This window comes from Sphingobacterium sp. CZ-UAM, from assembly GCF_002000245.1.
Lineage (GTDB): Bacteria > Bacteroidota > Bacteroidia > Sphingobacteriales > Sphingobacteriaceae > Sphingobacterium.
The window spans coordinates 57,672-115,342 of sequence record NZ_MTCM01000008.1; the positions used below are offsets into that span (position 1 = coordinate 57,672).

General features: G+C 38.9%; 57 protein-coding genes and 2 pseudogenes (1 of these 59 only partly in view). 23 read left to right on the forward strand and 36 right to left on the reverse strand.

Features of this window, described 5'->3' with window-relative positions; translation table 11 throughout:
- Positions 1 to 324: 324 nt before the first annotated feature.
- From BWD42_RS21980 to BWD42_RS21990, 3 genes are all read left to right on the forward strand, one after another.
- Complete coding sequence (locus BWD42_RS21980; protein ID WP_077438562.1) at positions 325 to 3,495, forward strand: SusC/RagA family TonB-linked outer membrane protein; 3,171 nt, start codon at positions 325 to 327, stop codon at positions 3,493 to 3,495.
- A gap of 9 nt (positions 3,496 to 3,504) precedes the next feature.
- Positions 3,505 to 4,902: a RagB/SusD family nutrient uptake outer membrane protein gene (locus BWD42_RS21985; RefSeq protein ID WP_077438563.1), complete on the forward strand. Its 1,398-nt coding sequence runs from the start codon at positions 3,505 to 3,507 to the stop codon at positions 4,900 to 4,902.
- Positions 4,903 to 5,259: 357 nt separating this feature from the next.
- A complete protein-coding gene (locus BWD42_RS21990) occupies positions 5,260 to 6,495 on the forward strand; it encodes a porin (protein ID WP_077438665.1) in 1,236 nt (411 codons plus the stop codon).
- 142 nt (positions 6,496 to 6,637) lie between these two features.
- Here the strand turns inward: BWD42_RS21990 and BWD42_RS24825 are convergent.
- The 4 genes and pseudogenes from BWD42_RS24825 to BWD42_RS22015 form a co-directional block, all read right to left on the reverse strand.
- Positions 6,638 to 7,137: pseudogene (locus tag BWD42_RS24825) on the reverse strand (adenylosuccinate synthetase).
- Positions 7,091 to 7,360, reverse strand: a complete 270-nt coding sequence (locus BWD42_RS25285) for an adenylosuccinate synthetase (protein ID WP_410528297.1) — start codon at positions 7,358 to 7,360, stop codon at positions 7,091 to 7,093. Before BWD42_RS25285 ends, BWD42_RS24825 begins: the two are co-directional and overlap by 47 nt.
- Before the next feature lie 121 nt (positions 7,361 to 7,481).
- A complete protein-coding gene (locus BWD42_RS22010) occupies positions 7,482 to 8,063 on the reverse strand; it encodes an NAD(P)H-dependent oxidoreductase (RefSeq protein WP_077438567.1) in 582 nt (193 codons plus the stop codon).
- A 59-nt stretch (positions 8,064 to 8,122) separates the two neighbouring features.
- Positions 8,123 to 8,689, reverse strand: coding sequence for a Crp/Fnr family transcriptional regulator (locus tag BWD42_RS22015; protein WP_077438568.1), 567 nt, complete (start codon positions 8,687 to 8,689; stop codon positions 8,123 to 8,125).
- A gap of 392 nt (positions 8,690 to 9,081) precedes the next feature.
- Between BWD42_RS22015 and BWD42_RS22020 the strand changes: the two genes are divergently transcribed.
- The 5 genes from BWD42_RS22020 to BWD42_RS22040 all read left to right on the forward strand — a co-directional run bounded on the left by BWD42_RS22020 (position 9,082) and on the right by BWD42_RS22040 (position 11,510).
- Positions 9,082 to 9,507 carry an organic hydroperoxide resistance protein gene (locus tag BWD42_RS22020; RefSeq protein ID WP_077438666.1) on the forward strand — a complete coding sequence of 142 codons (426 nt, stop codon included), beginning with the start codon at positions 9,082 to 9,084 and terminating at the stop codon, positions 9,505 to 9,507.
- A 3-nt stretch (positions 9,508 to 9,510) separates the two neighbouring features.
- Positions 9,511 to 9,879, forward strand: coding sequence for a DUF1304 domain-containing protein (locus tag BWD42_RS22025; RefSeq protein WP_077438569.1), 369 nt, complete (start codon positions 9,511 to 9,513; stop codon positions 9,877 to 9,879).
- Between the two features lie 12 nt (positions 9,880 to 9,891).
- Positions 9,892 to 10,527 (forward strand): nitroreductase family protein, encoded by a 636-nt coding sequence (locus tag BWD42_RS22030; protein ID WP_077438570.1) that lies wholly within the window; start codon positions 9,892 to 9,894, stop codon positions 10,525 to 10,527.
- Positions 10,528 to 10,572: 45 nt separating this feature from the next.
- Entirely contained in the window at positions 10,573 to 11,004 is a 432-nt protein-coding gene (locus BWD42_RS22035) for a MarR family winged helix-turn-helix transcriptional regulator (RefSeq protein ID WP_077438571.1), read from the forward strand.
- A 77-nt stretch (positions 11,005 to 11,081) separates the two neighbouring features.
- Positions 11,082 to 11,510 carry a hypothetical protein gene (locus tag BWD42_RS22040; RefSeq protein WP_077438572.1) on the forward strand — a complete coding sequence of 143 codons (429 nt, stop codon included), beginning with the start codon at positions 11,082 to 11,084 and terminating at the stop codon, positions 11,508 to 11,510.
- Positions 11,511 to 11,533: 23 nt separating this feature from the next.
- Here BWD42_RS22040 and nudK read toward each other — a convergent pair whose 3' ends face one another.
- From nudK to BWD42_RS22075, 6 genes are all read right to left on the reverse strand, one after another.
- Positions 11,534 to 12,115: a GDP-mannose pyrophosphatase NudK gene (gene nudK, locus BWD42_RS22045; protein ID WP_077438573.1), complete on the reverse strand. Its 582-nt coding sequence runs from the start codon at positions 12,113 to 12,115 to the stop codon at positions 11,534 to 11,536.
- Between the two features lie 52 nt (positions 12,116 to 12,167).
- The gene (locus BWD42_RS22050; protein ID WP_077438574.1) at positions 12,168 to 13,394 is read right to left on the reverse strand and encodes a hypothetical protein; all 1,227 of its coding nucleotides are present in this window, start codon (positions 13,392 to 13,394) and stop codon (positions 12,168 to 12,170) included.
- A 782-nt stretch (positions 13,395 to 14,176) separates the two neighbouring features.
- Positions 14,177 to 15,040, reverse strand: coding sequence for a DUF2071 domain-containing protein (locus BWD42_RS22060; RefSeq protein WP_077438576.1), 864 nt, complete (start codon positions 15,038 to 15,040; stop codon positions 14,177 to 14,179).
- An 11-nt stretch (positions 15,041 to 15,051) separates the two neighbouring features.
- Entirely contained in the window at positions 15,052 to 15,942 is an 891-nt protein-coding gene (locus BWD42_RS22065; protein ID WP_077438577.1) for an SIR2 family protein, read from the reverse strand.
- A 210-nt stretch (positions 15,943 to 16,152) separates the two neighbouring features.
- A complete protein-coding gene (locus BWD42_RS22070; protein ID WP_175992127.1) occupies positions 16,153 to 18,348 on the reverse strand; it encodes an ATP-binding protein in 2,196 nt (731 codons plus the stop codon).
- A 484-nt stretch (positions 18,349 to 18,832) separates the two neighbouring features.
- Entirely contained in the window at positions 18,833 to 19,561 is a 729-nt protein-coding gene (locus BWD42_RS22075; RefSeq protein WP_077438579.1) for a phytanoyl-CoA dioxygenase family protein, read from the reverse strand.
- A gap of 470 nt (positions 19,562 to 20,031) precedes the next feature.
- Here BWD42_RS22075 and BWD42_RS22080 point away from each other — a divergent pair, with 470 nt between their 5' ends.
- From BWD42_RS22080 to BWD42_RS22090, 3 genes are read left to right on the forward strand one after another with little or no spacing between them, the layout of a single operon-like run.
- Entirely contained in the window at positions 20,032 to 20,511 is a 480-nt protein-coding gene (locus tag BWD42_RS22080) for an N-acetylmuramoyl-L-alanine amidase (RefSeq protein ID WP_077438580.1), read from the forward strand.
- 2 nt (positions 20,512 to 20,513) lie between these two features.
- Positions 20,514 to 20,891, forward strand: a complete 378-nt coding sequence (locus tag BWD42_RS22085; protein WP_077438581.1) for a hypothetical protein — start codon at positions 20,514 to 20,516, stop codon at positions 20,889 to 20,891.
- Entirely contained in the window at positions 20,848 to 21,345 is a 498-nt protein-coding gene (locus BWD42_RS22090) for a hypothetical protein (RefSeq protein WP_139351250.1), read from the forward strand. Before BWD42_RS22085 ends, BWD42_RS22090 begins: the two co-directional genes overlap by 44 nt.
- A gap of 86 nt (positions 21,346 to 21,431) precedes the next feature.
- Here BWD42_RS22090 and BWD42_RS22095 read toward each other — a convergent pair whose 3' ends face one another.
- On the reverse strand, positions 21,432 to 22,055 hold the full coding sequence (locus BWD42_RS22095) for a hypothetical protein (protein ID WP_139351251.1): 624 nt from the start codon (positions 22,053 to 22,055) through the stop codon (positions 21,432 to 21,434).
- 365 nt (positions 22,056 to 22,420) lie between these two features.
- On the opposite strand from BWD42_RS22095, the gene BWD42_RS22100 reads away from it, so the two are divergent.
- Positions 22,421 to 23,227, forward strand: coding sequence for a LexA family transcriptional regulator (locus tag BWD42_RS22100; protein ID WP_077438584.1), 807 nt, complete (start codon positions 22,421 to 22,423; stop codon positions 23,225 to 23,227).
- Positions 23,228 to 23,926: 699 nt separating this feature from the next.
- Here BWD42_RS22100 and msrB read toward each other — a convergent pair.
- From msrB to BWD42_RS22160, 13 genes and pseudogenes are all read right to left on the reverse strand, one after another.
- Positions 23,927 to 24,364, reverse strand: coding sequence for a peptide-methionine (R)-S-oxide reductase MsrB (gene msrB / locus BWD42_RS25290; protein WP_262507853.1), 438 nt, complete (start codon positions 24,362 to 24,364; stop codon positions 23,927 to 23,929).
- A gap of 87 nt (positions 24,365 to 24,451) precedes the next feature.
- Positions 24,452 to 25,021, reverse strand: a pseudogene (gene msrA, locus BWD42_RS25295) (peptide-methionine (S)-S-oxide reductase MsrA); the annotation flags it as partial.
- 6 nt (positions 25,022 to 25,027) lie between these two features.
- The gene (locus BWD42_RS22110; protein WP_077438586.1) at positions 25,028 to 25,480 is read right to left on the reverse strand and encodes a DUF417 family protein; all 453 of its coding nucleotides are present in this window, start codon (positions 25,478 to 25,480) and stop codon (positions 25,028 to 25,030) included.
- Positions 25,481 to 25,557: 77 nt separating this feature from the next.
- On the reverse strand, positions 25,558 to 25,827 hold the full coding sequence (locus BWD42_RS22115) for a hypothetical protein (RefSeq protein WP_077438587.1): 270 nt from the start codon (positions 25,825 to 25,827) through the stop codon (positions 25,558 to 25,560).
- Between the two features lie 11 nt (positions 25,828 to 25,838).
- Positions 25,839 to 26,390 carry a sigma-70 family RNA polymerase sigma factor gene (locus BWD42_RS22120; protein ID WP_077438588.1) on the reverse strand — a complete coding sequence of 184 codons (552 nt, stop codon included), beginning with the start codon at positions 26,388 to 26,390 and terminating at the stop codon, positions 25,839 to 25,841.
- Between the two features lie 82 nt (positions 26,391 to 26,472).
- On the reverse strand, positions 26,473 to 26,874 hold the full coding sequence (locus tag BWD42_RS25300) for a DUF3784 domain-containing protein (protein WP_077438589.1): 402 nt from the start codon (positions 26,872 to 26,874) through the stop codon (positions 26,473 to 26,475).
- A gap of 67 nt (positions 26,875 to 26,941) precedes the next feature.
- Positions 26,942 to 28,024 carry a hypothetical protein gene (locus tag BWD42_RS22130; protein ID WP_175992128.1) on the reverse strand — a complete coding sequence of 361 codons (1,083 nt, stop codon included), beginning with the start codon at positions 28,022 to 28,024 and terminating at the stop codon, positions 26,942 to 26,944.
- Between the two features lie 164 nt (positions 28,025 to 28,188).
- Positions 28,189 to 28,368, reverse strand: coding sequence for an LPXTG cell wall anchor domain-containing protein (locus tag BWD42_RS22135; protein WP_077438591.1), 180 nt, complete (start codon positions 28,366 to 28,368; stop codon positions 28,189 to 28,191).
- A gap of 48 nt (positions 28,369 to 28,416) precedes the next feature.
- Positions 28,417 to 28,920, reverse strand: a complete 504-nt coding sequence (locus BWD42_RS22140; protein ID WP_077438592.1) for a hypothetical protein — start codon at positions 28,918 to 28,920, stop codon at positions 28,417 to 28,419.
- Between the two features lie 350 nt (positions 28,921 to 29,270).
- Positions 29,271 to 29,768 carry a DUF1772 domain-containing protein gene (locus BWD42_RS22145; RefSeq protein ID WP_077438593.1) on the reverse strand — a complete coding sequence of 166 codons (498 nt, stop codon included), beginning with the start codon at positions 29,766 to 29,768 and terminating at the stop codon, positions 29,271 to 29,273.
- A gap of 91 nt (positions 29,769 to 29,859) precedes the next feature.
- A complete protein-coding gene (locus tag BWD42_RS22150) occupies positions 29,860 to 30,627 on the reverse strand; it encodes a helix-turn-helix domain-containing protein (protein WP_077438594.1) in 768 nt (255 codons plus the stop codon).
- 175 nt (positions 30,628 to 30,802) lie between these two features.
- The gene (locus BWD42_RS22155; RefSeq protein ID WP_077438595.1) at positions 30,803 to 31,888 is read right to left on the reverse strand and encodes an NAD(P)-binding domain-containing protein; all 1,086 of its coding nucleotides are present in this window, start codon (positions 31,886 to 31,888) and stop codon (positions 30,803 to 30,805) included.
- A 13-nt stretch (positions 31,889 to 31,901) separates the two neighbouring features.
- Positions 31,902 to 32,924 carry an LLM class flavin-dependent oxidoreductase gene (locus BWD42_RS22160; RefSeq protein ID WP_077438596.1) on the reverse strand — a complete coding sequence of 341 codons (1,023 nt, stop codon included), beginning with the start codon at positions 32,922 to 32,924 and terminating at the stop codon, positions 31,902 to 31,904.
- Between the two features lie 184 nt (positions 32,925 to 33,108).
- Between BWD42_RS22160 and BWD42_RS22165 the strand changes: the two genes are divergently transcribed.
- Positions 33,109 to 33,702 carry an HD domain-containing protein gene (locus BWD42_RS22165; protein WP_077438597.1) on the forward strand — a complete coding sequence of 198 codons (594 nt, stop codon included), beginning with the start codon at positions 33,109 to 33,111 and terminating at the stop codon, positions 33,700 to 33,702.
- A 264-nt stretch (positions 33,703 to 33,966) separates the two neighbouring features.
- Here the strand turns inward: BWD42_RS22165 and BWD42_RS22170 are convergent, their stop codons facing one another.
- Complete coding sequence (locus BWD42_RS22170; protein ID WP_077438598.1) at positions 33,967 to 34,638, reverse strand: hypothetical protein; 672 nt, start codon at positions 34,636 to 34,638, stop codon at positions 33,967 to 33,969.
- 253 nt (positions 34,639 to 34,891) lie between these two features.
- Between BWD42_RS22170 and BWD42_RS22175 the strand changes: the two genes are divergently transcribed.
- Both BWD42_RS22175 and BWD42_RS22180 read left to right on the forward strand, forming a co-directional pair.
- Positions 34,892 to 35,110 (forward strand): hypothetical protein, encoded by a 219-nt coding sequence (locus BWD42_RS22175; protein WP_077438599.1) that lies wholly within the window; start codon positions 34,892 to 34,894, stop codon positions 35,108 to 35,110.
- 63 nt (positions 35,111 to 35,173) lie between these two features.
- On the forward strand, positions 35,174 to 35,395 hold the full coding sequence (locus BWD42_RS22180) for a methyltransferase type 11 (protein WP_077438600.1): 222 nt from the start codon (positions 35,174 to 35,176) through the stop codon (positions 35,393 to 35,395).
- A 44-nt stretch (positions 35,396 to 35,439) separates the two neighbouring features.
- On the opposite strand, the gene BWD42_RS22185 is transcribed toward BWD42_RS22180, so the two are convergent.
- From BWD42_RS22185 to BWD42_RS22195, 3 genes are all read right to left on the reverse strand, one after another.
- Positions 35,440 to 36,648 (reverse strand): MFS transporter, encoded by a 1,209-nt coding sequence (locus BWD42_RS22185; protein ID WP_077438601.1) that lies wholly within the window; start codon positions 36,646 to 36,648, stop codon positions 35,440 to 35,442.
- Between the two features lie 87 nt (positions 36,649 to 36,735).
- Positions 36,736 to 37,653, reverse strand: coding sequence for a helix-turn-helix domain-containing protein (locus tag BWD42_RS22190; RefSeq protein ID WP_077438602.1), 918 nt, complete (start codon positions 37,651 to 37,653; stop codon positions 36,736 to 36,738).
- A gap of 134 nt (positions 37,654 to 37,787) precedes the next feature.
- On the reverse strand, positions 37,788 to 38,954 hold the full coding sequence (locus BWD42_RS22195; protein ID WP_077438603.1) for an FN3 domain-containing metallophosphoesterase family protein: 1,167 nt from the start codon (positions 38,952 to 38,954) through the stop codon (positions 37,788 to 37,790).
- A gap of 612 nt (positions 38,955 to 39,566) precedes the next feature.
- Here BWD42_RS22195 and BWD42_RS22200 point away from each other — a divergent pair.
- Positions 39,567 to 40,133: a hypothetical protein gene (locus tag BWD42_RS22200; RefSeq protein ID WP_077438604.1), complete on the forward strand. Its 567-nt coding sequence runs from the start codon at positions 39,567 to 39,569 to the stop codon at positions 40,131 to 40,133.
- 4 nt (positions 40,134 to 40,137) lie between these two features.
- On the opposite strand, the gene BWD42_RS22205 is transcribed toward BWD42_RS22200, so the two are convergent.
- The 3 genes from BWD42_RS22205 to BWD42_RS22215 all read right to left on the reverse strand — a co-directional run bounded on the left by BWD42_RS22205 (position 40,138) and on the right by BWD42_RS22215 (position 43,715).
- Positions 40,138 to 40,905: a hypothetical protein gene (locus BWD42_RS22205; RefSeq protein WP_139351252.1), complete on the reverse strand. Its 768-nt coding sequence runs from the start codon at positions 40,903 to 40,905 to the stop codon at positions 40,138 to 40,140.
- Positions 40,906 to 41,381: 476 nt separating this feature from the next.
- Positions 41,382 to 42,614, reverse strand: coding sequence for a hypothetical protein (locus tag BWD42_RS22210; RefSeq protein WP_077438606.1), 1,233 nt, complete (start codon positions 42,612 to 42,614; stop codon positions 41,382 to 41,384).
- Positions 42,615 to 42,812: 198 nt separating this feature from the next.
- Positions 42,813 to 43,715 carry a DUF6528 family protein gene (locus BWD42_RS22215; RefSeq protein ID WP_217700116.1) on the reverse strand — a complete coding sequence of 301 codons (903 nt, stop codon included), beginning with the start codon at positions 43,713 to 43,715 and terminating at the stop codon, positions 42,813 to 42,815.
- Positions 43,716 to 43,824: 109 nt separating this feature from the next.
- Between BWD42_RS22215 and BWD42_RS22220 the strand changes: the two genes are divergently transcribed.
- The gene (locus BWD42_RS22220) at positions 43,825 to 44,433 is read left to right on the forward strand and encodes a hypothetical protein (protein ID WP_077438607.1); all 609 of its coding nucleotides are present in this window, start codon (positions 43,825 to 43,827) and stop codon (positions 44,431 to 44,433) included.
- Between the two features lie 149 nt (positions 44,434 to 44,582).
- A complete protein-coding gene (locus BWD42_RS22225) occupies positions 44,583 to 45,029 on the forward strand; it encodes a nuclear transport factor 2 family protein (RefSeq protein ID WP_077438608.1) in 447 nt (148 codons plus the stop codon).
- A gap of 226 nt (positions 45,030 to 45,255) precedes the next feature.
- On the opposite strand, the gene BWD42_RS22230 is transcribed toward BWD42_RS22225, so the two are convergent.
- The 5 genes from BWD42_RS22230 to BWD42_RS22250 all read right to left on the reverse strand — a co-directional run bounded on the left by BWD42_RS22230 (position 45,256) and on the right by BWD42_RS22250 (position 48,942).
- Positions 45,256 to 46,017, reverse strand: coding sequence for a hypothetical protein (locus BWD42_RS22230; protein ID WP_077438609.1), 762 nt, complete (start codon positions 46,015 to 46,017; stop codon positions 45,256 to 45,258).
- Positions 46,018 to 46,070: 53 nt separating this feature from the next.
- Positions 46,071 to 46,586, reverse strand: coding sequence for a GNAT family N-acetyltransferase (locus BWD42_RS22235; RefSeq protein WP_077438610.1), 516 nt, complete (start codon positions 46,584 to 46,586; stop codon positions 46,071 to 46,073).
- 279 nt (positions 46,587 to 46,865) lie between these two features.
- On the reverse strand, positions 46,866 to 47,669 hold the full coding sequence (locus BWD42_RS22240; RefSeq protein ID WP_077438611.1) for a helix-turn-helix domain-containing protein: 804 nt from the start codon (positions 47,667 to 47,669) through the stop codon (positions 46,866 to 46,868).
- An 18-nt stretch (positions 47,670 to 47,687) separates the two neighbouring features.
- Positions 47,688 to 48,089, reverse strand: a complete 402-nt coding sequence (locus BWD42_RS22245; RefSeq protein WP_077438612.1) for a GlcG/HbpS family heme-binding protein — start codon at positions 48,087 to 48,089, stop codon at positions 47,688 to 47,690.
- Between the two features lie 61 nt (positions 48,090 to 48,150).
- A complete protein-coding gene (locus BWD42_RS22250; protein WP_077438613.1) occupies positions 48,151 to 48,942 on the reverse strand; it encodes an SDR family oxidoreductase in 792 nt (263 codons plus the stop codon).
- Positions 48,943 to 49,761: 819 nt separating this feature from the next.
- Here BWD42_RS22250 and BWD42_RS22255 point away from each other — a divergent pair.
- From BWD42_RS22255 to BWD42_RS22275, 5 genes are all read left to right on the forward strand, one after another.
- Positions 49,762 to 50,367 (forward strand): RNA polymerase sigma factor, encoded by a 606-nt coding sequence (locus BWD42_RS22255; protein ID WP_077438614.1) that lies wholly within the window; start codon positions 49,762 to 49,764, stop codon positions 50,365 to 50,367.
- A 104-nt stretch (positions 50,368 to 50,471) separates the two neighbouring features.
- The gene (locus tag BWD42_RS22260) at positions 50,472 to 51,647 is read left to right on the forward strand and encodes a FecR family protein (protein ID WP_077438615.1); all 1,176 of its coding nucleotides are present in this window, start codon (positions 50,472 to 50,474) and stop codon (positions 51,645 to 51,647) included.
- A gap of 214 nt (positions 51,648 to 51,861) precedes the next feature.
- Positions 51,862 to 55,299, forward strand: coding sequence for a TonB-dependent receptor (locus tag BWD42_RS22265; protein WP_254846303.1), 3,438 nt, complete (start codon positions 51,862 to 51,864; stop codon positions 55,297 to 55,299).
- Positions 55,300 to 55,310: 11 nt separating this feature from the next.
- Positions 55,311 to 56,936 (forward strand): RagB/SusD family nutrient uptake outer membrane protein, encoded by a 1,626-nt coding sequence (locus BWD42_RS22270; protein ID WP_077438616.1) that lies wholly within the window; start codon positions 55,311 to 55,313, stop codon positions 56,934 to 56,936.
- Positions 56,937 to 57,013: 77 nt separating this feature from the next.
- Positions 57,014 to 57,671: the 5' portion of a SusE domain-containing protein gene (locus BWD42_RS22275; RefSeq protein WP_175992129.1), read on the forward strand. It continues 485 nt past the right edge of the window; the window shows 658 of its 1,143 coding nt (coding positions 1–658); the start codon lies at positions 57,014 to 57,016; the stop codon falls past the right edge of the window.

Consider the following 57,671-nt stretch of genomic DNA (forward strand, 5'->3'; position numbering starts at 1 on the left):
AGGTACTTCTTGTATCTTCTATTTTACATACGATGCATTTACTTTCTTTAAAGTGTCTATCTGTTTACAAAATACAGTTAATTTAATATACTTAATATCAGGAACTTGCGGTTGTATTGATATTTAAATTTTATGTTAAAATTATGCATACATTGCAAATGTTAAAAAAAGTTATAAATTTGTATTTAACATTTTTTACTAATTGGCTTGGCTAATTTTTGTAAAATGTACTACTAACTAGCATATATTAATTATGGAAAGGCTACATCGTGCTGACCAAATTTTTTAGAAAGTAAACTTACTAATTTTAAATAAAACACATATATGAAACACAAATTACTCAGTTTTTTCGTGGGTAGTATGATCCTGACTTCAGTCGCGTTCGCGCAGGAGAAGAAAGTAAGTGGTCGTGTAACTGGAGCTGATGGTAAACCATTGGTCGGTGTAACCATTACAGTGCAAGGATCAACCGTAGCTACCCAAACAGATGAGAATGGTAACTATTCGCTATCTGTGCCAATAGGGAAAGTTATTGTCTTCCGTTCGGTTGGATTTTCAGATAAGACTTTGATTGTTAAAGAAAGACAATCTGCTTTCAATATTTCACTCGATAGTAATGACAATGAGTTAGAAGAAGTTGTTGTTACAGGTTATGGGGTTCGTCAAATCAAAGACGTTATCGGTTCTCAATCTACAGTTAAGGGTACGGCATTAGCTGCCGAATCCAACGTCAGTTTCGATCAAGCATTATCAGGTAAGGTTGCCGGTGTTCAGATTGGTTCGACGGGAGGTACATTAGGAGACGGAATTTCTGTTCGTATTCGCGGTGTAAACTCTATTTCGTCAAGCTCATTGCCACTTTATGTCATTGACGGTGTTCCTATGAATACGGTTGAAAATGTAAGTGAATTAAATAGTGGTGATGGAACTCGCTTTAATCCACTCTCAATGATTAATAGTAATGATATTGAGTCTATTGAGGTATTAAAAGATGCAGGTGCATCAGTTTTATATGGTTCCCGTGCAGCAAATGGTGTTGTTATGATTACTACTAAACGTGGTAAGAAAGGGTTTAACTCTGTCACTTTTGATTCTAAATTCATTTCAAGTAGAGCTTCTAATTTAGTTTCCCTTTTAAATGGAGATCAATTTATTCAAATCAACAATGAAAAGGCTGCGAACGGCGCTCCTAGATTTGGCGGGGTAACAAATGTAATCGCAAAAGAAAGTGATTTAAATGGTGACGGAGTAAACGATCGTACAAATTGGTTGGATGAGATTTATAGACAGGGAACCGGATTTGATAACTCGATGTCAGTTTCAGGAGGATCCGAGAGTGTTAATTATTTTGCTTCAGCTCGATATAACGATCAAAGAGGTATTTTGATAGGAAACGATATCAAAACTGGTCAAGCTAGAATGAATCTTGATTTAAAGGCTAATAGCTGGTTTAAGACTGGTGTTTCGTTATCTTACGCAAAAACTAAAAATAATGGAATATTAACCGATCGTTATATAAGTGGGGCAACTGTAGCGGGATTGAATGCTTTTCCTATCGTTTCACCTTATAATCCTAAAAACGATTTTGGTTATAATTTAAATGGTACTGGCTATTTAGGTCTAGGAAATAACATGACAGTTATTAATGGTGCTGGTATCACTGGAAACATTGCCAATCCATTAGCAACTACAAATCTTCAATTAAATCAAAATACGCCGGAGCAATTTTTAGCGAATATTTATGGTGAAATTACTTTATTGGAAGGCCTTAAATTTACCTCCAAGTTTGGCATAGATTATTTGCGCAACTATGAACATCAATATAGCCATCCAGCTGTAGGTGGATTAGGATATGCCTATAACGGATTAATTCAGGATTATTATAGAGATAACAATCTTTGGGTTTGGCAAAACTATGTGAATTATGATAAGACGATAAATGGATCTCATCGTATTTCTGCCACAGCTGGTGCTGAATATAATTATGCCAAACAAAAATTAACTTACGCAGGAGCGTCGAATGTGAGTGATCCGTATTTTACAGATATATTGGATAATACTTATACTGGTACTGTGCCTGGAACAGAGGATGTAATGTTGTTGTCAGGCGGAGGTTTATTTTCTACCGGATTAGAATCATATTTCGGGAGATTAGGTTATTCTTATAATGGAAAATATTTACTTGAAGCAGCATTTCGTGCAGATGCATATTCTGCGTTTGGAGTAAATTCAAAATGGGGATATTTTCCTTCAATATCAGCAGGTTGGGTAGCATCCGAAGAAGATTTTATGAAATCAATAGATTGGCTATCTTACTTCAAAGTAAAAGGAAGTTTTGGTAAAGTTGGTAATTCTAGAGGTATTGACCCATATGCAGCTAGAACTTTATATGCTGGTGGTGCTTACGCAAGTGAAAATGGATTTTCTGCTTATCAATTAGGAAATGCTAATTTGCAGTGGGAAACGACCAAAAAGTTTGATATCGGGGTAGACTTTAAAGTTGATAATGGTAAATATGGCTTCGTAATTGACTATTTTAATAACGATATTTCGGGGTTAGTTTTAGACGCTTCGCCGCTGTATACTGTGGGAGTTCCTAGAGGATCTATCTACACTAATATCGGATCAATGTACAATAGAGGTCTTGAATTTACATTTAACATGGAGACTGTGAAAACTGAAAATTTCACATGGAATACCTCATTAAATTTTACAGCAATAAAGAATCGAGTCAACGAGCTTATAACTGCTAATGCTGATATTCCTTCAGGAAATTCTGTAGCCAGTGTTGGACGTAGACTAGGAGAGTTTAAATTACTTCAATGGGCAGGTGTCGATGAACAAACAGGTAATCCAATGTGGTATTCAAAAGACGGCGTACGTAAGACATATAATCCTTCAGTAGCAACTGCCCAAAGATGGACCTTGGATGATGGAACAGTAACGACAGGAATCACTGCGAATGATGCTGTCTATACTGGTAAGAGTGGTATTCCTAAATTTTATGGAGGTTTAGATAATAATTTCCGATATAAGAATTTTGATATGGGAATTTCTTTGGTATATACTGGTGGGTACTATATATATAACTCAACCAGGGCTAATTTATTGACGAATAATTTCTTAAATAACAGTACCGAAATTTTAGATCGTTGGACAACACCTGGTCAAAAAACAGATGTTCCTCGTCTATTTCTAACCGATAATACAGCGAATCAAGCGTCAGATAGATTTCTTGAAAAGGGAGATTTCCTTCGTGCAAGAACAATTAGTTTAGGATATACGTTTGGCGGTAATAAGCTTAATAATGCAGGAATTAGATCTTTAAGGCTGTATGGTCAAGTATACAATGCGTTTGTAATTACCAGTTACAGTGGGCAAGATCCTGAGGTAAACTCAAATAGAAATAATTCAAATATTGCAGTTGGCGTAGATAGCCGTGCAGTTCCACAACCAAGAACTTATACATTCGGTTTAAGTCTTACACTTCAATAATCTAAATCAATGAAAAAAAATAACATAATATATAAAGCATTGTTGTTGGGAATAACTCTTTCCGCAACATCTTGTGGGAAACAGCTTTTTGAAGACCCGTATGCATATCTATCACCTGAGCAGGCTTTTTCAACACCGGATAGAATAGCTAAAAGTGCTACAGGACTGTATGATGCATTGCAAAATCGTGAATTTTTAGGCGGTAGGACGTTAATCTATGCTGATATTCGTGGAGCGGATTGCGGTGTAAATACTTTTTTTGGAAATATGCCTCAATTTAGTACTTTATTGTCTACTGATATAACCGTAAAAGACGCTTACCAAGGTGGCTATCGGACAATAAATGAAACTAATTTGTTTATCGAAAACCTAACTGCAAAACCAGGAGTTGTAAATGCGGCTCAGGAAGCTCAATATTTTGGAGAAGCGAAATTTATTAGAGCTTTAACATATTTTTATTTGGTGAATTTATGGGCTCAGCCCTATAATTTTACTTCTGGTGCTACACATGCTGGTGTACCTCTTGTGCTAAAAACTACATCAACACCATTTAGTGAAGATAATAATATACCAAGAGCTACGGTAAAAGAGGTTTATGACCAAATTATAAGTGACTTGTTGGCAGCAGAATCATCGCTACCAGCGTCTAGTGCACCTGAATTTTCAACTGTTGCTAGAGCTACAAAATCAGCTGCTCAAGCACTTTTAGCACGTGTGTACTTATATGAGGGTAATTATGCTAAGGCATTGGAATTTGCAAATAAGGTTATAAATACAAATAGCTATTCTCTGAACGCTAGCCCATTAGAAGCTTTCAGGAACACAACTACAGCCGAAAGTATTTTCTCTGTAGCTCATAATGGAGGCGATAATCCAAACACTAATAATGCTTTAGGTCAGCATTACTCTCCAAGTTTAAGAGCCGATATTCAGGTTTTACCAACTTATGTATCGTTAATGAGTGCTATCGACAAGCGTAAGACCGAGCTGATCACACAGAAGAATGGTGCATTCTATACACTAAAATATACTTCTGTGTCCGATTGGGCACCAATATTGAAATACAATGAAATTTTGTTGACTAAAGCAGAAGCTCTTGCAAACCAATCGACAGGGGTTAGTGCCGAAGCATTAGCATTGGTGAATGTTGTACGGCACCGTTCAGCCCCATCAGAAACCATTGTTGCAACATCTAAAGCTTCTCTTATCGAGGCAATTTTAAAAGAAAGACGGATAGAATTGGGGTTCGAAGGTCACGGTATCTTAGAATATTTAAGAACGAAACGGAATATTCCGGCACATAGTACTGTTTCAGAACAAATATATGGATCAGATTTTGTAGCATTGCCAATACCATTTGACGATATGCAAAAAAATCCAAATTTAGTTCAGAATCCTGGTTATTAATTTGTCAGGTAAAATTAATAAGGGGCGCTACGTTTAGAAGTGCCCCTTTTTTGTAAAATGGTTTTAAATAATGAATAAATCAGCGCATATTAAATACTGTGGTATTACCAAATCATTAATTTTATGTATATAAATTAATAGACTAACAATTTGTTAATACTAACTTAACATTGAGACTCTATTTTTACGGCGTTGAAATAAGGAGGCTTATAATTTTTAATAAGAAGCATAATCCTCTTAAAATTCATTCATTATATTAGAGATTATTATAATACTGATGAACCATTTGGACAGACGATTTGTTTATTCACATGTTTACAAGTCCTGATGATATCCATTGCTTCAAAAATTTATTCAATGAAAAAAGCACTTTTACTCGCCAGTCTGATAGGCCCAGCAATAGCCATGGCGCAAAATAACAATGCACCTTCAAGTTATGATCCGCATGATATCAAAATCACAGGGTACCTTCAGACGCAGTTTCAAAAGGCGCAATCACCGGGGATAACCTCCTTCTCTGGTGGTGATTTTTCTAAGAATTCTGACAATCGTTTTATGATCCGACGTGGCCGCCTTAAGATTGACCGTGTGGACACTTATTCAAGTATTGTATTCCAGCTCGATGCAACACAGGACGGTGTACAATTAATGGATGCTTTCATCCAATTGCGACACCCTGATCAAAAGGGCTTGAGCCTGACTGCGGGTCTCTTCAACCGGCCGTTCGGGTATTCAATTGTTTATTCTTCTGGTTACCGCGATTTTCCTGAGCGGGCACGTGTTTTCCAAACTTTAATGCCACGTGAACGCGATCTTGGAGGAATGGTAAGTTATCATCCCGGCGGGAAAATAAAATTCTTAAATCTAGATTTAGCTTTGGTTAATGGAAGTGGGCACTCGGCCAAAGATTATGACTCAAAAAAGGATCTTATTGGTAACTTAGCCTTTAAATTCGATAGCCTCGCAGATAAAAAATTGCATGTCGGTTTTGGTGGATCTTTCTATAAAGGTTCTGTCCGTAATGATACCAAAACATATTATACAGCTCTCACAAACGGTTATACAGCGCATACCAGTGATGATAACGTAGGAAAAGCCATTGGTCGAAACTACTATGGGGCGAACTTACAAGTTGAACTGGATAACAGTTTCGGGAAATCCAGTTTCAAGACTGAATATGTGGCCGGTGATCAACCTGGTGTCGCTGGAGGAGCTGATATCAAAGGCCCTTACGCAAGTCGAAGTTTTACGACGCAGCCCGCGACAGACTTATATCAACGGAGATTTAACGGCTACTACCTTTGGTTTACGCAAGAAATTGCAAAAACAGGTGTGACAGCGCTATTAGCTTACGATGTGTATGACCCCAATACAAAAGCAAGTGGCATGACGATAGGAATGCCCGATAATTTTACAGCGGACGGTGATGTGAAATTTAGTACATTGGGTTATGGTCTTGCTTATCAGATCAGTAATAGATTAAAGCTTACAGTCTACAATGAACATGTGACCAATGAGAAGACGAGCTTGAAGAATTTTTCTGATGATCTCAAAGATAATGTTTTTACGACCAGATTGTTATACCGCTGGTAAAATTTACCAGTGATTTTATTTGAATGTTTAAAAATTGAAGCAAACTCTACGACTTAGGAGGATGTTTGATTGTCTGGTGGAGTAAATGATTTGGTTTTTTTTTATTGCCAAACCTCAATTTGACCAGTGGTTCCGTGACAACTCACAAGTTCGCGCGGAACGATGAAGTACCATGATCGATGTCAAATAATGTGGCCTGAGCACCTTCTGCCAATGCCTTTTTATTATTCTTAAGTGCTTCATTTATGCTGATTTCTGTGTCCGTAATTTGTAACTTTTTTAAAAAGCCACATGCCTCTAGAAAATTGTCATATAATTCTTTTACTGGTGGCACATCCTGCCCCAAAGCCTGTAATTCGGTATACTGTTTATCTAAAATTTGCAAAACATAGGTTTCAAAATCTTTGGAAAAGATATCTCCCACCCGTACATTCTGCCGGAGTGTTTTATTGGAATAGGTGGGGCCAATACCATTTTTAGTCGCTCCGATAGCGCGATATCGTGGGGATTCCTCGAAGTAGATATCCAGTACTTGTAAGTGGGTAATACGAGATGGGCCTTTTCCGAGATTAGGAGTCGATTGATTATCTCTGCTTCAGGAATAATGGGTTGAAGTAATTCCGCCTCCGCATCGAGTGCCATAGGGTCGATCACCACACCGGTACCGATAATATTTTTGACATGGGGATAAAAGATTCCCGAAGGCAGTAATTTGAGAGGTAAACCATTTGCCATTATGAAAAATACTATGCCCGGCGTTTGCACCACCATTAAAGCGAGCAATAATGTCATAATCGCGACTGATCAGATCAATAATTTTTCCTTTACCTTCGTCTCCCCACTGGAGTCCAATTAAAATATCCATATTACGATTGAATTTATGGAACAAAGCTAGGAGATAACGAGGAGGAGGCAATTGCCATTTGACAAAAAAGGCGATCGTATTTATTCCCTGAAAATTGATCAAAAAGAAATCAGGCCAGTTTTTATCCTTGTTTTTTTCCGAGTAGTTTGATTTTAAATAACCATTTATTTCGCTTTGTCGTATTCGAAGTCTTTATAATTTCGATGTAAGTAACTTTTACGGATGATATGCCACAAAATTGTAGGGTAGATCTTTTGAGTTGATTTACACTCGGTCTGCCATAGACAAGGGCATAATACCAACTGGGTTGGTCTAGGGTAGTTATAATTCTGGCGGATTTCCCTTTAAGTAATTTGTCCCAAAAAGGAGAATTCTCGCGGTACTGGAAAGCGTAACCAGGTAGAAAGAGTCTATCGATAAAACCTTTCATAATAGCCGGAAGACCACCCCACCAAACAGGATGTACCCAAACTAAATGTTCGGCCCATAGGATATCTTCCCAGGCCTGCAGGAGATCGGGTTCGACTTCTGTTCGCTTCTGGTATCCAAACTGGAGGTTGGGGTTAAAATTTAGGTCAGCAATGTTAATTGAACGGACTTCTGCTCCAGATTCCTCTGCCCCATCTTTATAGGCTGCAGCAATGCCAAAATTAAAGGATTCCCTATTGGGGTGTCCGTTGATGATAAGTATTCTCTTCTTCATGTTATTCTTTTGATAACACAAAAGTAGTGGTGCTGGTACTTGAACTATAGGACAAATGTCTAAAATTTAATTTCACTGCGAATACGGCTTAAATGCCGCTGTGTGATGCCTAGATAGGATGCTAAATATTGCAATGGTATTTGTTGCACAAATTCGGGCTGATCCCGGAGCAAGACCGTATAGCGTTGTAATGCAGTTTCTTTCTGCAATTGAAAGATACGTTTTTCGAGTTCCAAGTATTGCTGTTCAGCAATCATTTTAAGGTATTTAGTCCATACTAGACTTTCCGAGGCAAGTTTGTCAATGGCGCTTTTTTTAATGACCCATAGTTCAGCAGGAGAGATAGCCTGCATGGTTTCCATACTTGGCCCGCCGGTAATAAAAGATGAGTAGGCGGCGATCATACTATTGGGAAATCTGAAACAATAAGTAACATCTACAGCACTTGAAGTTGTATAATACGAACGGAAGATTCCGGATGCGATGAGGGCGACCTCGTTGCAAGGTTGGCTCTCCTTGACAAAAAAGTCATTTTTGTTCAGCTTCCTGAATTCAAAAAGCTGAGCAACCTCGGTAATTTCTTCCGGATTGAAGAAACCTAAAGACTGAAAATAAGCTGCTATCATGGAGATCAAACTTAAATAAATTGCTTTAGCAATACAAAATAAATCTGCTCGGATTCATATTATGGGTGAGTAGTGCTTTTATGCCTTGTATAAACGTTATTACCATTATCTTTCATTGGGCACCGAAAAAGAAAATGCCCATGTAGCGTATTCAAGATAGTTTCAAAGATGTGATTACACATCTTTGGGTATAATATAATCCATGACCAATATATCAATAGCTCTTATGTGCAATTGAGCTGGCAAGTCTGGTTTGGGTATTGCTGTTTCGATTGTATCACGAAATGGTAATAGCTACTATTTTCATATTAATGTCAATAGTCCAATTATATTTTGCAAAATATAATTTTTCAATCTATATTTGTGTTATTGAAACCAAAACATATTTAGATATGAAAACATTATATACAATTGGCGCTACAGCCACAGGAGGACGAAATGGTCAAGTGAAAAGTGAAAACGGAGTATTAGATTTGGCTGTTCGTATGCCGAAGGGTCTTGGTGGTGCGAACGACGAGTACGCAAATCCAGAAATGCTTTTCGCGGCAGGTTATGCAGCTTGCTTTGATAGTGCTTTGAATTTGGTAATTCGACAGGAGCGTGTAAAAACAGGTGAAACCACCGTTAAGGCTCAGGTAAGTATCGGACAACTGGAGAATGGTGGTTTTGGTTTGGCTGCAGCATTATATGCTAATATTCCCGGAGTCGATATGGATGTGGCACAGCAGCTGATTGAAAAAGCACATCAGGTATGTCCATACTCAAATGCGACCAGAGGTAATATGGAGGTGAAATTAACAGTATCAAACAACGAATAATAGATGAATCATATTGCCACAGTACTCACCATACTGGTACTTATAGAACATGTCTATATCGTATGGATGGAAATGTTTGCATGGGAAACCGCCGGAAGACGTAGCTTTGGTAAAGCCCTACCTGCAGAACTATTTAAACCTACAAAAGGTCTTGCTGCAAATCAGGGCTTATATAATGGTTTTTTGGTAGCAGGTTTGGCTTGGTCATTTTTCATTCATGATCCGATCTGGAGTGAAAATATACGGCTGTTCTTTTTGGGCTGTGTTCTTATTGCAGGTCTTTTCGGAGGCCTTACCGCAAGTAAAAAGATATTCTTCGTGCAGGGAGTTCCTGCTCTACTGGCAATACTATTCGTTCTTTTTTCAAAATAAATAAGTAAATAAATGTCATTAATTACAGACTTACAATGGAGACACGCTGTGAAAGCCTATGATCCGACAAAAAAAGTTTCCCAGGAAAATATAGATAAGATATTGGAAGCAGCACGCTTTGCGCCAACCTCTTCGGGTTTGCAGCCTTTTAAGGTATTGGTCGTTGAAAATCAGGCCTTGAAAGAAGAATTGGCAAAAGGAGCTTTAAATCCGGAATGTATGCGAGAATGTTCCCATGTACTGGTTTTTGCAGCTTGGGATAAGTATACCGCCGAGCGTATCGATAAAGTATATGATTTCACGACCGACGAGCGAGATTTACCTCGTGGCCGTTTTGGATCTTATACGGATAAATTGAAATCCATCTATCTGAATGAGGCTGAGGAACATAATTTTGCACACACGGCACGGCAGACTTATATTGCTCTTGGTTTAGCTTTGGCACAAGCTGCGGAACTCAGGGTTGATTCTACTCCGGCAGAAGGCTTTGATAATAGCATTGTGGATGAAGTATTGCAGCTGGAAAAACTCGGTTTGAAAAGTGTATCGTTAATGTATGTTGGGGTTGCAGATGCTTCCCGTGACTGGATCTCCACGATGAAAAAAGTTCGGATACCGAAAGAAGAATTTGTTGTTGAGTATAAATAGAAACAGCATATATTTCAAACCTTAAGAAAACAATATCTTTGCAAGATGGATGATTTATTGAAATTGGACAAACAGCTATGTTTCTCTGTATATGTTCTGCATCGCGAGATTATGCAGCAGTATCGCACTATATTAGCTGACGTAGATCTGACTTATCCACAATATATTACAATGATGGCGTTATGGGAAAATAACGAACAAACTGTAAACCAATTGGGAGAGAAGTTGTTTCTAGATAATGGTACTCTTACACCTCTACTGAAAAGACTAGAGGGGAAGTTGTTACTTACTCGTACACGAAGTAAGACCGATGAAAGGGTTGTAGTGATCCGCCTTACAGATCTGGGTCTGCAACTGAAAGAGAAAGCAAGCTGTATTCCAATGCAAATTTTTGAAGCATTAAAACTGGAGTATTCAGATATGCAGCAGCTTAAAGCTTTGGCGGATAAAGTTGTCGCGAATGCAGGGAATAGCTGATATCTAAATGATCGGTTGATCCCGTTACAATCTTGTCTTTTTAGCTAGTTTTGGAGGTTTTAAATTTTATCAAGAGAATGCGTTTAATTGCAATTGCTGTCTATTGTGTCTTGCTGATATTCTCCTTTGCAGGTTGCGAAGAAAAGAGAAGGGATACTGCATTGTTGAGATATATAGCGTATAGCAATCGCGATAGTGCCCAACTGGAACTCGATCTTTTTGAAAGTCGGTTTCATGGAAAACTACGGTTTTATAGACCAGGGGGGGAAATCGATTCAGGAGAGGTTCGGGGGGATATCAAAAATGATACACTGGCCGGTGATTATTACTACACGCCATTTGGCTGGGGACAAAAAAAAAGGAGACCCTTTATTTTACTTAAGAAAGGGTCTCAATATATTTTAGGGACCGGCACCGAACAAGTATATATGGGTATTCCTCATTATATACCGTCAACCATCAGTTTTCAGCGAGCTAAATTTATTTTCAGCAGCGTGGACCATTAACATGATCGGGTAAAAGGAACTCCTTACATGATATTTTTCAATTTGATATATTGCAAGAGCATAATTGTCTTCCCATCTTTGATTTCACCACTTTCGATCATAGCCAGCGCATCTTGGATATTGATTTCTAAGATTTCGATATTTTCTTCTTCTTCCTGCAAACCACCGCCATCACTGACCTTCATATTGTTCGTGTATTCCGCGATAAAGAAATGCAAGATTTCAGTGACTGAGCCGGGCGACATATACGCTTCAAATATTTTTTTTGCTTCCTTAATCTGATAGCCAGTTTCTTCTTCGGTTTCTCTTCGAATACAATCTTGTGGCGAATCCTGATCTAACAGACCGGCACAGGCCTCTATCAACATTCCAGATTCATTTCCATTTATATAGGTTGGAATTCTGAACTGTCTTGTTAATATAACAGTTTGGTATTCTGTATTATAAAGTAGTATTACAGCGCCATTTCCACGATCATATGCTTCCCTGCTCTGCTGTTGTACCGTTCCGTCCGGTTTTGTGTATTGATAAGTAACTTTTTTTAAAGTATACCAGTTATCAGATAAAATTTCTGTCTTTACGATTTCGATATCTTTGATTGCCATTTTTTAGTGTTAAGGTCAAGCTATAAAAGTAAGTATTACTGCTCATATTCTTCTATTTTAACCCATCTTCCAAAACCTTTTTGGTTAACTTAAATTCCCTGTAACCAAACGCCCCTGATTTATAGCCAATAACAGCACCAAATTCGATGTCGTTTGTTGAAGAAGATTTGACAAACACTGCCGAACGATATACATTTGATGAAGCTAAAGGTGTTTCAAACACACGGAAATGTATACCATCTTTTGAATACGCCAGATAATTTAAATCGGAAGAATATCTGTCCACATTTCCTATTGCAAGGCAAAGAAAATAATAACCATCAATATAGGCTGCTTGTAGGTGCCAGGTTGAATAATTCTTGTTTAATTCAAGCCAAGGTTTATTGATGAATTTAACCTGTTTACTATTTCTATATGGCGTAAAGTCCAACCCATTCGTTGACGAACGTTGTAAGATGTTGGTTATGATTGGTGATGGATAAGTAGGCTTGAAATCAACTTCATAGCTGAACATTTCATTTTCATTTCTGATAAAGGATGGCGATAAGATATGATTGTCCTGAACAGAAGCGGGTTCATTGCTCGCATATGCGACTTCAAGTGGAGTCCAATGAATTCCATCACTTGAAGTTTGACGCACAACGATACGCTCGGCTTCTTGAACTAGTTTTTTCGTATTGTTATCACTCTTCGCTCCCCATTGTTTTAAAATTTTAGTAGAGAAAAAACATCCCCTATAATATAATTCAAACTCCTTTCCGTTAAAGTTCCAATCGACATCAGACCAATAGCCTTGATTAGGCATACCGCTAGGAGGAATATACGAATCTTCCAAAGCAGGGCGACGTTGTATTGGGTTGGTCAATCCAATTGGGGTAATCCATTCTTTACCATCATTCGAAACCACAACACTGGGATTTTCATATAAAGAGGCTGCTCGGTCAGAGCCTAATATACCAAAATAGGGGGTAAAGACCATCCAATATTTATACCCGTTGAAGCCTTTTGGAAAATACTCCACATCAGGATGGCAATAGCTCGCATTTTTCCCGGATATATCCTTAATCAATTCAGGTTGTGACAATCCCGGTGGATTTGCGTTTGCAATCGCATTAATCTTAATTGAGGCCAAATCGTTTGTAAATCCTGCTGGAATAGGCATTTTACTTTTATCGACAGGTTCGGGATCAACTGGGGGATTGTGAGGTGAAATGTCTTTTCTACACCCAATAAGCAACAATAAACCTAAAAAGAAATAGGTGAATCTTTTGAAAAACATGGTCGAAGAATAAAAATAAGATAATATAGATATGGCAATTTTTTGGTATTACTTTTCCCGTTAATTTTAGCTAAGCCAAAATTGATATATTTTTTTTATTTCGCAAAATATATTTTTTAGCGGTAATAGTTAAATTAATTCAGATAATTAGTCTATTATTAGTTTTAAGGCTTAATTCATTTTCAAATATTTTCTTTGCTGTAGCTTTTGTATTTTACCGTCCTTAAGGAGGATTTCGCAACACAAGCTGATTGTTTTGATCTTGGATAATGCGAACAGCTTTTTTTGGAATATTGATGCTATCAAAAATAACCAGATGGAGTAATATCCTGTGATGTTTTATTGAATTCACAAGATAAAACTGCAAACCTCAGGGAAGTCCATTTTTGTTTCGGTTGAAAAATGGGAAATAGAAAAATCGCTCCTAGCTTATGGTAAAAGCCGGAGTGTTCCGATCCGGATAGCATCTGAAGTGCAAAAAATGGGTTTAATGTTGTGGTAGTGCCATTCAAATTACTTTTTACGAAACTTGTCGATGAGCAGTCTTCCAAATATAAAATAGAGTAAAAGTACGGTTAAACCACCGATTACAAAAGGGTTTGTGTATATAGTTGTTAATCCGTATTGATTAGAGTAAAGTAATACGGCGATAATGCATTGTAAAAATGCATAGCAGATATTGCCTTTTGATGAATAGCCGAAAAGTCCTAAAAATCGTACTCTGGCGATTCCAAAAATAAAGTGCGGTATTGCGTTTGCTATCAATACTGCAATAAAAAAGTCTAAGTAAAACATTTTGTTATTTTTTTTTCGTTAACCATAAAAAATGTCAATGATGGTATCTGAAACGCGAAACATTCTTCCTCGTCTACGATTTCATATAATGAATGACTTTTGAAAAAGTCAATTTTTAAAGGTTTGATCTCCTTGAAATCAAAATCCAGTGAAATGGTCGCTATATGTGACAAATTTAAAGCTTGTGATGTTAACGCACGGTTCTGAACGATAATCTTTTCAAGAAGTTCACGGGGATGAGTTGATATGGGCAGAAAATCACCGGGAATTTTCCATTCGTCTATGGCATGGCAAATGACCTCCAAATCTGCTGCACTGCCAGCCCCGGGATCTATTTTTGTGTGGATACCGCCATCGATACATTGATGAATAAAAGATAATGGGTGATGTGTATACATCATATTGCTAAATAGACGGCTGCCTAAACAGTAGGGCAAGCTACTCATGCAATTGGAAACAAATAAGACTGTAGGTTCTTTACATAGTTTGGCATCCGCAGCGATATAAAACCTCCAGTTACTTTGTAAAGGAGAGCTATAAAATGGCCTTAATCCCTTGGGAGCAGCTGGGCCGAAATGGCCATGCCGATAGGTCAAAATAGAAAATAATACCTTCCCCTGAATAACATCAACCTGTATCCCTTCCGGAATCAAGTGTTGAATTTTATCTAGTGGTATCATCCAATTCAGATACACGACGTTGCTGATGTCACTCCTTAATTTTACATCCGAAAAGGGAGGTGGAAATATATTTTTTATTTTTTGTAAAAAGGAGCCATTTAGAACATGTTCAACGCATGAAGCAAGCATGTTTCTTTTTGATGAGCGAAACTCTTTTTTCAACAGCGACATCACCTGGGGGATTATTTATTAGAAGAAAGCTGATATCGCTCACTGATCTTTTTTACTATTTTTCTATAGTATTTTGTTTTGTCAGATTCGTCAATCACAATAATTTCCACATCGTTGGCTTTGAGCAATTGCATTTTATCTACAGCGATTTGAAACCATTTTTTCGTTGTATAGTAAAACAACTGATTTTGAATGAAGTTACTTTTTTTATAAAACTTATTTCGGGCACGATAAGTCAATAACCACCAGAGATCTATTTCTACAAAATCCAGTGAGAGCCCCAAGATATGAATATCCTGTGTAAAGAACAGGTCTATCCATGACTGTAGTTGCAGGTCTTTTTGCTGCTTCAACCTTTTTATCAGAGCAGCCTTATATACTGTTTCTGATGTGTAATTGGTGCCGTTTACAACATAATCTCTCATTTTTTGAAGCTGCCCACAGTAATGCTCATAACCCAGGTTGATGGAGCCTGGACTGTCACAATCACCATGGATGTGCCAAAATGTTTTGTCTGCAGTTTCATACCGACGAAAAACACTATACGTTGTTTCTCGGACCAGGCTCGTATTCTTCCTCGACGTCAATCCTTCTAGGCTAAATTCATAATTTGTGGTGATGATATTTTGGGTGGGAAGGGTTTGGATCAATTGATGGATCTCATTCTGCTTTATCTTTGAGACACTCTCCGAGATATAGGTTTTAAGTTCTTTCTCATTCAGATGTTGTATTTTAATTGCATTTAGAAAAATCTCTTCGTATAACATCGGAAAAGGTTTTTGCCCATTTTCCAATGCTGTGACATGATATTTTGTTTTAATATTGGTCAGTAAGTCACTCCAACTGATTCCAGGAGAAATATTATTGATATCATTTCCAACTAGCAAGCTGAATTTATTCATTTGCAATTAATATTTATTAAAGATTTCCACGTCGACCAATAAAACCAAATGAAACAATACACGTTGTAATTTCGGGTTGTTAGATTCGAATCTATTGATCGGCCGTTTCTAATTTAATAAAAAAGAATGAATGGAATGGGAATATTGAACCATTACTGGAGAAACAATCCTGTAATATATATTACATTTATTAGCTTTTTAGCAGAGGGATCAGTTTTCTATGATTGGAAACTTGATCTCGAAAATAGTTCCTTGATTCGGCTTGCTGTCCACAGAAATTTTTGCGTTAAGGCGGTCTGTAATTCTTTTTACAATAGATAAGCCAACTCCTGACCCATCAAATTGCATCGCATTCGGTAATCGATGGAAGATTTCGAAAATACGCTCGGTTTCTTCCACAGACATTCCGATCCCATTATCCCATATTTTATACAAAACATACCCTTCTTCTATTTGGCTGTTTATGCCAATTATAGGTGTGGTTTTATTGCTGCTATACTTGATTGCATTGCCCAAAAGATTTAGAAACAATTGATAGATCAAGGTCTTTTCTCCATCAATTGGAAGGATCCGTCCTTTTTCAAATTGCAGATTTTGGACATTAAATCGCACGCTGCAATCATCAATGATGTTTTCAATAAACCTTTCCGGATAGACAGTTTCGTATTCGAATTCATAGCTTTTACTGCGAGCGAAATCCACTGTTTTATCTAGCATGCTATTCATTAACTGGATGGCTTCCATCATGTTTCTGCCTGCCTTCCCGAGAAATTCCTGACTTAATCCAGACCTGTCCCGGATCATCTGGGCTGTCATTTGTAGGGCAGCCAAGGGGTTTTTTAGGTCATGACTCAGCGTGTAACTGAATGTTTCCAGGATATTGTTTATTTCAATCAATTTCTCGTTGAGCGACTGGATTTCGATAATTTTCTTTAAACAGGCTTCCTGGATTGTAATACTCAGGCTTTTTAAGAAATTAATTTCTCGCTCTTTCCATTTTGGGGCAGTACCTTCGACGATTTTCTTCCATGCATTGAAGGACGTGCGGGGAGAAGGGAAATTTATGGTCTTTGTTGGATCGTAAATAAGTTGCTTTTCCGGCTCTCCCGCCCAGGTTTCCTCTATCTTTACTTCCTTTCGGAAAAAAAAGATCTTGAAGTCTAGCCTATTTTCCAAATCTATACCGGCAATACCCGGGAATGGAAAAACAGTTTCATGCCCGCCTTGAGGTCCTTTGAAATCCGACTGCCAGAATAACTGATCGGTAATTGTTTTACTGAAATGACTATCTAGCTTTAATAACATATCCTTCTTTGGTGCGTCGCCGACGATATGCCACTTGTCTAGATACTTAAACGCGATTCCATCAGCTCGAAAGATTTCCATTAAGTTAGTGCTCAGCGCGCTGATTACTCTGTATAGATCTTTCTTTGTAAATAGATTTTGTCTGATCTCAAATGCGATACTCTTGGTTTTAAGTTTGAAGTTATTCTCCTCGATATGTTTATTGGCCAAAAAACTATTTACGGCATATTGAACAATGAAAATCGAAAGATGTCTTTGTGCTAGATCAATGTACTTGGGAAGTCTATTCTGACAGGCGACCAATCCCCATAATTTTCCGTTGATGATGATGGAGAAACTACCACTTGCTTTTACTTGCGCATTTCGAAGATATTGAAGATGTATGGGGGACATCGCACGGATCCCTGTCATAGAGAGATCTAGTTTCTCTGGCTCAAGGCCCCAGATAGGTATCGGGGGGGCATCTATATCGGGTGTCACCCTGGCAAATATCCTGGTATAGAGTTGGCGTGCCTGCTGGGGAATATCAAACTCAGGATAACGATAACCCAATAACGGTTCTAAGCCGCCGACAACATGTTCTGCAATCACTTGGCCGTCTCCATTTTCTGATAATTTATAGATCATAACCCGATCATACCCCGTTACTGTAAAAATATTCTCCGCCAGCGCCTTCCAAATATCCTCACTGTCATTGATATGCTTGGCGTAAAAGAATGTATTTTTAAATTGATGCGATTGCGAACGGTGTTGTTCTATTTCAATATATATTTTATTGTCAAAGGGATAGATGCTTAGATAATATGGGATCTGTTCCAGATAAATATCAGCGACATAACGATGCTTGAAGCTGCCACTATAATCATGTAAAATCTGATCAAGATCGATTGCATGCTGAATATCCAGACAGTCTATAAATTTTGTTAAGCTTTGTCCCAGGAATACACTTTGTTTGGGTAAACCTGTTTCTGTCCAGTTTTCACTCCAGCCTATGCAATTATAAGCCGCATCAAATAGGATGAGGCAACCAAAATGCTGTATTTGACCACAAAGATGGATCGGTTCCTGATCACAATTAGAAAAATGATTATAGTCCATCATACGCATTTTGATATATTCTCCTAAAGTACAAAATAAATAATTAAGGCATAGCTATTGCTGTTGAACAAATGTTAATTATATATTGAAACTTATTTTTGGAATTTACATAAATAGAAATATTACTATGTTAAAATATTGGCTACTTAGCGGTCTGTTTTTGTCGTTACAGTTGTTAATGCCCAACGGCTCAACCCAGGGTTTAATCTTCAGGAATATCAGGAAATGTTACGGGTCAATGCGCATATCTATGAACAAGATGGGACTGACCCATCTGATATTCCTGCCCCCCAGTTTTCAAAATTGATATATAGGAGTTCGACAATGGGACTTAATAATTTGTATGAATTTTGGCAACGGGATGAGCATATTAAAAAAGGCTAGGCGAACCGATTTCCTAGCCTTCACGATATAACTCATCCTATGCTATAACGATCAAATAACAAAGAAATAACTGAAATGTTTTATCCATTATCGTAGGAATGCCTTAATAGCTCAGTCTTTCAGCCCAGTGGAGATTATTTGGTAGTTCTATATTAGCGAATTCAATATGAATTACTCTTCTGCGTTTGTTATTGCTTGTGCGTTTGGAGCTATGGAGCAATAGCGGTTTCATGATCATTATTCCACCCGCGGGAACGGGGCAGTTTTCCTCCCGTTCGCTTGTCCAGTCAATGGTTTCAGGACGATAAACTCCTTTGTTATGTGATCCCGGAATAATATTCAATGCACCATTCTCCGCATCTGTATCATCGAGGTGGATTCTTATCGTAACTATATTTTCCAAAATTTCTAATGGTGGCTGTACAGCATATTGCTTCTGTTTTACTGTCCAGTTTGAAAAACCTTCTGTATTGACTTTTTTGAGCACAGATATCGTCAGGTCCTGGTGATAGGATACATACCAATTGGAGGTTTCTGGTTTATCAAAATAAATGCTTTTTACAATGAAATAATCTGATCCGAATAACTGTGAAATGATGGCTCTAAGATTATTATTGAAAATGCCGGTATTTAAATTAGGTATTTCTTTAATTAGCTGACGAACTGCAAAAAGATCAGAGGAGTGCCTAAAGCTATCTCTTGACTGGTCTGTTTGTTCAATTAACCTTGCTAGTTCACGAATTTCATTGTTACTAAAAACATCTTTTATAATGGTGAAACCGTCTTTTTTTATCTTGTTTTTATTGATTGTTAGGTGTTCGTTTGTAAGCATAGCGATTGTCTTTTATTGGATGTGTTTTTTATTCTAACACTTACGGTATTATCTGTGTCTGTTTAATAACAAATGAAATGGAGTCTCCATTTTGTTCGATATACACTGCGTTTTTACTTATAGGCATAATCATAGTCTTTGATACTAAATTAATAGATAGTTTCGAAAGTTTAACTTTTTATATCCCAAAAAGACAAGAGCCGCATCCTCCAGATGTGGCTCTTGTCTTGAGCTAATTGGTATTAAGCTTCCCATTTTGTGCTAATATTCGGTAGCTGCTCCATACCGCTTATATACCCCTGAAATTCTACTTTTTAGGCTTGGCCCCCACTTAAATTTGTATAGCGATAAGGCCTAAAATAAATATTGGCGGTCCTTATTGGAATAAACTGGAGTGCCGGTAAGAGGATCCAGACGAAAAAATGAAACGCTTATTATCACAGTAAATCATCAATATAATAGAAGTAGATATGAACATTAAAGAACATCAATTGACTGGGGTTTCCTATCGGGATACGCCCAATAAGAACGGGAATATAAGACCTATTTATATCATTATGCATTATGATGGGGCTTCCAACGCCACGAGTGCGCTCTATTGGATGTCAGATCCAAAAAGCAAAGTCTCGGCTCACATCCACATCAGCCGTGAAGGGGTGGTGACCCAGCTGGCACCATTTAATATCGAATGTTGGCATGCAGGCCGGAGTTCCTGGGCCGGATTGACCGATCTGAACAGATACAGTATCGGGATTGAGTTACAAAATAAAGGATCAGAGCTGTACACCGAAAAGCAGATCAATGCAGCTATCGAAGTCTGTCAGGCGATTATCGCCTATTACCCCATTCGGGAAATTTTGGGGCACAGTGATATAGCTCCGGGGAGAAAGGAGGATCCGGGAATACAGTTCCCTTGGATGAAGTTTAAGCCACTACTAAAAAAAGAATGACTATGGAACTACTTGAAATTTTTGAAAAGCTACTTATTCCTATTGCTACTGCTGTCGGAGGTTATTTTGTTGGCCGTCCCAAACAGCAGGCGGAAGTAGAAGCTACAAATGTGGAGAATGCCGGAAAGGTTATCGATAAATGGGAAGCGTATGCAAACCGGCTGGAAAAAGATATAGAACATTTAAGAGCTATTATTGAAGATCTGAATGAAGGACTGAAATTAGCCAATGAGGACCGTATCGCCTGTTCAAAAACATTAGCTGAATTGCAGTTGAAATACGATGATCTAATGAAGCTTTATAATGAATTACAGATTGAACTAAAAAGAGTAAAAAATGAAAAATATAATTCGATTGACCGTAATGCTACTGCTCGTTAGTAGCTGCGGTCTATTTAAAAAAAGCGTTAAAACAAAGGAGTCACAAACCTTGAAGACTGGAGAAAAAATGACCATACTGTCAAATGTGGATTCCAATAAGCAACGCTTGGATATGGAGCAAACCTATAATCGGCTTTCAACGCAAACTGAAGATCTGATCCAGATCGCGGGCGAAGAAATTGAGATCAGGCCAAATGGTGTGGTACGGATAGGCAGGGGACAGGTCAATAAAAAACGGATACATTCTTCCGACAGCTCCATCGCAAAGGACAGATATCTTTTCGAGCAGCGTCGGGAGCTTGTTCACAGTGCGCAGTATAAAGAAGATAAACTACGTCTGGATACAAAGGCTTCAAAACGAACCGTGCAGCCGGCTGCAATAAATATTCTGTATTTTTTGATAGGTCTGCTAGCGATAATTCTTGTAGTATGGTGGAAGCGAAAGAGGGTGTAATGACTAAATAAAACGCTATTATACCGATCAAAGAAAACATGATGCGCGTCTGTTTTATGATCGGTATAATTCTTGAAAAAACAACCTTATTTATCATTGAAACGTTTATTAATGAAGTAATAATTTGCCGCCTGTTTGATATCTTTCTTAAAATCGTTATACATGTCAAATTGGTTACATGCGCAGATAATAGACTTTTGCAAGGTGTCGCTATTTATCTTTAAATATGGCCCCAATTCTTTATATATCATACTTTTTACCTTCGTCTTTAGATTGTCCAGTTTTTCAGGCTGAAAAATGCGCAGGACAACTGCGATTGCCTTATAGCGATGCTGTATATCTTTATAGTTGATATATTCACCCATAATTTGCTGTGGCGGGATTCCCTTAAACTCACAATAACAGTCGATGACCTGGCTTATCTTGGAAAGATCTGGTTCATATATTTTATCAATTGATCTCAATATTTCAGGATGGTTCTCTTTTAAGAAACTCATAATGAAAGAATAATATAATGTGTTCATACGTTGGGCATTGGTCTTTTCATTTCGTTGACTCGTAATTGTTGTTAAATTTTCTTGTTTCATTAGGATAGTCATCAGTTCCTTATGCTGGGGCTCTTCGGAAATCATACCATGTTTCCTGATATGTTCATGGTTCATTCCTGTCGACCTGTTTAGCTGCAAATTTGTTGTGATAAAGCGTTCCATTGTGATGTTCTTTTTGAGTATATCTATTTTTTCTTCTGTCTTCTAGCTACTAGTTACCCCAACCTCATATATGGCTCATTTTTCTTTTTGATGATTTCCCAATGATAAGCTATAAATAGCAGTAGCTTTTGTTAAACAAAGTTAAACAAATTTGTTAATCATTCAATGGGTTTTAATACTATTTTTTTTAAATTATTTGTCATTTATAAAATTTATTAAACTTATTTGTTTAATATTAATTCATTGATAATGAGGTTTTAGTGATTTTATTTGATTTATTTATTTGTTTAGGTTTAATATCTTGTGTAACTTAGTGTCAGAATGTTATGAATTAGTGTAACATTTGTTAAAATGCCTATAAAAACATGGAAACTTATCCGGATAATAATTTTGAGGTTTTGCGCTTGGAGATGGGAATCACCAATCGGGAATTTGCGGGTTTATTGGGGGTGCGTGAACAAGTATATTCTCGTATTAAAAAAGGCGAATATCCGATCGGGCTTACAATGAAAACCCGGATTCAAAATGCATTTCCTTATGTTCAATACGATTGGTTGCTTTACGGAAAGGGAGAGCGGAATCAGCCTGGTGCCGTTATTCAGTCCGACACGGTATCCATGGTGCATGTCGGGAATGGAAAGTCTATTGGATATTTTTCCAATGATGTTAAATTTATAGACGAAAATAAAAACAATATTTTTTTTGAGGTTTCCCCCGGACGTTATTTAATGCAGACCAAGCTCGTAACTGAGAAAGCAAAAGCTGGTTATCTTTCTGGATTTTCGGATGCGGAATACATGGATGATTTGCCGGCTCATTTTATTACCGTGAACGAATTTCACAAAGGCGCATACCGTTCTTTTGAAGTTAGCGGAGATAGTATGACAGATGGAACTGATGCCAGTATACTGGATGGTGATATCGTTACCGGAAGGTTGATTAAACGCGAATTGTGGCAGTCGAAATTTCATACCCATAAATACAGATATTGGGTTGTCGTACACCGATATGAAGGGGTGATTATTAAGGAAATCGCACATCATGATGTCGCCAATGGGATACTTACATTGCGTTCCCTCAATACGGACAAAGCTACCTATCCCGACTTTGAAGTAAGTCTGGATGATGTAGATCAGATCTTTAATGTGGTTGATATCAGTCGCTCTTTATAAAATTGTACGAAGATAGAAGATTGCCTTTGACCACAGCTTTTCAGGATCCAAGATCAATGAAACCTTGTTGTCCCCATAAAACAGGTATTATTGAAAGAGCTGATTCCAATTGCTGCTGGATCGGGCCATTCACTAACCTGCTTGTAGCCGAATAATGCTTTTCTTTTTTGAATGGATTGGAATAATAAAGGAGTGTTACCTCATCCTGAAAAAATAAAACCCATGGTTCTTAACTTGTTAAGTTTGGCGGCTAAAAAATATAGTAAATAAAACTAATTTAATTAGTTTTATTTACTATATTTGAATAGAGTTGGAGGCAAATGAACATGTATAATGTAGGCTGACTTAGCGTCGAACAGTATATATAACAAACGCTGTCATAGATAGGTATACATAAAGAACAGTGGTTGCTCATTATTCTTACATGTTCATTGCTTTCAATTTCCTTGGATCTATGCTATAAAAAGTGCGCATAGAGCAACTCGGGAATTGTTCTAGGGATACCGGATAATGATCGGTTGTTGTCAAAGCTGCCATTTACTAATCCATCATATGTTTATTTTTAAGGCCAGGTTTTTCAACCTGGCTTTTGTGTTTAAACGCAGCTCTCCAAATAATAAACCTGTGCTATCCAGGAATAGATTGCCAGATCTACTCTTATATAATTACGGTGATTAGTTTGAGATTTAAATTGCTACCCTATTTCGATTTATTGCTTTCGGTCTGTAGCAAAGGGATAAACTGCTCATACCCCAGTGCTTTCATTTGGTCTTTGGGAATAAAACGTAGCGAAGCACTGTTGATACAATAGCGCAGTCCTCCTTGTTCTGTGGGACCGTCATTAAAAACATGACCTAGATGAGCGTCACCGGTTTTGCTTCTCACTTCGGTTCTATTCATCCCAAAAGAATTATCTTTTTTCTCAGCAATTAAACGGTCACTGATCGGTTTGGAGAAGCTCGGCCATCCACAATCAGACTCAAATTTATCGGTAGAAATAAATAAGGGTTCGCCAGTAGTGATATCAACGTAAATGCCCTCCCTAAATTCGTTCCAATAAGCATTGTCAAAAGCCCTTTCCGTAGCGTTGTTTTGAGTGACGTCGTATTGTAGCGCTGTCAGCTCCTTTTTCAGGATTTTCTTGTCAGCTTTCTTATATTTAGCAGGCTGTGGGTTTGCTTGCCGGGCTTTCTCAAATAGGCCGGCCGGAATATGGCAATAACCCTGAGGGTTTTTCTCTAGATAATTTTGATGATAATTTTCAGCAGTATAGAAATTACGTAGCGGACCAATTTCTATAACAAGTTTGGCGCTATAGTTCTTCGCAAGCTGTTCAATCTCTTCCCGGATTGTTGCTTCATCTTCTTTCTTTGTAAAATAAATTCCGGTTCGATATTGTGTGCCAATATCATTTCCCTGTTTATTCAGGCTTGTTGGGTCAATCGTTTTAAAGTATAAGTCGATCAACAATTTCAAATCAATTACTTCAGGATTGTAATGAACTTTTACGGCTTCAACAAAACCAGTATTGCCTGCTGATACCTGTTCATAGGACGGTTTAGCGAGATTTCCGTTCGCATAGCCAACTTCAGTGGCGATTACACCCCTTATTTGTTTGAAGTAGTGCTCCGTTCCCCAAAAGCAGCCTCCAGCAAAATAAATTTCCCTGGTTTGACCATTGTAGGCTGTGCCCTTTTCGGGAGCTGACGCTTTTTCCTCGCCTTGGGAAAAGCCGATCTTTACTAGTGCCAGGCCTAACAACGCAAGCACAGTGATGGTCCATATAATTTTCATGATTTTTTATTTTTTAGCAGATTGCAGTAAATTGATTCCAAATCCAAGAAATAGTATATCCTTAAGGATAAAGAAATCCGTCACAGGAATTCCGTCCACATATTTAAACATATTTGGTGTGGTAAAGAGATAACTTAAAGTCGTTATAAAAATAATACATACCCCAATTCCAGCGTATCGTCTCAGCTGTTTAAATTTCAAACACAGTAAGATGAGTAGGGCTACAGCGATCTCGACAATTCCGACTATATTGGAGACAGCTTGTACACTCAATAATCTGTATAACCATGAAGAGAGTGGATGATTCATGATCAATGGCTTTATGGCCAGCGCTTCGGTAGGCGTAAATTTAAAAATCCCAAGCCATAGGAGAATGAAGACAATGCCAAATGTGGAAATGTAAAAGCCCCATGGCGACGATGGTGATGGAGCATTTTTTGTTTGAGTAATGAGACGCATTTTTCTAAAATTTTAATTTGCACTTACTGTTTTCCTCTTAGTAGCACGTACATCAAAATCCTGACAAAAAAGTCCTATTATTTTAGCTTGTTTTTTAATTTGTCTTTAAAGAGCTGTAGTTCATCTTTGGTGAATTTTTCAGGAGCATCTTGTGTGAACATGTTTTTCATCATGCCCTCCATTGTCTGTACTTTGCGGTTATATGCACGGCACCACTTACAAATTGTAAGATGTATCCTTAAACGTATCTTTTGGAAAAATGGAATCTCATCAGCATTTCGCTGTTCAATAAGCAATGTTGCTTGCTTGCAGGGCATTATCAATGCATGAATGAGTCGTCTTATCATTTCTTACGAGATCATGAAATATTAAACCAGTTAAGTTCCAGGCACTCCCGGAGCTGCATTCGGCTTCGTTGGAGGATCTTCCAGAGATTAGTTGTCGTAATGCCCGTTTCCTGACATACATTATCCGCTTTTTTTTCTTCTAAATAATAGAGTTTTACGGGAATAAGCCATTTTATGGGCAACTTATCCATACATTCATTCATCACACGGTTAAAATCGCTGTTGTCAAGTAGGTTGCCGTCTTTATCATCCCAGTCTTGCAGTATATCATCATATTTCCATGACCCATCAGGATCAAAATATTGATCTAAAGAAATCTTGCCCGTTTGTCGGTATTTTTTACGATAAAACTCCGCGACTTTATTTTTGAGAATCGCCATTAGCCAAGTCTTTACAGTACTCCGGTTCTGAAAAGAGTGGTATGATTCGAATGCGGATATAAATACATTTTGGACAATATCTTCCGCATCCTGACGGTCAGATAGCAAAAAAAGAGCACTATTGAGCAGTATATCACTATAGGTATCAATCCATTGCTGTATATCTTCCGAGCGCTTGTCCATGTAATCTATATAATCCTATAAAAATAAAAATAGTTTTTGGATACTTCCTATCTTATCAAAATGGTTTAAATCAATTAGCGTATCAGTTTTTAAAAAACTGGATCATAATCACTAATAGCACAATAAAAAGAAGGCATTCAACAATAAGGGAGTAGATATGCTGCTTTTTGTTCCTTTTTATAAAGAAGCTGTTCGCTTTCCAAATAAAAAATATATAAGCAAGTAAAGGGTAAGTTACGATAAAAATCTTTGCCCAATATGAACTGATGGCGAAAATAAGAAGGAGAGAAATCACCAAATAGGAGAGAGCCAGCAACAGATGGAACTTTTTAAAAAATGGAATAAACTCCTTGATATTGAATTGCTGTTTTTCGGCTGTTGAAAGTGTATTATATCCAGAAAGTGATGAGTCCGCATTTTCTTCAGTGACGAGGAAAGCCACTATCGCGAACACCGCGCTTAATATTAAAACCAAAGTAATCATTTGTAAAAAGCGATGTTTTTATAATTGTATTTTGAAGAGTCTTTATTTAAAGCTCTTTTTGCTTTCATCAGTTCCATTTTTGATAATTCTCTGGGATTAAAGGGATTCCTTTCGGGAAATACAGCCCATTAAAATCAAAATAAAAGAAAGTTCCGGTTTCGGCATGTCTTATCTGAAGGAGTGCTTTCAGATTTTGAGGTGTACTGATATACCTGTAGTCGAAGCGGGAATTTCCCAAGACAGGAGTGTTCTCTTGTTGTGTGTTAATGAGTATCAATTGTGTCTGATCATCTTTTTTAGGGACTAAGCTGAATTCGTTGCTCAGTACAATTGTTTTATTTTGAGGGATTATGATCTGATTTTCTAAGCTTGGCGGTGGCATCATACCGCCCTGTAGTTCGATTTCGTGATGGAATAATTGTTTGATTGCTACAGCTTGGTAAGCTGTAGTGCCCAACTTTTTAAAATGGATATCATAGACTTCAACCATTCGGTCGGATTCAGGAATACCATACTTCTGACCGAAAACTCGTTGAATCGCATTTTTGCTCCCCAAGACAAATCCCACAAGAGTTATAGGTGCATCTTCATTTATCCGATATACGAGATCAAAACTTTCAAAATTTGGCAGAGAATTTATACGGTCAAAGTTGTTGTCCGCACTTAATACATCATAGGTTTCATCCGTTTTCAGCGCCCAGATATACTGCTTTCCATCTAGGCTTTCATTGTTCCAGCCATCCTGATTGGGTTCAATTTGTTGGTAAAGGGTTGTTAGTTTTATGGGAGGGCTTCCTTGCTTTAGGAGAACGGAGTTTCCATTAACGTCAAAGTGATAATAACTGTCTTTGTTTATCTTTAAACGTCCACATACCTGGTCAAAATGTCCGGAAAGCTGTTCCTGTCCTGAGTAAGCATCAATGACGCAGTCTTCGTTTTCATTTTTTTGGATAATATAACTACGAAAATCTTCAATGACATCATACCTACTGGAGCCATCCCGTAAAGAATCAGGGTAGACAAGTTCCATTCCGGATACACTCATCAATCCCAATTTACCGTCCGATTTGAACGGAACAAGCTGCGGTCGATCTTGAGCGGACACAGCAAGCAGCATAAAAAAGACAACAAAGGTGAAAATAAATTTCATAATAAACTTATAGCTGACAATGGCATCAATTCCCATCGATTAGAATGTTAACACTTGAATAAATTTACAAATTTAAATTTATTCAAGTGTTAAAGTGCTCTTATCTATTTATGGGATCTTTTGTTATCTTCTTCTAAAAAAATGCTTCCGAGGAACACAATTTTTTAATTTTCAAAAAGCCATTTGATACCTACAATAAGCATTATGATAACAGCAATGACATACTTTATTTTGATCACCTGTTGTTTTCTGTAAGCAATGTAAATCCCTAGAGCCATGATAAGGGCAAATCCAATAATTACCCATCCAAAGGAGAAGCTGTCTCCGAGCTGAATATTAATCATATTTTTAGTTTTTATTGAGTAATGTGCACGCGCTTATAGAATGATTTTTTAGTCTTTTTCAAAGCTGACATCAGTTATTTTATAGGAGAAATTACTTTTGTCCTGTTCAGCTTCCGGTTTTTCTAATTCGCTGTAATGGACGGTTCCTTTCATTTTAAAGGTAGTATGTGTATCGAGATTGATTTTTTCTCCGTTTTTGTCAATGACGTAGAAATTTTTTAGACTGTAGTTTTTCTGTCCCTCCGGTAGCTCAAATAGGACACTGTTTTTTTCTGTCCCCACTGGCAATATCACACTGAATGCCGTAAATTCCTCGGAACTGAAGGCATGAGGTTTCACGACAAAATGCATCGCCATGGTCTTCGACTTGCCTGAAGAAAAGGTAAAAGAAGGTGCGTCAAATTCACCCGTTAGCTCGATAGTTTTGTTGTGATTATCGTAGTTGGATTCCATTGCTTTTATCGTGTCTACAGATGTTCCATTGCAGGATGATAACGACGTTAGGCCTAGGGCGGCAACTAATAGGGCCGGGATTATTTTTTGTGTTTTCATTGGAGTTTTTTTTGATCAGTTTATACTTAAGATGATTTTATCCAAATCTTTCCTTCTTATTTTTTATAAAAGTACAATAGAATAAGTTGCATTTTCCGGCCGATTTAAATCCGCTATCAATGAATTTAAATTCGTAGGCAACGCCGCCTTTTTCGTATTTCATTAATCCGGTTCGTGGCTGCGGTACTTTATCGGGGAGGGGGGATCAGAAGCTATTATCTGGAAAAGGTAGGCGTAAAGGCAGAGATGTAAAATGGTATGAAAAGCGGACTACCTGATTGGGCAATCCGCTAAAAGTATAACAATGTAGTTTGGAACGGTAGTGAAGAAAATCCGTTTCGCGGACGCTATTAATCTTTGGATTTAAAAAATATAAGGCTGACAATTAGACAAACTAACGTCAGGAAGGAAAACAGCGTTCGCATATTATTCCAGAATACCCAGGGCTCCTCAATCAGAAGGCGCATCCGATGTATTGTTTCGGAGGTTGTAGCTGTGATATTAAGACTGTCCAATTGATTGTTGAGTGGGACATTCTTTGCTGCGGTAATGACAAATACGCCAATAATATAACTTGCACATGCAGCTGCGATCAAATAGAACTTTGGCGAAGATAGATCGAAATACATCACTGAGGATGCAATTAATAATAAAGGTGCTCCTAGAAAACAACAATAAAATACCGGATTTAAAATTTCTCTGTTGATATGCTGCATCGCTTGCAAGTAACCCTTGTCATCTAGTTTATGAAGGCCAAGATTGACCGAAAAGGTATACGCAAAAAAGAGCCCTGATATTAATGCCGATGTTATCACAGCGGCGGTTAAAGTAATTTCTTGTAGTTTCATCGATATGAATTTAAATGTTATAATTGCTGTAATTTTCTTCGATTAAAATTCGCGGATGCGGATTTTCCAAAATAGAATAAAAACGACAATTTTATCGTTTGCCGAATGTGTTGGGTGTCAGTCCTGTGAAAGCTTTGAAAACGCGGATAAAATGTGACTGGTCGGAGAATCCATTTGCATAGACAATTTCATTTATACTGCCAGAATCATGAGTGGTCAATTGTATGAGTGAAGTTTGAAATTGAACTATTTTCGCAAATTGTTTTGCAGGGATTCCAGTTTCTCTGAGGAATCTTCTTTCGAGTGTCCGGATGTGAAGATTTTCGTTTTTGGCGATCTCATGGATGGGTACAGTGCCCTTCTTATCTATAATACATTGGATTACTCCTCTTATTGAAAAATCCAGCTTTTTTCTTTTTTGCTCAAAATAACCGATAAGTAACCTGGATATGACGGCTATCTTTTCTTGGACGTTAAAGGACGACAATATTTCTTTAATGAGCTCATCTATTTCTTTCTTTTCATTTAGGTCATAGCAGCCGTCATTGATATCTTCGGGATTTATTTCCCAGAAAGCTCGCAATACGAAAGGATAGAATTGGAAAATGACGATTTTGAAAGGACCATCGACTTCAATGGTAATAGGTTTTATTGTTTGGCCATATAAAAAGATTATGGGCATTTTTTTACCATAGGGTTGAATGGTAAGGCCTCTTTCGGTTTGATGGAACATCAGTCCGGGATATCCGTCCGCAAAAAATGGAATGACCGTCTCTACATCGTCGTTGTTTTCGAATACCATAATATTCTTAACAAATAATGCAATAGATTGATCCGGAATAATGTTTTGCACCTGCATCGGGGGTATTTATGGTGAAACGCTATATAAACCTAAATATAGGTAAATCTTCTTTAAAATTGAACAAATAAGCATGACCCCACTATTTATTATAGACAGTCTGATCCCATTATTTTATCCTCGTCTCTTTTATTCATTTTTTTAAACATGGTTATCATCATTTTATCCTGTAATATTACAAAAGGTTCAATGTTTTTACAAGCTCCCTGGCTGCCGCACCGCCCGCGCGGTTGGCCCCAATTGTAGAAGCGGAGGGACCATAACCAACCAGATGAATTCGAGGATCCTTGGCGACCATCGTGGCCAGTCTGCCATCCATTAAAATCCCTCCATTTTCCTCTTTGGGTAGTACAGGATCTAAGTGCGCCAGAGCGCTTTTGAATCCCGTGTTCCAAAGGATGATATCTGCCTTTTCCTCCCGGCCGTCTTCCCACTTTACACCAGTTTTAGTGATTTCACTGAACATCGGAAATCGGGTGAGTACCCCTCTTTTTTCCATAGCCCGGATTTCTGATGAATAAGGTAGTCCTGTGACAGAAACTACTGAGCGTGGTGGTAAACCTTGTCTCACGCGCTCTTCCACCATCGCCACAGCATTGTGGCCTGCCATATCATCAAAAGGCCCTTCACGGAATAGCGGGGGACGTCGTGTGACCCATGTTGTTGTCGTCACTTCTGAGATCTGGTCTAACAACTGGATGGCAGATATACCACCACCGACTATAATAACATGTTTCCCTCTAAAATAATCCGCTGTTTTGAAATCTTTTGTATGGAGTTGTTCGCCTTCAAATAATGTTGCCCCTGGATAAAAAGGAATATAAGGGTTTTCCCAGGTTCCTGTCGCATTGATAATGCCCGCAGCAGAAAATAACGTTTTAGCCGTATCTATGTGAAAACGTTGATCATGCAAGGACACCTTGTCTACTTTGAGGGGGCGATAGACCTGTAACCCATATCTTTTCTCATAGAGGTCAAAATAATGAGGAACAGCTATATTTGCCTGTACCTCCGTTTCATCATTTGTTAATGTCTCTTCAAATGACATACCCGGCAGGTCATGGATTTTGTTGACCGTACTTAGTGTCAGCGAAGACCAGCGAAATTGCCAGGCTCCCCCTGGGGCAGGGGCTTCGTCCAGAATAATGAAATCCTGATTGATCTCTAGCCCCAATCTTTTTAAATGATAGGCAGAAGAGAGTCCGGCTTGCCCCGCACCAATTATTGCAATCTTGGTTTTGTAACGAATATTGTTTATCATCAATAGGGGATATCTAGCGCCAGCCTAATTCAGGTGCGACATGTTCCAAAATAGCAGAAAGTACATGCACGTTGTAATCTACACCTAATGTATTTGGAATTGTCAGAAGTACTGTGTCAGCTTCCTGTATAGCTTCGTCCATGGCCAGTTCTTTGATGAGCTGATCAGGTTCTGCTGCATAACTCCGGCCAAAAATAGCACGTTTGTCGGCTTCAATAAACCCGATCTTGTCAGTCCGATCCGCTTCCTGTCCAAAATAATACCTGTCTAGATCATTGACCAATGCAAAGATTGACCTACTGACTGATACCCTGGGCTCCCCGGGATGGCCTGCTTCTTTCCAGGCATCTTTATATAAACGTATCTGTTCAGCCTGTTGGATATGAAAAGGTTTTCCGTTTTCATCGTATTTTAGGGTAGAACTTTGTAAGTGCATTCTGTTTTGCGCAGCCCATACCGCTGTCGCATTCGATGCTGCACCCCACCAGATGCGCTCGCGCAATCCTTGGGCATGTGGTTCTAGCCTCAGTAGACCTGGAGGATTTGGAAACATCGGGTAGGGGTTGGGTTCGGCAAAACCTACTCCTTTGAGTTTGTCCAAAAATTCCAATGCTTTCCTACGGCCCATATCAGCATCGGTTTCACCCTCAGCGAGGTCGTAACCGAAATAACGCCAACCATCGATTACCTGTTCGGGCGATCCTCTACTGATCCCCAGTTGTAAGCGGCCTCCCGAAATTAAATCGGCCGCTCCGGCATCCTCCACCATATAGAGTGGATTCTCATAACGCATATCAATGACACCGGTACCTATTTCAATTGTCCTCGTCTTCGCTCCAATGGCCGACAATAAAGGAAAGGGCGAGGCTAATTGATTGGCAAAATGATGTACACGAAAATATGCTCCGTCAATGCCTATTTCTTCTGCCGCCACAGCTAGATCTATTGACTGAAGTAACGTATCACTTGCCGTTTGGGTACTGTAAGCTGGATGTTTGGACCAATGTCCAAAAGATAAAAAACCTATTTTCTTCATTCGTTGCCGAGATTTGATGTTTATCAAATTTAATAAATCAAGGCTGATCTGTGGCTAGGGATTTGTCCGGGGGATGTCAATAAATAGGCGATAGAAGTTGCCGTACTTTCAACGGTATTTAATAAGGGAAGGAGATTCAAAAAGCACTACCTTTGTGTACTATCGTTACTAAAATATATTCACTATGACACCCGAAAAATTGTTGAAACAGATTGATTTTATCAAGGAGATCGACAAACTGAAGTACATTCAGCGAAAGACGAAGCTTTTCCATAGTGACCGTTGTGAAAATGATGCTGAACATAGCTGGCATTTGGCATTAATGGCTATTGTCTTATTTGAGCATGCTGACGAATCGGTAGATTTATTAAAAGTTATTAAAATGGTTTTGATTCATGATATTGTTGAAATCGATGCTGGCGATACCTTTATCTATGATACCCAAAAAGCACACTGTAATACCGAGCTGGAACGTTTGGCTGCCAATAGAATATTCGGGCTTTTACCGGAACCTCAGGCAGAGGAACTGATAGCTATCTGGGAGGAGTTTGAAGCTGGAGAGACCCGCGAAGCGCAGTTTGCCCGTGCAATGGACCGGTTAGAACCCCTGTTACAGAATAGTTCCAACAATGGCGGCACCTGGAATGAACCTGGCGTAAATTATAGTAAGGTATACGCAAAAAAAAGTGTGATCAGAGATGGCTCGTCGGTATTATGGGAATATGCCGAAACCTTGATTGATGAAGGCGTGAGGAAAGGGATCTTGAAGAAAAGTTGATCTGTATACCCAAATTTGTTTATACCCTAGCTAGCCAATACATGTACATCTCCATAAGAAGCAAGTCTCTCCCGAAGTTTTGCTTGTTTTTTCCTATTCAGACGAATATTAAATCAACATGGACGAATTGTAAATGTGAGATTATGGTCAGGAGTATTTTATATACATTTATTTTGAAATTATACTCACTGAGCAGTTTTCTTAAGAAGCCATTTAAATCAATATACTAACTAAGCCACATTTTTCTTATGTGGCTTTTTTTATTTATACAGTTTTTTTTGATTCGTTATCAGCGGGTGAATTCCAATATTTAGGATTGGAAAGTATGAAACCAATAATGTCGCCACTGACTTTCATAGGCAAGATATAACCCCAGATCATCATAAACATTGGAATATAAAGTTTAAAAAAGGGAACTGCGACCAACTCACTTGGACTGGCATTCGAATAAGTCAAACGTGCCTTGTTATTTTTATAGTAGAAAATAGCATTCGACAACGCCCAAATTGCCGGGTAGAAATCTGAGGATTGAAACACGAAGCTGTTGCGATGGACGTTCCAGTTGACCGTAAGGACAATTACGGCTAAAAATACCGTGAAAAAGCAAAGAAGAATAAAGAAGATTGTTGTATAAACCCAATTGCCAGTCTCGTCCTTTTCAATATAGGTTCCAAATGATTTTCTGTTTTTATCCGATTTTTTTCGCTTACGATTCAGTCTTATTTTTTTTACCGCATAGTTGATCGGTGTGTTTTTGAGGAGTAGATAATGTGCAACAGCATATGCAAATGTCTGAATTGACTGGGCGACAATGATATTATAGTTATAGATTGTGTCGTTACCATATAAATAGACAATCAATAGATTAAGCAATAAGACACTCCAGAATAGTGGGTCTCTCAAAAGGTTTTCCAGAACTAATTTTTTATTGGTCACGACTAATTCTAATTTAGATTCTGATTTTAATTTATTCTATCCCAATGAAATGAGCAGATATTTTTCTTCGGACTTTATAAGGCACTTATCAGATTCTATTCCGAACGAATGTTGTCAAATATATAAATACTTGATGTGTATTAAAAGAGGAAAAAGGATTGTTTACCGACATAAATCCGCTTTTTACCGAAAATATATGGTATAAAATATTCTTATTTGAGATATTGGGACATAATAATATATCGGCTATAGTATGGTACATTTCTTTAATGCGTTGATCATCTTATTGTTTTTTATGGTTCTGACCTTTTTTTCCAATAGTAGTGAGGCGAGGAAACATGACGAAGTTTTTGCCGATGCTTTACAGCGCTCTCATACCGATTCTTTGAGTATATCAGACAAGAAAGAACCGATTGTCCCGCCACATTTTATAGCCCATAGCAGTAGCTGCGGTTTAAGTACACAACACTAGAGGAGAATGCTTCAGGTAAGGAAGTAAAAGTAAATTCTATAAATTTAAGTGATATCTAATCTAATGAAACGAGTTGTAATATTTAAAACAAATGTCAATAAATATAGAGAAGCAAAACAGATCGTTATGACCCTGCTGCAATTGTTCTCCTCTTATAAAGTTAACTTTGATCTTGACGACGAAGAGCGGATTTTAAGGATAGAATCTACTCAAACGGATATTGAAACAAAGGGTATTATCAAGCAGATGCTTGACTGGGGCTATCAATGTGAACATATAAAATAACGATGAGATTCGGACACAGTGGCTTTTTCAAGCTCCCTGGCCAACTAACTATGCTGTCCGCTATTATTTTTTTGGAGTTTCCACATATATAAGATGGTCAAGGTCAGCAATATAGAAAAAATAAAGTAGCGCCAGGCTAATCCGTTTTGTGCGGTCACTTTGCCACTAATGGACACCATAAAATTGGAAAGGGATGTCACGATATAGACCATTCCGCCCATTAACCCACCGGCGGTTCCTGCATGTTTTGGAAAAAATAACATGCTATTGGTAAAAAAGCTTGTAAATAATACCCCTGAAATCGTATGGATAAAAAATGCAAAACCGACCATTATATACAGATTCTGCGAGTACATGCCGATAAGTATTAAAACAACGATAAGGGCTGCCTGGAATAAAGCAGGAGCGACGACCCGGGGCACGAAGTCAAGATGCATGCGCTTTTTGGTAATAAATCCGCCGATCATCCATGAAAACCCCAATATCAATGTACAATAACCAATTGTGACGGATGAAAAGTGAAATGTATTTTCAATAATAAATGGCCCTGTCATATTGAAGAGCATTACAATGGAGTAACTAAAACCCAGTACCAGAATGCCCAATATAAAAAGCTTATTTTGCAACATCATTTTATATAGATTGAGATTGTCCTGTAGGTCAATCTTTTTCTTTTCGGCAATACTTTCTCCGCTGTACAACAGTTCAAACAGTAATAACAAACCTGCGTAGAATGCAAGGAAATAAAAATTGGCCTGCCAACTGAATAATTTCTCCAGATAACCTCCTAAAAATGGTGCGAGTATCGGACCACACGACCAGACGATGGTAAAATAGCTTAAGTAATTTTTTAACCGATCGCCTGCATATAGGTCGACGAAAAGGGCACGTGTAGCAACGACCAAAATGGATATAGCTATACCTTGCACAATTCTCAACAAACAAATAAACAGGATACTCTGTGTTTGGGTTATTATTAAGCTGCTTAGTATCAAAAGAGTTAATGCCAGGAGCTTAGGTCGATATCGACCTATACTGTCCAGAATATTTCCTACAAATAACTGGGAAATGCCATAGCTCAATAGGTAACTGGTCAATGTTAATTGAATATCTCGTTCCTGAACAAGTAGACTCTTGGCCATCGCTGGAAACGAAGGCAGATAGATATCGGTTACAAATCCTGAAAGTGGCATGGATACAAAGGCCATGACTGTTACTAACCTGACGCGTTGCGCAGAAGCTTCCTTTAACATTTTTACTCTTTTTTGTTAAACAAAACTAGCGACTTTTTAATCAATACATATATTGCCTAACAAAGTAAAAATTACGAAAATCAAATATTATTTATGTCTTTGTCTAAATTTGAGCGGAGAGGTCTCTGCATATTTCTTAAAGAAATTATTAAAATGGGTTGGTTCTTCAAAGCCAAGTGTATAACCGATCTCAGCGACATTCCAGTCCGTATAGATTAATAAATTCTTGGCCTCTTCATAGATTTTTTGTTTGATGATCTGTGTTGTTGTCTGATTTGTAACCGATTTGACAGAAGCATTGAGATGATTGACATGCACATTTAACTTTGCTGCGAAGTCGGCTGCGGTATGTAATGCAAGTGGGTAGGCTGGGGAATCCAGGGGAAACTGTTTGTGAAGTAATTCATCAAACAGACGGTACATCCGCACACTGCCCGATTGATCCTGTAACTCAACATCTTCCACTCTCCATTCCAGGGCCAGATGAAGTATTGCTGCCAGATTGCTTTTGATCGCGCTACAACGGAGCGGATAACTGGAATTATTCAACCGGTACATATTGTCAAAAATTGTTGTAATTAAATTCAGCTGTGCTTCGTCTAAAAAGATAATGGGCTTACTCCACTCTTTGAATAGTGAGGTCTTTTTAAATGGTTCGAATGTCTGACTTCCTGAAAAAAATTCTTGATTGAAAAGGCAAAAGTATCCTTCTTGTTGATTTGTATCGCATACCCAGGTATAGGGAATATTTAGTGCGGGTAAAAATAGGGCAGGTCGGTCGATATATAGTTCATGCTGACCATATTTGAACCACCCTTTTCCTAAGATGAGACTGATTTTGTAAAAATCGCGCCTATTGTACGGAGTTTTAAAATCGCAATATTTGCGTGGCGAGATATTGAAATGTGATTTTCCGAGCTCGACATCAAGTATATCTCCATTGTTGGTATGTAGATGACTTAATCTTTTATAGTAATCCTGTAAGGTTTCCAGTGTTTCACTCATGATTATGCAAAGTTACAAAAATCAAATGTAATATGCACTTTCTTTGATAAGTCGCCCCTATGTGAAATTGCATTCCATAAAATAGCCATAATCCAAATGAATTATGGCTATTTTAACCCCCAGGTTAATCAGTATTAATTTAGCGGTTTGATCAGGACCTGATCTACTATTTTTCCTTGCTGATCAAGTACTTTAAATACTCCTTTTTCATTGTTTAGATCCACCCGAAGTACATTATTGTTGGAGTTGACAATAATTGGGAAATGGATAGCATGTGTTGCATTTTGGATTATATGTTTATGCAGATGGCCCGATAACATGATTTGTGTTCCTGCTTTATTCAAAATGGGAACAAATTTTTCAAGGATTTCCTGTTCGCCATGCCAGCCACCGAAAGGGGGCATATGACAGATCACTACTTTGTACTTGGCATCTTTGAAAGACGGATCTTCAACTGCACGGGCGAGCCATGCCGCCTGTTCGGATCTATAATTGTCCATCTCCACGATACCACTGTATTCTATATCGGTATCGGGTTTATCTTCGCCGCAGTCCAGCACGATAAAGCCGGTGTTACCATGTCGGAATTGATAATATAGTTTACCGGTTGGGGTAGGGAAATATTTGGGGTATTCAATCGCAAAAGGTCCACGGGTTTCGTGGTTGCCGCGTGAGTAGAACATCGGTTTTTCACTTGCAAATCTTTTGATGGCGGTGTCCATAAATCCCTCGTACATTTGTTTTTCGCTCAATAGATTATTTACCATATCACCATTGAAAATTACAAAATCGCTGGTCTTTAAATCACCTATATCCAGTAGCTTATCCAGTATCTCATTACGCTCATGGATATCGTTGACAACGGTGAAATGCGTTGACGCAGCATTGCCCAGCGTTTGAAAAGACAAAGGCGCTTGGCGGTAGACATTGCTTGCGGCCACTTTTCCATATTGTACATTGACTCCCTCATGTTTTAACACCTGCTGACTATACACACGGTAACGATACCTTGTCCCCGGTTTCAGATTGTTCAACCTTACCTGATGCAAGGTACCCACTTTTTTGAAACCGTAGGCCGAAGCAAAGTACTTGGTTCTTTCTTTGAAATAAAAGTGACTTGAATCATCCGGTGCTAATTCCACCCATCCCGTTGCTGGCTTGTCTGTTGTCCAGATGATGGAAACCTCCTGTTCGGTCAACCCTTGTATAAAAGGAAAGTGGGTTATTTTGATATCCTCCTGTCCGATCGCAAAGAAGCTGTTGAACAGAAATAGTGTGAGGAGTAGATGCCATCGTTTCATATGAATATCTTAAGGTTTAAGTGGATAAATTATTCTATTTTAAATCATCACGTAAAATAGATAAAAATCAGGAAAAAGCTTGGGATCTTTTCGCAACAATTATGTTCCAAACGGAGAGAAACTCTTTAGAAGTCTTTTAAATAGATAAGCTGCAGCTTAACAATCAAATATTTAAGACGACAACTGTTTGTAGTACATATTGTTATCTTCCAGAAGGAGAATAAAATCCAAATATGCCTTTTTAAAAAAAGAGACTATTCCCAGTAAATTATCTAAAAACTTGCCTTATGCAAAGCGAAAATGAAATATGTATTGATAAATTCGTAAGACGCTAAGGGCTTGCTACCGACCATCGAATGCTATGCGGTGTGTACCGATGGATGGAGACAGTTCATTGCGAGTCTAAAACTATATTTAGAAACGGGTAAGGGCACCCCATTTCATTCAGCAGATTGAGCGCATACAAATACTTTTTTGTAATTTAACTTCATCTATTACATTGCAATCCATCGGGGTGACTTCTAAATTTTGTGCGGGCATTGATTCTTTGTTCATCGCGACGGATTGAATTTATAAACGGGTTGAATTTATAATAAGAGGGAGCTTATTAAAATGAAAATAAGGGTGTTTAAATCTGCTGGAATTTTTATTGTCACCATCTTTGTTTGCCTGCAGGGCTGTATAAATGATGATGGCACGGGTAAAGGTGGGTACTACAATAATACTATTGCTGGTTCTGCTCAGTTCGACTCGCTTGTACACTATTCAAAATCGATTGATCTTTACCAAATTGGAGCATTGCAAGACCAGAAAACTAAATCCCAACAGGATGAGTTTTTGTTGTCTGTGCTAGGGGATAATCAGGTTGACACGGTTATTCTCAACAGGTTGGAAGAAGTTGGTTATGTGAAAACGCTGATTGATAGATCTCATTATGAAGTTATAGATTCATTATTTTTTCGCAAGACTAGACAAGAGGATATAGATAGTCCATGTATACATGAATTTCGAGATGTCCTGGTTTTTTATAGGAATAAAAAATGTGTTGGGCTAGCTAAGATTTGTTTTGATTGCAAAGCGATCGTTCCTTGGGGGGAAGGAACCCCGTTTAATGGTTTTGGTGATTGGTCTGATTATGACAAATTACATTCCGTATTACGATTGGAAGCGATGCCCTAGCGTATTAAGATCTAGACAGTAAGATGTCTTCCAGATCAGCTAGATTCGCAATGCCTTTTTTTACAATGATTTCTTTTCCAAACTGTGGTTGATAATAAGATAAAATACCCCCTTTATTTTCTTTTATTTTTACTGTTCCTTCCTGATAATATTCGCCCTTAATCCTTGCCCATACTTCCATAATAGTTTGATGACAAAAACGCACATCTTTATTGAGCTCTTGATGTGATTTAGGGTTTATTTTTATATAAAATCTTCCATCGTTGATCTTGAGTTCTGCTGTAAAATCAGTTTGCAATTTGAGAAATGGGTGACCGTCTGACAATGGTTTCCCCTGTAAGCTCTGTTCAGCTTTTTCCCACCAGAAACCTTTGGCAATGACTTCTACAAATTCGTCATGAAAGGAAAAATAATAATGGCTATAGTCTGTCAGCATTTCTTCCACTGAATTGCCCCAGTCATACGACTGACCATAGTGGTTTTTTTCATAATGATATCTTTCCATCAGCCATTTGGAGTTTTCAACCCTATAAACCCAGGTGCCAGACTCAAAGTCTTCCCAGTTTTTTCTGGGGTCATGATATGGAGGAATTTCCCCACGGCAGATTTTGATTCCATCCATCTTTTGTATGGTGATTCTACCAAACTGTTCATCCTCCGTTTCAAAGCAGATAGAAGTTCCATTTTCATCGTATAAAACAGTGGGACTCAGTACCAGATCCGCGGTGATGGGTACTTTAATTACTTGGATATAGGAGATATGCTCAGCCATAAATATTTTTTTCAGATTTCTAAAAAGATTTTCAATGTTTACCTCCCTATTTCCTGCATTCACCGAGTTTTTAGAGCTGTTGACCTAAAGTCCATCGGCCAGAGAGCTTTTTTGTTATAATTTTGATTCAACAGATTAGAAGAACGAACCGTCGTTAGTATAGATATAGATAACGGTACTGGAGATAACTTCATCGCAAATAAAGGAAAATTATTTAGATGTGAAGTGAATCTCACAAGATTAATATGAAAAATTGACCAGGATTTAATTTACGGTTTTACCAAGACAGATCTCGTGTCCTTAGTCGATAACGGCAAAATTGGAAAGTGTCCAGATCTGTAAATGCATGCAAATAAGACAAAAAGTTAAAAACTAGTGGTGAGTCAAGTTAGCTCATAGCCTGACTACTAGTGAATCATAAGTTTATAAGTTTAGTTTAGAAGCCACGTCGTGAGATGTGGCTTTTTTGTAGGTTTTTAATCGACAACCTGGATAGGTTCTTTTTTTACAATTTTATCATTCGAATTTTTGAATTCGAGCATATACTTTCCCGGTCTTAAATAAAGTTGTTCCGCTGGTTTTTTTATAAAAATCTGATCGGCTGGTATGCGGTGCCCCGTTTTTTCGTTTGCATAGAAGGCCTGTACAAAAAGTCCTTGCTCTTTTTTTCTGGTCCGCAATGTGACAGCTTTTCGCAGTCCGCCGACCGTTAAATAGGTTGGTCGTTTATCCGGCACCAAATAGCGAGGGTAAAATATAGAAATATCAACAAATTTATCATGCCATGCGGTATCATTTTTCAAGGCAACAACGGGATCATTGAACGAACCAAATTTATGTACTGTCCGAAATTCAGCAGTTTCTAGCTCAGGATGATATTGTTCGATATGTTTGCTTTGTGAGATCGTTAAAGGATCAATATTGGTCATTTCTCTAAAAAAATGTGCCATTTTTTTCCATTTGTTCTGAGTCTCTTCCTGTATGTGATCATAGCCCGCGTAAACAAGTATTTTAGCGTCAGGATCGTTTTTTAGAACGCTGGCTAAGTTGGCCGCTTGCAACGAATCCCGCATTCGCGGAGTTGCCGTATTTTCGTCGGCTTCATATTTTATTAATACAAAGTGCTGCTGTAGTGCTTCACGGATCATTTCTGCAAACAGTGGCTCGCGACTGTAGAACCCTGTTGTGTCCGTAACCTGTTGAGTTGTATTTATGCTATCATCCAATAGTGTTTCAATAGCGAGATATTTAAAGCCTAGTTGACGATATCCCTTTAATAATTGTAAGACAAAAGCGCGGTGATATGGAATATTGTGCGCTTCATTGATCATGACAACCTGCTCTCTTTTTGATCGTTGCAAAATGTAGTTTTTGGCGTCAACAAATTGATGCTGTTTGTAAAAAATAGTATCATAGGTGATCTTATATTCGGAGATCCATTGGGCATATTGTTGATCCCAATAGAACCGTGATCTTTCATAATCTCCGAGAGCAGCATGGTGTGAGGACAATAGCTGATAGAAAAGAGGCTTGGCCCTATCTTCCATACTGTCCACGGCAAGTTTATTGAGTTCCTGTACGACAAACTGGTAGTTCTCGGGATGATTATTGGCGATCTGATCATGTAATGCAAATAATTTATTTATTGTGAGCTGTCCATAGCTCCACTGACCAGTTATAATGAATAATAAAATCAGATAAATTTTCATAACTAATGTTTTAGTTTTATATAACTAAGATATTAGTTATAAACTGGATTTCAAAACCATGCTGCTATTTTACCTATTCAACTCAAGACAAACCCATGAATTCTTTTAGCAAAAAAGGACGCCGAGAATTAGTTTTTGAAAAGAAGTCTGTAGGGGGGCGGTTGTCATTCTTATTTATTGAACAAAAGCTCAGTGCCCTTAATAGCAAACGCGTACTTTATAAAGCTTCAATGTCGGTATATGTACTTTTTGATTCGGACTGGTTGCATATATATTAAATGTCCACCAGCTTTCTTCCGCTTTGGTGTATACGAGACGGTTTGTTTTTGCATTCCAGTTGACAGATTTTATATGATGTGTATCGGCCAAAGGAATGAATGGATCAAATTTCCGTTCATTTATGGAAAAAATAGCCACAGCATCTGTAGAGGAAACCAGAAGACGATCGTCGTCTATTAAGGAAAGATCGTGTCCGCCCAGTCCAGGGATTTTTATCGTATTGACGAGAGTTAAACTGTTTTTAGCCTCCGTCAATCTATACGTTCGCAGATCGTCATATCCAAGTACAAATAGTTGCTGTAATTTGTTGTTCCAGACTACGCCATGTCCCGAATAGAGGCTGTCTTTGTAGATTGGTTTTTCCGGCTGCTCCAATCGATAAAGCTCCAAAGAATTTCCTTTGGGATGGGTTGAGTTTGCCACAGCCACAAGGTGACCGGGCAATAGGTCCGCTGAATGAGCCATAGGTGTTTTTGCATAGAACTCAATTTTCTTATCGGCGATATTTAATAAGCAGGTTGCTCCCGTGGATGATGTAATCAGGATCTTTTTATTCGCAAACACTGGTTTGCATTCATCTATTGACTTAAAATAGTTGCTATATTCCTCCGGTATCTGATCCGCGCTTTCTTTGAACTGCCATTTCCAGATCACTGCTGAACTATCTGAGCTGATTGACGGATTAATAATAAGCACCTTGTCATCCCCGCATGCGATCCAGTATCCTTTGGGAATCTGGGGCAATTGTTGGCCATTGGTCAGTCTAGGTAAGATTATGATCGCCCATAACAGGAAGGTATAAAGTGTTTTAACCGCTTTCATTTTTCGCTCAGTTTTAAATTCGTATTTAAAGTTAACCACATAAGTTGTTTGAAAACGAATATGATCATAAAAATAGTTAGCTTTATTTATAATCATTGAGATGCTAAATATGAAAGAGACTTATTTTTTGTGTCTGAAGCCATATACAAGTGATATTTTGTTAATAGAATCTTGTTGGAACGAAATTATTGCATCATATTCTGATCAGCGAAGGAGCTATCATACGTTGACGCACCTACAGCATTTTAGTGATCAGCTGAATTTTTGCAAAAATCAATTGTCAGATTATTCCACAGCATATTTGGCAATGATCTATCATGACATCGTCTATTTTACGATCGATGGTACGAATGAAGAAAAGAGTGCAATCGTAGCTGTGAGCCATCTAAATAAATTAGACTACCCAGCATATTTAATTAGCCTGTGCAGCGAGATGATATTAGCCACAAAGACTCATGCCGGCAATAGTTCTTCTGATATAAATTACTTTATAGATGCTGATATGTCAATACTGGGGGCAGATTGGGGATCTTATGAAAAATATGCCGCTGGCATTCGTAAAGAATATGGAGATTCTATTTATTTTGATCGTGGACGGAAACAGATTCTGCAACATTTTCTCAATATGGAAAGGATCTTTAAAACGGATTTATTTTTTGATAAATATGAACAACAAGCACGTATAAATATCCAAGGGGAGATTGACAACTTAAGCTGAAGCTCCTATCTCTACGTTATTCGCCTTCCCATTTTTGCCATTCACCGAGTTTTCCAGTTCATTTGTCTAAAGTCCATAGGCTAGCGAGGTATCGTGTTGTAATTTTGAATCAACAAATAAAAATAGATAACAGATCCAATAAACACAATATGAAAACGCTAGTAAAAACATTCGCCACAATAGCCTTAATCGCAGTAACTACTTTGACTATGGCAACGGAAAAAATAACCAGAAAATCAGAAAAAGCTTTAGTAAATCTTTCTACGCCAGAATTTGCGCTTGATCATTATGTTGCGGTGGCTACAGAGGGCGAATCAGCAGGAATAGAGCAATTATTTACCGACGATTTTAATCGGAAGATTCAATCTAAAACCGCACTAACAAATAGCCGTGGTGAGGTAATCAAATTGTTCAAAAAACAAAGAGGAGAGAAGTTGAACTGTAATGTGAGTGCACAAATCATTGAAAAGTCAGCAGATTATATGGTTGCAAAAGTAACCATGAAATTTGAGAATTTCACGATGACAGACCTCGTAACTTTGGTCCGTGAAGGCGATAGCTGGAAAGTGGCCAAATCTATTAATTCGTATAAATAAGAAGGTTGTTTAAAATAATATATATATGTTGGAGAGCCATATTGCAAGATGTGGCTTTTTATGTTTAAGATAGTTTCCTTTTTTTCATAAACTGGTGCTTTTTACAATAATTGAATTGCTCTTTACACACTTTCTAATGTATGGGTGATCAACAGCAGTTTCGATTAGAAGATATTGATCCGTTAATATGGCTTGTTATTGACTACGCAGTTAGCAAACAGTCTTTTTAATCTGCTATTAATGTGCCGTGTTGGCTCAAGATCTTTCGGTTATCTTTTTCAACATCCAGGGTGATATCTGCTGCATTTTTTTCGGTAAGAATATTCCGGTATACTTTGTAATTATAATTCCTGTTTTTAAAGGTAATGACATGATTACCGCCACTTCCATTAAAATCCAGTTCGCCATTATTCAGGATGATATCAGGTTGCGCGTTTTCTTTGCTCCCGATTTTCCATGAAGCATATCGGTATTTACCGTTGGTAAGTTCGTCTATTCTGATGCGGTATTTTTTAGTTCGTATCGTATATACCGGATTTTTAAATTCCTTTAAAGAATGGTGGATATGATCCTTCTGTTGTTGGATCAATGTTTGTTTTAATTGCTTTTCAATAGGACTCTGATAGTTTACAGCCGTTATTTTTCCTAAATCGCTATCGATCCATACAGCACCATGATCAAGCATGATACCCCGCCATCCAACTTCAGTCCATTGCTCGGTTGTTGAACCGGCGATCAGATCAATAAGTGTTTGATCAAAAATCTCATGAGACCGTTGTTTAAATTCCGTTGGGTTTTTGATGTCCGGAATAGGATTTTCCCGCTTCAATGGGTATTTTATGATCGTTGAAATATCATCAAAGTTCTTTTGCTTAAATAGCGAGATAATATGGCTGATCCTGGCTTTTTTTGACGCGTCAATTTCAGTGTGCTGTGCGTAGCCAATGCTATAAGCCAGTAGTAATATAATTAAAAAACTGAATTTCATCCTTTGTTTCCCGTATGTATGCCGTTATGAATTTACTGAATTATATTAGTTGATCAAAAAGCACTTTCTGGCTCCGTTTTATTTATTCCATAAACAACAATATCTAAATTATCCCGATCGATTTTATCTGGTAACAGTTTAAAACCCACTCGTTCGAGAAGTCTCCGGGATGCTGTGTTTTCGCGATGTGTATGTGCTTCAATAACTTCAAAGCCTGCTTTATTGAAAGCGTAATCTAGCATGGCTTTTACAGCTTCGCTCATCAATCCTTTACCCTGAAATTCTGGCAGCAGCTCATAACCTATTTCTGCATAATTTATACTTCTGTCGATATTCCATAAGGTGATTGTTCCAATAAATTCATTCCGATCAAGGGTACGGATCGTGAAGTAAAAATTATTTTTTATGACGAGCGCTATAAACTGTCTGATGTCGTCGAGATTTTTATTGACATCTCTCTGAATATACTTAGCAACTTGCGGATTGGTTCTGAGATGATATAGATCTTGAAGGTCGGATAGTTCGATGGGTTTCAGTAATATCTTGTCAGTTAGTATTTTAGTTTCCATGTCAAGTCGGTTTATAACGAATAAAGTTAGTATAAATAGTATGACAAATGCTAATTCACATTGATTTTATTCCAGGGAGTCTGCTACGGATAGTCAACAATCATATCTGAACTGTTGATAAAATTGCAGTAAGAGAAGTTACTCGGATCGGAAGAGCCTTCATGTTCTTATAAGCGCCAACAGCCATGAAAGTCAACTGAAGGTTCTTTCTGACCAATAGAAAACAGACACTTTCAGAAAAAACATAGGCCTATGAGATACTATAAGCCAAAAAGAATACTAGATTTCTGAAGTTGTCAAGCCATATTTTTCTTTGAATGACGAATAGAAATGGCTGAGGTTTTCAAAACCGATGTCCAAATAGAAGCTTGTTGGTTTTTGTTGTTTGTATTTGATCAGATAATAAGCTTCTTCCAAACGTCTATTCTTGAGCCATAATTTCGGACTGCAGTGAAAAAGTTCGGCAAAATCACGCTTGAATGCCGATATACTGCGTCCAGTAAGTTTTGCAAATGATTCTATTGGAACATTGAACATATAATTGTTATTCATAAATTCTTCCAGATCAATTTTATATGCTTCAGTGAAATCAAATAGGATATATTTTAAGTCAGGGTTACTATCAAGTAGGAGCTCGATGGCCTCCCTGACTTTGATATCCGCAAGCCTCGGCGTAGCTTGCTTTGTTTTATTTATATATGGAGCAAGCGAAATAAAATAACTGGAGAGGAACTCATTGGGCTCAAAGAATAATTTTTGTTTTCCTCCATATGGACTTTCTATGACAATTTTATTCTCAAAAGCGTAGCGCCTTAAGCATTCTTTGTCCAATGTTATTGCAATGAAATTATACTTTCCTGATTTTGAGGGGTATTTTATTGTGCGGACAAGCTGATTTTTCCTGACCAGTACAACCATGTTTTCACGGATAATAGTAAATCCCTGCTCATGAAAAGCATGTGTTTCACCTGCAAGTTGAAAGCCCAAGAAATGATCCGGATAGAATTCCTCGGATCCTCTATGTTTTTCAAACGCACAGGAATATACCAATCTATCGAATATTATTTCGCGGGTTGCAGCCATGATACAAATATCATTAAATTAAAGAATTATCTGACTACCGGCGCTTGCAATTTCCTTATCCTGTTCGGGAGTTCCGCCGGAGCAGCCGATAGCTCCAATAGGATTACCTTCTGCATCTCTTATGACTATTCCACCGGGTATCGTCAGCAAGCCCTCGTTGGAGTTGATCATTCCATAGAAGTGTATTTCCGCTCCTGCAATAATACTGCCCATTACGTCGCTGTCTACGCCAAACATGATTGCAGTCTTAGCCTTTTTTAGTGCGAAATCGATTACACCAAAGACACTGTCTAGCCTTGCGAGGGCCATGAGATGTCCGCCCTTATCTACAATTGCTATGCTAACCGGAATCCCTATTTCGTTTGCTTTTGCAATAGATGCATTCAATATTTGGGTTGCCTGACTATAGATTATATTCATATTCTGTCTTTTTTGAGAAGAGCACAGCAGCTAGCTGTGCTCATGGAGTATTGTTGATTAATTAACTTTTTGCTGCCCATGCTTCCATCTGAAGCTGTTTTACAAAATCTTCGGTTTCCTTCGGATAAACATTTCTAAAATTGGAATTCTCGTCCAGTGCCACATTTACGATACAGTCGGCCATCCCTTGTGGATCCAACTGATTACTCAACGAATCCGCAATACCATCAAATACGGAGGCTGGTGTAAAATTGATCTCGGGATCGTACCAGCGGAATATACTTTCTACGCCACGATCATTGAATCCTGTGTCAAATATGCCGGGGTTACATGTTGCGATCTTGATGTCAAAGTCCGCCAGCTCGGTTTTCAATCCTTCTGCAATTGATTCCATCGCATGTTTTGATGCACAATAAGCCGCAACATAGGGCACCGTCCAAAGACCGCCCATAGAGGTGGTGAATACGATCTTGCCGGGTTTTTTCTGTTCAATAAATTTTTTGATAAATCCCTGTGCAAGTGTAAGACCCCCGAATACATTGACATCAAACATACTGCGGATCAGATCTATGGGCTGTTCAGCGATAGGGCCACCCTCCATGATACCAGCATTGCTGATGAGAATGTCTATATCATATTTTTTGTGAATATAGGCTAGATCCCGCGAGTTGGTCACATCCAATTTATCAACGATAAGCTGGATTCCTCTTTCATTGGCCTCGCGTATCAAGTCGCTAACCTGGGGATAAACTTGTGCCGTGGCAATTACTTCGTAGCCTTTGCTTGCCAGGTCAAAAGCGGTAATTTTTCCAAAACCGCTCGCGGCTCCTGTAATTAAAATTGTTTTGCTCATTTTTTTATCTAAATGGTTTAGTCTAAAATTACAGGAGTTTACAGCTCGTAAGTATTTCTGTACGGTTCAATTTTATATTGCCCAATGGCCCATCAATGAGATTAACTATCTTTCATTTCCTTGATTCTTCATATTTGTCCTGATTTAATTTCCCAGTTTCCACTATTTACCGAGTTTTCAGAAACGGAAGCTGTTAATGTGTTCGTTTAAGGCTACTTCACGAGACCTGGCTTTTTCTGTTTATTAAGGGAACAAGTTGAATATTTCTTTCTAAATAATACCTATTTAACAGGTATATTATTCGAACTTAAATCGGACTTTATACGCTTTTATCCGGATAAGGTCCGAATGAGGTCCCTATAAAGTCCCTATAAGCTCCCTATTAAAGTACCAGATAATATGAACCAATTCACAAGGTGTTCCCTCCATATCTTCAGTCAAAGGTTAATCCGTAATATCTATTTGAAAGAGTAGAAAAAAGCAAATGTCCCATCATTTTTTTATTTTCTTTTGGAATAAGCAAAACCGTTTTAGTTTTTTTATATTTGTTTTATCCGATCTTATGGAATATCAATAAAAGCAGGAGACCTGTTGGAAACTTAATTTATCGGCATGCCAACACGATTTTATTATCGGGTTTTATGTCGATAATTAATTTATTGAGTGTGACCTCAGACGGATAATGGATAACCAAATACGATAAAGCTATAGCGTTTTTTACTTTTCAACGAAGGGGATAGTTCTTGCTGTTTTGTCATAACGATGATAGAAAGGTCTGGGATTTGGTGATTCATTTTTTTTATTTTCACCGGAGTGACAATGTATAAACCGAGATATGATCATATTGAAGAAAAGGAGATGCTGTTGGCCTTGCGTTCGGGCTGCCAAACGGCTTTTCGCCAGATTTATACCTTGTATAGCGGTCGGATCTTTCTCAACATTCGTAAAATGGTTAAATCCGAACAGGATGCCGCTGAGCTTTTACAGGAAGTTTTTATAAAAGTATGGGATAAGCGGGAACTGATTGATCCCGAACAGTCTTTTCGATCCTACCTGTTTCAGATTGCTAAATACACCGTATATAATTTTATCCGTAAAAATAACCTGGAGAAGCAGGTTCAAGCCTACCTTAGTCTCCACAATACACAGTTATACAGCCATGTGGAGGAACAATTAGACGAAAAGCAGGACGAGCAGTGGCTGTCCCAAACGATAGAGCAGCTTCCGCCCCAACGGAGACTGATCTACAGGCTATGTAAGATCGAAGGCAAAAGCTATGCTGAGGTAAGCACTTTGTTAAGAATATCGACTTCTACAATCAATGACCACATCGTAAAAGCGACGAAGTATATCAAAGAAAGACACGCGATTTTGGATAAGCCTACGCTGTTGATAGCCTCTTTTATCCTACTCCAGCATCATTAAGCCTTGTTATTTTCTTTAAGCTGAAAAAATATAAAATAAAATTGCGACGGGAGCAGATGATCCTTGCTTCTGAAGTGTATTAGCTAAAAAGAGGATAACCAATTGTGGAAAAAGAAATACTTCAATATACTTTAAGACAGTATATACATGGGGAGCTCAGTGAGGAAGATTCCCGCGCCTTTCTGTCTTATATAAAATCTGGCGAGGACCGAATGCTGCTACAGGAGCTGATCCAGGAAGTGCTGGATGATCCGGTTGATCAGAACCTGCTTCAGGATCCCGAGGTCCTGTTGGTATTGGATAATACATGGGAACAGCTCCATGCGCAGATGAATAAACCTCAAGTGAAATCTTTCTGGTCATGGAAACGTATTGCTGCTGTTGCAGCTACCGTTATTGGGATATCCTTTGCTGGCTGGTGGTTTTATGACGGGACCGATAATACCGTAGCTCGGCAAACGCAGCGTGAAAAATTGATATCACCAGGCATGCAGTCTGCGACCTTAACCCTTGCAAATGGCAAACAGGTTCGTCTACAGGAAATCATGGATGGACAGATTGCAGCTGAAATGGGGATCAAAATCTCTAAAAGTAGTGATGGACTGTTGATTTACGAAGTGGACAAAAATGCGGACGGTGGAGCCGGCAATCATATCTTATCAACCACTGAAGGAGAAACCTATCGGATTAAACTGCCGGATGGCACGCAGGTATGGCTCAATGCAGCTTCATCCCTTAAGTATCCGATTCGGTTTGCGCTTCAGGGTAAAAGGGAAGTGGAATTGACCGGAGAGGCCTTTTTTGAGGTAGCAAAAGATCCTAAACACCCTTTTATTGTCAAGGCTTCCGGTCAGCAGATCAAGGTATTGGGTACCCATTTTAATGTAAATAGCTATACCGATGAACCGGCCTTACGGACGACCCTCTTGGAAGGTAGTGTCGAAGTATCTTCCAGCAACCAAAAATTGCGCTTGCTCCCCGGACAACAGTCCAGTCTCAATGCCAAAGGTATACTTCAGATACAACAGGTGGATACAGCTCCGATTATTGCCTGGACCAATCATGAATTTATGTTTGATCAGGATGATATCGAAAGTGTAATGCGCAAAATAGCACGCTGGTATAAAGTGGATGTCGTCTATCAGGGAAAAAAGACAAGCGAAAAATTCGGGGGCGGGATCTCCCGTTTTGATGATGTAAAGCAAGTCTTGAAAATGCTTGAAAATACGGGGGCAGTCCATTTTCGGATTGAAGGGAAAACCCTGTATGTTCTTCCTTAATTATATTGTAAATAATTGAATTATAAACACCTAAAGAAGATAAACCGATGAATAGAACTATACAAAACGAATAGTCACAATGGTGGACTACAAGAGAGCAACCAGGATCCCGGGGGATCTGGTTGCTGTTTGGGACAATTAAATTTTAACTATCCAATATGCACTATATTTCTGTTTTGGACGACTCGAATATAGTGCAAATCAAACCTTGCAAATGTATCAAAATTATATCAGAAAAAAGGTGATAGCGTATTTGCTATTCCGTAAACTATGGCTTATTATGCGATTGACGACCATAATTATCTTGGTTACTTTTATGCAGGTTAGCGCTTCGACTTTTGCACAAAAGGTAACATTGGAATACTCCAATATGAGCCTTAAAAGAATATTTAAGGAGCTCAAGTCACAGACAGGCTACAATTTTCTTTATACAGAACGGCAGATGTCTGCAGCCAAACCTGTCCATATAAAAGTTAAAGACCGTCTGTTGTCCGATGTATTGGTCCAGATTTTTGCCGATCAGCCGCTGTCCTATCAGCTGGATAACAAGACTGTCGTCATTCGTGACAAACCCCGGTCTGCGGTTCCAAGCTCGTCAGAACAGCCTCTGGCGGTTACGGTTCAGACAGCGATCAAGGGGCGGGTGACCAATGAACGAGGTGAACCGTTGGCCAACGTTTCTGTTCGCGTCAAAGGAAATGCATCTTCTGGAACCTCCACCGCTGCTGATGGTAGTTTTACGATCAGCAACCTTTCTCCAAAATCCACATTGATTTTTTCCTCTGTCGGATATGACTTGCAGCAAGTGGAGCTTGCAGCGATGTCTACGGAACAGCTGGGACAGTTGCATATACAGATGAAAGGCAGCAATAGCCAGCTGGAGGAAGTGATCGTGATCGGATATGGTACCACCACCCGGCAGCGTGTTGTTGGTGCTGTGGACCAGATCGGCGCAAAGACCTTTGAGGACCGACCCGTCGGCAACGTCACACAGGCTCTTCAGGGGGCTTCTCCAAGTTTGACCATTCAACAAAAAAGCATGGATCCAAACGATAACGCAATGAACATCAATATCCGGGGAATATCTACGGTAAATAGCAATGCCCCTTTGGTGGTGATCGACGGAATCATCACCGAAGGCGGAACGCTCAACAAGATCAATCCCGACGATATCGAAACAGTATCAGTGCTCAAAGATGCGGGATCCACCGCCATTTATGGTTCGCGGTCGGCAAATGGGGTAATCCTAGTAACTACCAAAAAGGGGCGTCAAAATCAGAAACCCTCGGTTGCGCTTGGGACACAGTGGGGAGTGCAACAACCCAAAATTTTATTTTCTCCCGTTGCGGGCTATGAAAATGCGACCTTACGTAACCTCGCGCTCACCAATTCGGGCATGGATCCACAATTTTCGCCGGCAGCAATTGCTGATCTGTATGCCCATCAGGATATGGAGAAATGGAATCTGCCGGAAATCATGCAAAATTCGTTTCAGCAAAAATATAATATCAGCGTTACGGGCGGAGGTGAGAAAAGTTCTTATTTATTTTCAGGAGGCTTTTATAACCAGCCCAGCAATTTTGTTGGACAGAATTTTGGGATAAAACGTTATAATCTGCGGACCAACCTCAGTACCGAAATCGGACGTTTTAAACTGACTTCGATTTTAGCCTATACACGCAACAACAATATGAGCAATACCGCCGGAAGTGCCATTATTAATGCTTCCCGCCTCCCTTCTTATTATTACTATCGCATGCAGGCCGATAATGGAAAATATCTGGTCAATAATGCCCTGACAGATCAAAATCCACTGGCTGAACTCAATGAAGGTGGATATATTAAACATGATAATGACTATTTTAACATCAATCTGAATCTCGAGGCAAAACTGTTCGACGGTTTGAAACTGCGTGGTATTTTTGGTGCAGATATTTATGCCGACCACCGCTTTATCAGACGGATCCAGGTACCGCTATATGCTACGCCGGATGCATTGCAGCCACAGGTCTTTGTCAATTCGGACCGCAATACTGAGGATTTTAACGAAAAAGCCTCTTTGCTGAATTTTCAGTTGCTATTGGATTACGACAAGACCTTCGGCAGCCATCATGTTTCCGGTTTGATCGGAGCATCCAATGAATCCTATACACGGAGGCAGAACGAACTTAAAATGAAGTTTACCGATCCTGTACTGGGGACACCGACCACGGGCACAGTTATCGACCCCGTCAGTGCCCGGGTTACACCTAATGGAACTTTACAGAATAGTATCAATTCGATCTTCGGTCGTGCCGGATATGATTTTGAGAGCAAGTATTTTGCCGAATTCAGCTTTCGCTATGATGGATCATCCAAGTTCTCCAAAGCCAACCGTTGGGGATTCTTTCCTTCCGGATCACTTGGATGGCGGGCATCGGAGGAACAGTTTATGAACTGGTATAAGGAACATGTCGGTGGCCTCAAGATCCGCTCTAACTATGGCGTACTGGGAAATCAGGCCGTGGACGACTATTCGTATTACTTTACGTATGAATCCTATCCCAATAGCTATGGATTTAACAACAAACCAGTAGCCGCCGCGGGATTCAAATACGCCAGTTTGGATTTACGCTGGGAGAAAACCTATAATTTCAATGTGGGCCTGGATGCTACCTTTTTCCAGGATAAGCTGACGGCAAGTTTTGATTATTTTAAGAAGCGTACAGTCGATATCCTAATGGCACCACAGATTCCATCTGCATTCGGAACCACATTGAAAAATCAAAATCTGGGCGAAATGAACAATGAGGGCTGGGAAATTAACCTGGCCTACCGCATTGCGACCGGCGAGTTTCAGCATCAGATCAATGCTAATATGGGCGACAGCCACAATAAGATTGTCTCGATGCCGGGAGATGACCGGATTTCAACCGTAGATAACATTACCAAACTGACGCGCGTCGGTCTACCATACAATTCCTATTATGGCTACAAGATGGCCGGACTCTTCCAGAATATTTCGGATATAGAGACTTCCGCTTTGCCAAGTGGCATCACAGCGGCAGATCTGCGTCCTGGAGATGTCAAATATGTAGATCGTAATAACGACGGAATAATCGATGCACGGGACAGGTTTGTGCTTGGGAATGGTTTTCCCCGGTTTACATTTGGCCTGACCTATAACCTCAGCTACCGGAATTTTGATTTTAGCATGTTCTGGCAAGGGGTTGGTAAACGGGATATGATGATCCGCGGTGAATTGATCGAACCCTTTCACCAGAATTATTCTTATGCCATTTATCAGCATCAACTTGACTACTGGACACCGACAAATATTGATGGCCAATGGCCCAGACTTACTGCAAATGGATCTACAGCATCCACCAACAACTTTGGAAAGGACTCCGATCTCTATCTTTTCAATGGGAAGTATGTTCGTCTGAAAAATCTGCAAATAGGATATACATTACCAAAGCATGTTATTTCCAGATTAGGCTTACAACGTGTACGCTTTTTTGTCAATGCCCAGAATTTGCTGACTTTGAGCAAAAATTCCTGGATAGACCCGGAGTCCTCCGAATTTGATTCCAACATGGGCGGATCTGCCAATAGCGCCCGCAATTATCCGACATTGAAATATTATGGCGGGGGATTAAATATTCAATTCTAACGATTTATGCGATGAAACTATATAATTTACTTATAGGAGGCTTGAGTTTAATGGCTGTTGTCCATTTTACTTCCTGCAATAAGTTGGATACCTTGCCAACTGATCGGTTTACAGATGAAAACTTCTGGGATTATCCGGAAAACGCAGAGAAAATGGTCAATATGGCCTATAATCAGCTCTTTTCAGCCGACCGCTTATGGAATGATGAAGCTTTAAGCGATAATATTTTTGAGGGGCGTTCCAATACAGACCAGCGTGCTATCCGCAATGGAACAGCAGACCCTACCCTGGAACGTTTTGCTTCGGAATGGTCAGATCTCTATGGCGGTATCAAGACCTGCCATGTCTACCTTGAAAATATAGACCGTGTACCCGGCGTGGATGCCGCGCTCAAAAAACGCCGTATTGCCGAAGTACGTTTTATCCGTGCATTTCTCTATTTTAGGCTGGTCAATTTTTACGGCGATGTTCCTTTTTTTACCAAAGATATCTCTCTGGAGGAGTCCAAAGTCATCCCGAGGACTGCCAAGGCAACGGTTATGGCATTTATCCATCAGGAATTGGACGAATGTATGGTCGACCTGCCTAGTAAAGACGGCTTGCCTGCCGATGATAGGGGCCGAATTACCAAAGGCGCGGCTTCGGCTTTTCAGGCACGGGCTTTTCTCTACGAGGGCAACTGGAACAAAGTCGTGCAGTACTGCGAGAATCTGATCAAGAAACAAGCTGAATTTGGAACATACGCCCTTTTCGAAAGTTATCCGGGACTGTTTGCCGCAGCGAACGAATATAATTCGGAGGTCATTCTGGATTATGCCTATGTACCCCAACTGAAAACCTGGAATAAACTGTATGATGCCGCGCCGATATCTGCCCAGGCACGTCTGAATGGTTATGCTCCTTTGCAAAGTCTTGTTGACAACTATATCACCCTAGACGGAAATACCATAGCCACAGACCCCAATTACAACAGTGATAATCCTTATGTCAACCGAGATCCGCGTATGGCGGCAACAATTGTTTTTCACGGTGGTCAATGGACGGATTTTAATGGCACAGTCCGCAAGATTTTCATCAAACCGGGGTCTGGAGGGACAGACAAAGAGCGCCTGGACGAGTATCAGGGGGCGAGCTCCAATGCATCTGCAACCGGCTATTATGTCAAGAAATATTACGATGTGACTGCAACCGTAAAATACGATGCGGGACTCAATATGATTATGTTCAGATATGCCGATATCCTGCTCATGTATGCCGAAGCGAAAGAGGCACTGGGGCAACTCGATGCAGCTATATGGGATATGACGATCAAACCTATCCGCAAAAGAGCGGGCTTTGTAGCCAGTAAAGCGCTGGATTTTCCTGGTACAGGTAATCTGAAAACGGTCGTGCGAAATGAGCGTCGGAGCGAGCTCGCTTTAGAGGGGCTACGGTACTACGATATCCTGCGCTGGAAAGCCGGTAAAACCTATCTGGACGGACAGGTAAACGGTGCCAAATATGGCAGCAACAATAGCTATATCAAATTGGATATTCGGCGATTTGACGAGAGCAGGGATTATCTATGGTCGGTGCCAAGGACACAGATTGACCTGAATAAAAATCTGTTGCCCAATAATCAGGGGTATTCAAACTAAAATTTAATTGAAACAAACCGTTACAAACGATACAGAGAACAATGTACGTTTTGAACCACAAAATTAAAGATAAAGACATGAAATGGTATTTTAAAGTTATGGCAATGCTCGCATTTGCTGGGGGCATCGTTTCCTGCAAAAAAGATGATATGAAATATTCGGACGCGGACGTCTCTGCGGTGGAAAATTTATATGCCCCTGCAGATGGGAAAGCCGTCAAATTATTGAGTTCGAGTTCTGCGGCCCTGTATTTTGAATGGGAGTCTGCTCTGGTCGCAGATGGGGGAGCGGCACAGTATGAAGTTGTTTTTGACAAGGTGAACGGCGACTTCAGCCAGCCACTGTATACGGTCACTTCGGACAATAACGGAAATTCAAACGGAGCGAATATCAGTCACAAAATATTGAACCAGGTGGCCTCCAAAGCTGGAATCGAACCGGGTACAAGTGGCGACATCAGTTGGTCTGTGTACTCCATACGAGGTATGAAACGTGTGCTGAGTAAAGTCAAAAAGAAGCTCAACATCAAAACGCTTGAAGGTTTTGCTGATATTCCGGACGAATTGTTTGTGACCGGTGAAGGAGCTGAGAACGCTGCAGCTATTGCGCAGGCCATTCCGTTTAAGCTTGTTGGCAATGGTGAATATGAGGTTTTTACAAAACTGGAGGCCGGTAAAAAATATATCTTTACGGATCGCAAATCGGCAGATGGACGTGTATTCTATTCCGAAGATC

Bases quoted from the DNA above. Each gene is read 5' to 3' on its own strand.
- BWD42_RS22215 (WP_217700116.1), bottom strand. From the start codon at position 43,715: ATGAAAGCGGTTAAAACACTTTATACCTTCCTGTTATGGGCGATCATA.
- BWD42_RS22110 (WP_077438586.1), bottom strand. From the start codon at position 25,480: ATGCGTCTCATTACTCAAACAAAAAATGCTCCATCACCATCGTCGCCA.
- BWD42_RS21990 (WP_077438665.1), top strand. From the start codon at position 5,260: ATGAAAAAAGCACTTTTACTCGCCAGTCTGATAGGCCCAGCAATAGCC.
- BWD42_RS22190 (WP_077438602.1), bottom strand. From the start codon at position 37,653: ATGAGTGAAACACTGGAAACCTTACAGGATTACTATAAAAGATTAAGT.
- BWD42_RS22070 (WP_175992127.1), bottom strand. From the start codon at position 18,348: ATGATGGACTATAATCATTTTTCTAATTGTGATCAGGAACCGATCCAT.
- BWD42_RS22035 (WP_077438571.1), top strand. From the start codon at position 10,573: ATGGATGATTTATTGAAATTGGACAAACAGCTATGTTTCTCTGTATAT.
- BWD42_RS22195 (WP_077438603.1), bottom strand. From the start codon at position 38,954: ATGAAACGATGGCATCTACTCCTCACACTATTTCTGTTCAACAGCTTC.
- BWD42_RS22230 (WP_077438609.1), bottom strand. From the start codon at position 46,017: ATGAAATTCAGTTTTTTAATTATATTACTACTGGCTTATAGCATTGGC.
- BWD42_RS22115 (WP_077438587.1), bottom strand. From the start codon at position 25,827: ATGATAAGACGACTCATTCATGCATTGATAATGCCCTGCAAGCAAGCA.
- BWD42_RS22135 (WP_077438591.1), bottom strand. From the start codon at position 28,368: ATGATTAATATTCAGCTCGGAGACAGCTTCTCCTTTGGATGGGTAATT.
- BWD42_RS22100 (WP_077438584.1), top strand. From the start codon at position 22,421: ATGGAAACTTATCCGGATAATAATTTTGAGGTTTTGCGCTTGGAGATG.
- BWD42_RS22165 (WP_077438597.1), top strand. From the start codon at position 33,109: ATGACACCCGAAAAATTGTTGAAACAGATTGATTTTATCAAGGAGATC.
- BWD42_RS22220 (WP_077438607.1), top strand. From the start codon at position 43,825: ATGAAAGAGACTTATTTTTTGTGTCTGAAGCCATATACAAGTGATATT.
- BWD42_RS22255 (WP_077438614.1), top strand. From the start codon at position 49,762: ATGTATAAACCGAGATATGATCATATTGAAGAAAAGGAGATGCTGTTG.
- BWD42_RS25285 (WP_410528297.1), bottom strand. From the start codon at position 7,360: ATGGATATTTTAATTGGACTCCAGTGGGGAGACGAAGGTAAAGGAAAA.
- BWD42_RS22235 (WP_077438610.1), bottom strand. From the start codon at position 46,586: ATGGAAACTAAAATACTAACTGACAAGATATTACTGAAACCCATCGAA.
- BWD42_RS22010 (WP_077438567.1), bottom strand. From the start codon at position 8,063: ATGAAGAAGAGAATACTTATCATCAACGGACACCCCAATAGGGAATCC.
- BWD42_RS22025 (WP_077438569.1), top strand. From the start codon at position 9,511: ATGAATCATATTGCCACAGTACTCACCATACTGGTACTTATAGAACAT.
- BWD42_RS22040 (WP_077438572.1), top strand. From the start codon at position 11,082: ATGCGTTTAATTGCAATTGCTGTCTATTGTGTCTTGCTGATATTCTCC.
- BWD42_RS22050 (WP_077438574.1), bottom strand. From the start codon at position 13,394: ATGTTTTTCAAAAGATTCACCTATTTCTTTTTAGGTTTATTGTTGCTT.
- BWD42_RS22065 (WP_077438577.1), bottom strand. From the start codon at position 15,942: ATGAATAAATTCAGCTTGCTAGTTGGAAATGATATCAATAATATTTCT.
- BWD42_RS22130 (WP_175992128.1), bottom strand. From the start codon at position 28,024: ATGAAATTTATTTTCACCTTTGTTGTCTTTTTTATGCTGCTTGCTGTG.
- BWD42_RS22140 (WP_077438592.1), bottom strand. From the start codon at position 28,920: ATGAAAACACAAAAAATAATCCCGGCCCTATTAGTTGCCGCCCTAGGC.
- BWD42_RS22270 (WP_077438616.1), top strand. From the start codon at position 55,311: ATGAAACTATATAATTTACTTATAGGAGGCTTGAGTTTAATGGCTGTT.
- BWD42_RS21980 (WP_077438562.1), top strand. From the start codon at position 325: ATGAAACACAAATTACTCAGTTTTTTCGTGGGTAGTATGATCCTGACT.
- BWD42_RS22030 (WP_077438570.1), top strand. From the start codon at position 9,892: ATGTCATTAATTACAGACTTACAATGGAGACACGCTGTGAAAGCCTAT.
- BWD42_RS22015 (WP_077438568.1), bottom strand. From the start codon at position 8,689: ATGATAGCAGCTTATTTTCAGTCTTTAGGTTTCTTCAATCCGGAAGAA.
- BWD42_RS22200 (WP_077438604.1), top strand. From the start codon at position 39,567: ATGAAAATAAGGGTGTTTAAATCTGCTGGAATTTTTATTGTCACCATC.
- BWD42_RS22120 (WP_077438588.1), bottom strand. From the start codon at position 26,390: ATGGACAAGCGCTCGGAAGATATACAGCAATGGATTGATACCTATAGT.
- BWD42_RS22145 (WP_077438593.1), bottom strand. From the start codon at position 29,768: ATGAAACTACAAGAAATTACTTTAACCGCCGCTGTGATAACATCGGCA.
- BWD42_RS22020 (WP_077438666.1), top strand. From the start codon at position 9,082: ATGAAAACATTATATACAATTGGCGCTACAGCCACAGGAGGACGAAAT.
- BWD42_RS22160 (WP_077438596.1), bottom strand. From the start codon at position 32,924: ATGAAGAAAATAGGTTTTTTATCTTTTGGACATTGGTCCAAACATCCA.
- BWD42_RS22175 (WP_077438599.1), top strand. From the start codon at position 34,892: ATGGTACATTTCTTTAATGCGTTGATCATCTTATTGTTTTTTATGGTT.
- BWD42_RS22240 (WP_077438611.1), bottom strand. From the start codon at position 47,669: ATGGCTGCAACCCGCGAAATAATATTCGATAGATTGGTATATTCCTGT.
- BWD42_RS22080 (WP_077438580.1), top strand. From the start codon at position 20,032: ATGAACATTAAAGAACATCAATTGACTGGGGTTTCCTATCGGGATACG.
- BWD42_RS22180 (WP_077438600.1), top strand. From the start codon at position 35,174: ATGAAACGAGTTGTAATATTTAAAACAAATGTCAATAAATATAGAGAA.
- BWD42_RS22265 (WP_254846303.1), top strand. From the start codon at position 51,862: ATGTATCAAAATTATATCAGAAAAAAGGTGATAGCGTATTTGCTATTC.
- BWD42_RS22250 (WP_077438613.1), bottom strand. From the start codon at position 48,942: ATGAGCAAAACAATTTTAATTACAGGAGCCGCGAGCGGTTTTGGAAAA.
- BWD42_RS22150 (WP_077438594.1), bottom strand. From the start codon at position 30,627: ATGCAGGTGCAAAACATTATTCCGGATCAATCTATTGCATTATTTGTT.
- BWD42_RS21985 (WP_077438563.1), top strand. From the start codon at position 3,505: ATGAAAAAAAATAACATAATATATAAAGCATTGTTGTTGGGAATAACT.
- BWD42_RS22095 (WP_139351251.1), bottom strand. From the start codon at position 22,055: ATGGAACGCTTTATCACAACAAATTTGCAGCTAAACAGGTCGACAGGA.
- BWD42_RS22085 (WP_077438581.1), top strand. From the start codon at position 20,514: ATGGAACTACTTGAAATTTTTGAAAAGCTACTTATTCCTATTGCTACT.
- BWD42_RS22225 (WP_077438608.1), top strand. From the start codon at position 44,583: ATGAAAACGCTAGTAAAAACATTCGCCACAATAGCCTTAATCGCAGTA.
- BWD42_RS22205 (WP_139351252.1), bottom strand. From the start codon at position 40,905: ATGGCTGAGCATATCTCCTATATCCAAGTAATTAAAGTACCCATCACC.
- nudK (WP_077438573.1), bottom strand. From the start codon at position 12,115: ATGGCAATCAAAGATATCGAAATCGTAAAGACAGAAATTTTATCTGAT.
- BWD42_RS22090 (WP_139351250.1), top strand. From the start codon at position 20,848: ATGAAAAATATAATTCGATTGACCGTAATGCTACTGCTCGTTAGTAGC.
- BWD42_RS22155 (WP_077438595.1), bottom strand. From the start codon at position 31,888: ATGATAAACAATATTCGTTACAAAACCAAGATTGCAATAATTGGTGCG.
- BWD42_RS22210 (WP_077438606.1), bottom strand. From the start codon at position 42,614: ATGAAAATTTATCTGATTTTATTATTCATTATAACTGGTCAGTGGAGC.
- BWD42_RS22075 (WP_077438579.1), bottom strand. From the start codon at position 19,561: ATGCTTACAAACGAACACCTAACAATCAATAAAAACAAGATAAAAAAA.
- BWD42_RS22185 (WP_077438601.1), bottom strand. From the start codon at position 36,648: ATGTTAAAGGAAGCTTCTGCGCAACGCGTCAGGTTAGTAACAGTCATG.
- BWD42_RS22245 (WP_077438612.1), bottom strand. From the start codon at position 48,089: ATGAATATAATCTATAGTCAGGCAACCCAAATATTGAATGCATCTATT.
- BWD42_RS25300 (WP_077438589.1), bottom strand. From the start codon at position 26,874: ATGATTACTTTGGTTTTAATATTAAGCGCGGTGTTCGCGATAGTGGCT.
- BWD42_RS22060 (WP_077438576.1), bottom strand. From the start codon at position 15,040: ATGTCGCTGTTGAAAAAAGAGTTTCGCTCATCAAAAAGAAACATGCTT.